At 43.0% G+C, this 52397-nt stretch carries 78 protein-coding genes and 1 tRNA gene; 28 read left to right on the top strand and 51 right to left on the bottom strand.

Annotation, left to right across the window (positions count from 1 at the left end):
• Positions 1–186: 186 nt before the first annotated feature.
• The 3 genes from JGK39_RS09520 to JGK39_RS09510 all read left to right on the top strand — a co-directional run bounded on the left by JGK39_RS09520 (position 187) and on the right by JGK39_RS09510 (position 1619).
• A complete protein-coding gene (locus JGK39_RS09520; protein ID WP_293296170.1) occupies positions 187–432 on the top strand; it encodes a hypothetical protein in 246 nt (81 codons plus the stop codon).
• A gap of 105 nt (positions 433–537) precedes the next feature.
• Positions 538–927, top strand: a complete 390-nt coding sequence (locus JGK39_RS09515; RefSeq protein WP_293296169.1) for a hypothetical protein — start codon at positions 538–540, stop codon at positions 925–927.
• The gene (locus tag JGK39_RS09510; RefSeq protein WP_293296167.1) at positions 927–1619 is read left to right on the top strand and encodes a KilA-N domain-containing protein; all 693 of its coding nucleotides are present in this window, start codon (positions 927–929) and stop codon (positions 1617–1619) included. The genes JGK39_RS09515 and JGK39_RS09510 overlap by 1 nt, the downstream gene beginning before the upstream one ends.
• 29 nt (positions 1620–1648) lie before the next feature.
• Here the strand turns inward: JGK39_RS09510 and JGK39_RS09505 are convergent, their stop codons facing one another.
• A complete protein-coding gene (locus JGK39_RS09505; RefSeq protein WP_293296166.1) occupies positions 1649–1918 on the bottom strand; it encodes a hypothetical protein in 270 nt (89 codons plus the stop codon).
• A 98-nt stretch (positions 1919–2016) separates the two neighbouring features.
• On the opposite strand from JGK39_RS09505, the gene JGK39_RS09500 reads away from it, so the two are divergent.
• The 11 genes from JGK39_RS09500 (at position 2017) to JGK39_RS09450 (ending at position 7679) form a co-directional block, all read left to right on the top strand.
• Positions 2017–2211, top strand: coding sequence for a hypothetical protein (locus JGK39_RS09500; protein ID WP_293296164.1), 195 nt, complete (start codon positions 2017–2019; stop codon positions 2209–2211).
• Between the two features lie 78 nt (positions 2212–2289).
• Positions 2290–2532 (top strand): hypothetical protein, encoded by a 243-nt coding sequence (locus JGK39_RS09495; RefSeq protein WP_293296162.1) that lies wholly within the window; start codon positions 2290–2292, stop codon positions 2530–2532.
• Positions 2529–2768, top strand: coding sequence for a hypothetical protein (locus JGK39_RS09490; protein WP_293296160.1), 240 nt, complete (start codon positions 2529–2531; stop codon positions 2766–2768). Before JGK39_RS09495 ends, JGK39_RS09490 begins: the two co-directional genes overlap by 4 nt.
• Positions 2746–3303, top strand: coding sequence for a hypothetical protein (locus tag JGK39_RS09485; protein WP_293296158.1), 558 nt, complete (start codon positions 2746–2748; stop codon positions 3301–3303). The genes JGK39_RS09490 and JGK39_RS09485 overlap by 23 nt, the downstream gene beginning before the upstream one ends.
• Positions 3291–3464 (top strand): hypothetical protein, encoded by a 174-nt coding sequence (locus JGK39_RS09480; protein ID WP_293296157.1) that lies wholly within the window; start codon positions 3291–3293, stop codon positions 3462–3464. The genes JGK39_RS09485 and JGK39_RS09480 overlap by 13 nt, the downstream gene beginning before the upstream one ends.
• Positions 3465–3475: 11 nt before the next feature.
• A complete protein-coding gene (locus JGK39_RS09475; RefSeq protein ID WP_293296156.1) occupies positions 3476–3841 on the top strand; it encodes a hypothetical protein in 366 nt (121 codons plus the stop codon).
• A 9-nt stretch (positions 3842–3850) separates the two neighbouring features.
• Entirely contained in the window at positions 3851–4726 is an 876-nt protein-coding gene (locus JGK39_RS09470; RefSeq protein ID WP_293296154.1) for a hypothetical protein, read from the top strand.
• Between the two features lie 5 nt (positions 4727–4731).
• Positions 4732–5100, top strand: a complete 369-nt coding sequence (locus JGK39_RS09465) for a hypothetical protein (protein ID WP_293296152.1) — start codon at positions 4732–4734, stop codon at positions 5098–5100.
• A complete protein-coding gene (locus JGK39_RS09460; protein ID WP_293296150.1) occupies positions 5093–6883 on the top strand; it encodes a hypothetical protein in 1791 nt (596 codons plus the stop codon). Before JGK39_RS09465 ends, JGK39_RS09460 begins: the two co-directional genes overlap by 8 nt.
• Entirely contained in the window at positions 6873–7274 is a 402-nt protein-coding gene (locus tag JGK39_RS09455) for a GIY-YIG nuclease family protein (RefSeq protein WP_293296148.1), read from the top strand. Before JGK39_RS09460 ends, JGK39_RS09455 begins: the two co-directional genes overlap by 11 nt.
• A gap of 99 nt (positions 7275–7373) precedes the next feature.
• A complete protein-coding gene (locus JGK39_RS09450; RefSeq protein ID WP_293296146.1) occupies positions 7374–7679 on the top strand; it encodes a hypothetical protein in 306 nt (101 codons plus the stop codon).
• 454 nt (positions 7680–8133) lie between these two features.
• On the opposite strand, the gene JGK39_RS09445 is transcribed toward JGK39_RS09450, so the two are convergent.
• Positions 8134–8739 carry a hypothetical protein gene (locus JGK39_RS09445; RefSeq protein ID WP_293296144.1) on the bottom strand — a complete coding sequence of 202 codons (606 nt, stop codon included), beginning with the start codon at positions 8737–8739 and terminating at the stop codon, positions 8134–8136.
• 59 nt (positions 8740–8798) lie between these two features.
• Between JGK39_RS09445 and JGK39_RS09440 the strand changes: the two genes are divergently transcribed.
• Positions 8799–9008, top strand: coding sequence for a patatin-like phospholipase family protein (locus JGK39_RS09440; protein ID WP_293296142.1), 210 nt, complete (start codon positions 8799–8801; stop codon positions 9006–9008).
• Positions 8974–9744, top strand: a complete 771-nt coding sequence (locus tag JGK39_RS09435; protein WP_293296140.1) for a patatin-like phospholipase family protein — start codon at positions 8974–8976, stop codon at positions 9742–9744. Before JGK39_RS09440 ends, JGK39_RS09435 begins: the two co-directional genes overlap by 35 nt.
• 4 nt (positions 9745–9748) lie before the next feature.
• On the opposite strand, the gene JGK39_RS09430 is transcribed toward JGK39_RS09435, so the two are convergent.
• The 19 genes from JGK39_RS09430 to JGK39_RS09340 form a co-directional block, all read right to left on the bottom strand.
• On the bottom strand, positions 9749–10255 hold the full coding sequence (locus tag JGK39_RS09430) for a thermonuclease family protein (RefSeq protein WP_293296138.1): 507 nt from the start codon (positions 10253–10255) through the stop codon (positions 9749–9751).
• Positions 10256–10513: 258 nt separating this feature from the next.
• Entirely contained in the window at positions 10514–10795 is a 282-nt protein-coding gene (locus JGK39_RS09425) for a hypothetical protein (RefSeq protein ID WP_293296136.1), read from the bottom strand.
• Between the two features lie 62 nt (positions 10796–10857).
• The gene (locus JGK39_RS09420; protein ID WP_293296134.1) at positions 10858–11862 is read right to left on the bottom strand and encodes a DUF5131 family protein; all 1005 of its coding nucleotides are present in this window, start codon (positions 11860–11862) and stop codon (positions 10858–10860) included.
• Positions 11863–11925: 63 nt separating this feature from the next.
• Positions 11926–12540 (bottom strand): hypothetical protein, encoded by a 615-nt coding sequence (locus JGK39_RS09415; protein WP_293296132.1) that lies wholly within the window; start codon positions 12538–12540, stop codon positions 11926–11928.
• A 204-nt stretch (positions 12541–12744) separates the two neighbouring features.
• Positions 12745–13194 carry a hypothetical protein gene (locus tag JGK39_RS09410; RefSeq protein ID WP_293296130.1) on the bottom strand — a complete coding sequence of 150 codons (450 nt, stop codon included), beginning with the start codon at positions 13192–13194 and terminating at the stop codon, positions 12745–12747.
• Between the two features lie 66 nt (positions 13195–13260).
• Positions 13261–13644 (bottom strand): hypothetical protein, encoded by a 384-nt coding sequence (locus JGK39_RS09405; RefSeq protein ID WP_293296128.1) that lies wholly within the window; start codon positions 13642–13644, stop codon positions 13261–13263.
• 71 nt (positions 13645–13715) lie between these two features.
• Positions 13716–13949: a hypothetical protein gene (locus JGK39_RS09400; protein ID WP_293296126.1), complete on the bottom strand. Its 234-nt coding sequence runs from the start codon at positions 13947–13949 to the stop codon at positions 13716–13718.
• A gap of 16 nt (positions 13950–13965) precedes the next feature.
• A complete protein-coding gene (locus tag JGK39_RS09395; RefSeq protein ID WP_293296125.1) occupies positions 13966–14496 on the bottom strand; it encodes a hypothetical protein in 531 nt (176 codons plus the stop codon).
• Between the two features lie 38 nt (positions 14497–14534).
• Entirely contained in the window at positions 14535–15089 is a 555-nt protein-coding gene (locus tag JGK39_RS09390; RefSeq protein WP_293296124.1) for an SLOG family protein, read from the bottom strand.
• A 267-nt stretch (positions 15090–15356) separates the two neighbouring features.
• Positions 15357–15812, bottom strand: coding sequence for a hypothetical protein (locus JGK39_RS09385; protein ID WP_293296122.1), 456 nt, complete (start codon positions 15810–15812; stop codon positions 15357–15359).
• A 163-nt stretch (positions 15813–15975) separates the two neighbouring features.
• A complete protein-coding gene (locus JGK39_RS09380; RefSeq protein ID WP_293296121.1) occupies positions 15976–16353 on the bottom strand; it encodes a hypothetical protein in 378 nt (125 codons plus the stop codon).
• Between the two features lie 104 nt (positions 16354–16457).
• Entirely contained in the window at positions 16458–17060 is a 603-nt protein-coding gene (locus JGK39_RS09375; protein WP_293296120.1) for an alpha-ketoglutarate-dependent dioxygenase AlkB, read from the bottom strand.
• A 99-nt stretch (positions 17061–17159) separates the two neighbouring features.
• Positions 17160–17663 carry a hypothetical protein gene (locus tag JGK39_RS09370; protein WP_293296119.1) on the bottom strand — a complete coding sequence of 168 codons (504 nt, stop codon included), beginning with the start codon at positions 17661–17663 and terminating at the stop codon, positions 17160–17162.
• Positions 17664–17854: 191 nt separating this feature from the next.
• Entirely contained in the window at positions 17855–18277 is a 423-nt protein-coding gene (locus JGK39_RS09365) for a hypothetical protein (protein ID WP_293296118.1), read from the bottom strand.
• Positions 18278–18437: 160 nt separating this feature from the next.
• On the bottom strand, positions 18438–18776 hold the full coding sequence (locus JGK39_RS09360) for a hypothetical protein (RefSeq protein ID WP_293296116.1): 339 nt from the start codon (positions 18774–18776) through the stop codon (positions 18438–18440).
• Positions 18777–18903: 127 nt separating this feature from the next.
• Positions 18904–19296 carry a hypothetical protein gene (locus JGK39_RS09355; protein WP_293322114.1) on the bottom strand — a complete coding sequence of 131 codons (393 nt, stop codon included), beginning with the start codon at positions 19294–19296 and terminating at the stop codon, positions 18904–18906.
• 74 nt (positions 19297–19370) lie between these two features.
• Positions 19371–19697 carry a hypothetical protein gene (locus JGK39_RS09350; RefSeq protein WP_293296114.1) on the bottom strand — a complete coding sequence of 109 codons (327 nt, stop codon included), beginning with the start codon at positions 19695–19697 and terminating at the stop codon, positions 19371–19373.
• Positions 19698–19724: 27 nt separating this feature from the next.
• Positions 19725–20087 (bottom strand): hypothetical protein, encoded by a 363-nt coding sequence (locus JGK39_RS09345; RefSeq protein ID WP_293296113.1) that lies wholly within the window; start codon positions 20085–20087, stop codon positions 19725–19727.
• Between the two features lie 77 nt (positions 20088–20164).
• Positions 20165–20989: an HNH endonuclease signature motif containing protein gene (locus JGK39_RS09340; RefSeq protein ID WP_293296112.1), complete on the bottom strand. Its 825-nt coding sequence runs from the start codon at positions 20987–20989 to the stop codon at positions 20165–20167.
• Positions 20990–21354: 365 nt separating this feature from the next.
• On the opposite strand from JGK39_RS09340, the gene JGK39_RS09335 reads away from it, so the two are divergent.
• Positions 21355–22071, top strand: coding sequence for an antA/AntB antirepressor family protein (locus JGK39_RS09335; RefSeq protein ID WP_293296111.1), 717 nt, complete (start codon positions 21355–21357; stop codon positions 22069–22071).
• A 54-nt stretch (positions 22072–22125) separates the two neighbouring features.
• Here JGK39_RS09335 and JGK39_RS09330 read toward each other — a convergent pair whose 3' ends face one another.
• Positions 22126–22359, bottom strand: a complete 234-nt coding sequence (locus tag JGK39_RS09330) for a hypothetical protein (protein WP_293296109.1) — start codon at positions 22357–22359, stop codon at positions 22126–22128.
• A 49-nt stretch (positions 22360–22408) separates the two neighbouring features.
• Here JGK39_RS09330 and JGK39_RS09325 point away from each other — a divergent pair, with 49 nt between their 5' ends.
• The 4 genes from JGK39_RS09325 to JGK39_RS09310 all read left to right on the top strand — a co-directional run bounded on the left by JGK39_RS09325 (position 22409) and on the right by JGK39_RS09310 (position 28055).
• Entirely contained in the window at positions 22409–23263 is an 855-nt protein-coding gene (locus JGK39_RS09325) for a DNA cytosine methyltransferase (RefSeq protein ID WP_293296108.1), read from the top strand.
• Positions 23264–23287: 24 nt separating this feature from the next.
• Positions 23288–24685, top strand: coding sequence for a hypothetical protein (locus tag JGK39_RS09320; protein ID WP_293296107.1), 1398 nt, complete (start codon positions 23288–23290; stop codon positions 24683–24685).
• 1 nt (position 24686) lies between these two features.
• A complete protein-coding gene (locus JGK39_RS09315) occupies positions 24687–27416 on the top strand; it encodes a hypothetical protein (RefSeq protein WP_293296106.1) in 2730 nt (909 codons plus the stop codon).
• Between the two features lie 114 nt (positions 27417–27530).
• Entirely contained in the window at positions 27531–28055 is a 525-nt protein-coding gene (locus tag JGK39_RS09310; protein ID WP_293296105.1) for an HU family DNA-binding protein, read from the top strand.
• A gap of 83 nt (positions 28056–28138) precedes the next feature.
• Here the strand turns inward: JGK39_RS09310 and JGK39_RS09305 are convergent, their stop codons facing one another.
• Positions 28139–28975 carry a hypothetical protein gene (locus JGK39_RS09305; protein ID WP_293296104.1) on the bottom strand — a complete coding sequence of 279 codons (837 nt, stop codon included), beginning with the start codon at positions 28973–28975 and terminating at the stop codon, positions 28139–28141.
• Positions 28976–29022: 47 nt separating this feature from the next.
• Here JGK39_RS09305 and JGK39_RS09300 point away from each other — a divergent pair, with 47 nt between their 5' ends.
• Positions 29023–29307, top strand: a complete 285-nt coding sequence (locus JGK39_RS09300; RefSeq protein ID WP_293296103.1) for a hypothetical protein — start codon at positions 29023–29025, stop codon at positions 29305–29307.
• Positions 29308–29399: 92 nt separating this feature from the next.
• Here JGK39_RS09300 and JGK39_RS09295 read toward each other — a convergent pair whose 3' ends face one another.
• From JGK39_RS09295 to JGK39_RS09185, 23 genes are all read right to left on the bottom strand, one after another.
• Positions 29400–30671, bottom strand: a complete 1272-nt coding sequence (locus tag JGK39_RS09295) for a hypothetical protein (protein ID WP_293296102.1) — start codon at positions 30669–30671, stop codon at positions 29400–29402.
• Between the two features lie 73 nt (positions 30672–30744).
• Entirely contained in the window at positions 30745–31254 is a 510-nt protein-coding gene (locus JGK39_RS09290) for a hypothetical protein (protein ID WP_293296101.1), read from the bottom strand.
• A 111-nt stretch (positions 31255–31365) separates the two neighbouring features.
• Positions 31366–31989 carry a hypothetical protein gene (locus JGK39_RS09285; RefSeq protein WP_293296100.1) on the bottom strand — a complete coding sequence of 208 codons (624 nt, stop codon included), beginning with the start codon at positions 31987–31989 and terminating at the stop codon, positions 31366–31368.
• A gap of 62 nt (positions 31990–32051) precedes the next feature.
• Positions 32052–32342 (bottom strand): hypothetical protein, encoded by a 291-nt coding sequence (locus tag JGK39_RS09280; protein WP_293296099.1) that lies wholly within the window; start codon positions 32340–32342, stop codon positions 32052–32054.
• Positions 32343–32724: 382 nt separating this feature from the next.
• Positions 32725–32898 carry a hypothetical protein gene (locus tag JGK39_RS09275; RefSeq protein ID WP_293296098.1) on the bottom strand — a complete coding sequence of 58 codons (174 nt, stop codon included), beginning with the start codon at positions 32896–32898 and terminating at the stop codon, positions 32725–32727.
• A gap of 31 nt (positions 32899–32929) precedes the next feature.
• A complete protein-coding gene (locus tag JGK39_RS09270) occupies positions 32930–33271 on the bottom strand; it encodes a DUF3846 domain-containing protein (protein WP_293296096.1) in 342 nt (113 codons plus the stop codon).
• 65 nt (positions 33272–33336) lie between these two features.
• Positions 33337–33750 carry a DUF1257 domain-containing protein gene (locus JGK39_RS09265; protein ID WP_293296095.1) on the bottom strand — a complete coding sequence of 138 codons (414 nt, stop codon included), beginning with the start codon at positions 33748–33750 and terminating at the stop codon, positions 33337–33339.
• 135 nt (positions 33751–33885) lie between these two features.
• Positions 33886–34089, bottom strand: a complete 204-nt coding sequence (locus JGK39_RS09260) for a DUF2997 domain-containing protein (RefSeq protein ID WP_293296094.1) — start codon at positions 34087–34089, stop codon at positions 33886–33888.
• A gap of 81 nt (positions 34090–34170) precedes the next feature.
• Entirely contained in the window at positions 34171–34401 is a 231-nt protein-coding gene (locus tag JGK39_RS09255) for an HNH endonuclease signature motif containing protein (protein ID WP_293296093.1), read from the bottom strand.
• Positions 34402–34574: 173 nt separating this feature from the next.
• Positions 34575–34748 (bottom strand): hypothetical protein, encoded by a 174-nt coding sequence (locus JGK39_RS09250; protein ID WP_293296092.1) that lies wholly within the window; start codon positions 34746–34748, stop codon positions 34575–34577.
• 78 nt (positions 34749–34826) lie between these two features.
• Positions 34827–34985: an ASCH domain-containing protein gene (locus JGK39_RS09245; protein WP_293296091.1), complete on the bottom strand. Its 159-nt coding sequence runs from the start codon at positions 34983–34985 to the stop codon at positions 34827–34829.
• Between the two features lie 103 nt (positions 34986–35088).
• On the bottom strand, positions 35089–35727 hold the full coding sequence (locus JGK39_RS09240) for an MT-A70 family methyltransferase (RefSeq protein WP_293296090.1): 639 nt from the start codon (positions 35725–35727) through the stop codon (positions 35089–35091).
• Between the two features lie 96 nt (positions 35728–35823).
• On the bottom strand, positions 35824–36030 hold the full coding sequence (locus JGK39_RS09235; RefSeq protein ID WP_293296088.1) for a hypothetical protein: 207 nt from the start codon (positions 36028–36030) through the stop codon (positions 35824–35826).
• A 277-nt stretch (positions 36031–36307) separates the two neighbouring features.
• Positions 36308–36700 (bottom strand): helix-turn-helix transcriptional regulator, encoded by a 393-nt coding sequence (locus tag JGK39_RS09230; protein ID WP_293296086.1) that lies wholly within the window; start codon positions 36698–36700, stop codon positions 36308–36310.
• Positions 36701–37207 (bottom strand): Rieske 2Fe-2S domain-containing protein, encoded by a 507-nt coding sequence (locus JGK39_RS09225; RefSeq protein ID WP_293296085.1) that lies wholly within the window; start codon positions 37205–37207, stop codon positions 36701–36703.
• Positions 37204–37431, bottom strand: coding sequence for a hypothetical protein (locus JGK39_RS09220; RefSeq protein ID WP_293296084.1), 228 nt, complete (start codon positions 37429–37431; stop codon positions 37204–37206). The genes JGK39_RS09225 and JGK39_RS09220 overlap by 4 nt, the downstream gene beginning before the upstream one ends.
• A 15-nt stretch (positions 37432–37446) precedes the next feature.
• Complete coding sequence (locus JGK39_RS09215) at positions 37447–38982, bottom strand: AAA family ATPase (protein ID WP_293296083.1); 1536 nt, start codon at positions 38980–38982, stop codon at positions 37447–37449.
• Between the two features lie 104 nt (positions 38983–39086).
• On the bottom strand, positions 39087–39425 hold the full coding sequence (locus JGK39_RS09210) for a hypothetical protein (protein WP_293296082.1): 339 nt from the start codon (positions 39423–39425) through the stop codon (positions 39087–39089).
• 27 nt (positions 39426–39452) lie between these two features.
• Positions 39453–40523, bottom strand: coding sequence for a hypothetical protein (locus JGK39_RS09205; RefSeq protein WP_293296081.1), 1071 nt, complete (start codon positions 40521–40523; stop codon positions 39453–39455).
• 2 nt (positions 40524–40525) lie between these two features.
• On the bottom strand, positions 40526–40783 hold the full coding sequence (locus JGK39_RS09200) for a hypothetical protein (RefSeq protein ID WP_293296080.1): 258 nt from the start codon (positions 40781–40783) through the stop codon (positions 40526–40528).
• A gap of 178 nt (positions 40784–40961) precedes the next feature.
• A complete protein-coding gene (locus JGK39_RS09195) occupies positions 40962–41501 on the bottom strand; it encodes a hypothetical protein (RefSeq protein WP_293296079.1) in 540 nt (179 codons plus the stop codon).
• Positions 41502–41711: 210 nt separating this feature from the next.
• On the bottom strand, positions 41712–41957 hold the full coding sequence (locus JGK39_RS09190; RefSeq protein WP_293322110.1) for a helix-turn-helix transcriptional regulator: 246 nt from the start codon (positions 41955–41957) through the stop codon (positions 41712–41714).
• Positions 41958–42011: 54 nt separating this feature from the next.
• Positions 42012–42161 (bottom strand): hypothetical protein, encoded by a 150-nt coding sequence (locus JGK39_RS09185; RefSeq protein WP_293296078.1) that lies wholly within the window; start codon positions 42159–42161, stop codon positions 42012–42014.
• A gap of 247 nt (positions 42162–42408) precedes the next feature.
• On the opposite strand from JGK39_RS09185, the gene JGK39_RS09180 reads away from it, so the two are divergent.
• Genes JGK39_RS09180 through JGK39_RS09165 form a run of 4 tightly spaced genes read left to right on the top strand, consistent with a single transcriptional unit; the run spans position 42409 to position 46981 of the window.
• Complete coding sequence (locus JGK39_RS09180) at positions 42409–43176, top strand: hypothetical protein (protein WP_293296077.1); 768 nt, start codon at positions 42409–42411, stop codon at positions 43174–43176.
• Positions 43157–43861 carry a hypothetical protein gene (locus tag JGK39_RS09175; RefSeq protein ID WP_293296076.1) on the top strand — a complete coding sequence of 235 codons (705 nt, stop codon included), beginning with the start codon at positions 43157–43159 and terminating at the stop codon, positions 43859–43861. The genes JGK39_RS09180 and JGK39_RS09175 overlap by 20 nt, the downstream gene beginning before the upstream one ends.
• Positions 43854–46817: a virulence-associated E family protein gene (locus JGK39_RS09170; RefSeq protein ID WP_293296075.1), complete on the top strand. Its 2964-nt coding sequence runs from the start codon at positions 43854–43856 to the stop codon at positions 46815–46817. The genes JGK39_RS09175 and JGK39_RS09170 overlap by 8 nt, the downstream gene beginning before the upstream one ends.
• The gene (locus JGK39_RS09165) at positions 46814–46981 is read left to right on the top strand and encodes an NblA/ycf18 family protein (RefSeq protein WP_293296074.1); all 168 of its coding nucleotides are present in this window, start codon (positions 46814–46816) and stop codon (positions 46979–46981) included. Before JGK39_RS09170 ends, JGK39_RS09165 begins: the two co-directional genes overlap by 4 nt.
• Positions 46982–47178: 197 nt before the next feature.
• On the opposite strand, the gene JGK39_RS09160 is transcribed toward JGK39_RS09165, so the two are convergent.
• The 5 genes from JGK39_RS09160 to JGK39_RS09140 form a co-directional block, all read right to left on the bottom strand.
• On the bottom strand, positions 47179–48420 hold the full coding sequence (locus JGK39_RS09160; RefSeq protein WP_293322107.1) for a tyrosine-type recombinase/integrase: 1242 nt from the start codon (positions 48418–48420) through the stop codon (positions 47179–47181).
• Positions 48421–48478: 58 nt separating this feature from the next.
• Positions 48479–48552, bottom strand: a tRNA-Pro gene (locus JGK39_RS09155).
• Positions 48553–48589: 37 nt separating this feature from the next.
• Positions 48590–48955, bottom strand: a complete 366-nt coding sequence (locus JGK39_RS09150) for a DUF1818 family protein (protein WP_293260826.1) — start codon at positions 48953–48955, stop codon at positions 48590–48592.
• 202 nt (positions 48956–49157) lie between these two features.
• A complete protein-coding gene (locus JGK39_RS09145) occupies positions 49158–49778 on the bottom strand; it encodes a hypothetical protein (protein ID WP_293260824.1) in 621 nt (206 codons plus the stop codon).
• A 399-nt stretch (positions 49779–50177) separates the two neighbouring features.
• The gene (locus JGK39_RS09140; protein ID WP_293260822.1) at positions 50178–50411 is read right to left on the bottom strand and encodes a DNA-directed RNA polymerase subunit omega; all 234 of its coding nucleotides are present in this window, start codon (positions 50409–50411) and stop codon (positions 50178–50180) included.
• A gap of 79 nt (positions 50412–50490) precedes the next feature.
• On the opposite strand from JGK39_RS09140, the gene JGK39_RS09135 reads away from it, so the two are divergent.
• Both JGK39_RS09135 and JGK39_RS09130 read left to right on the top strand, forming a co-directional pair.
• Positions 50491–51183, top strand: coding sequence for a GDSL-type esterase/lipase family protein (locus JGK39_RS09135; protein WP_293260819.1), 693 nt, complete (start codon positions 50491–50493; stop codon positions 51181–51183).
• A 688-nt stretch (positions 51184–51871) separates the two neighbouring features.
• A complete protein-coding gene (locus JGK39_RS09130) occupies positions 51872–52042 on the top strand; it encodes a hypothetical protein (protein WP_293260817.1) in 171 nt (56 codons plus the stop codon).
• Positions 52043–52397: the final 355 nt, after the last annotated feature.

Raw genomic sequence — 52397 nt, 5'->3', positions numbered from 1 at the left:
AGGGGGTTCAAGAGTGCCGGGGCGCTCTGGGGCAACAACAGTCACAGCTGACTCAAATAACCGTAGAAACGACAAAACCTCCTCAGAGAGAAGGTTTTGTGAATCGGAGCGACACGATTTGAACGTGCGACCCCCACTACCCCAAACCTTAAGTATCTATCCTGTAATTCTTAGTGGATAAGGGTTGTGGGTATTCTCAATAACGGCGATAGCCGTTTTATCGATCGATGGGAAGTTTTTGAGGTAATTCTTCCAAAAATAGATGCTAGTGGCGGCTACATCATGCCTACCGCCACTAGCGAACAACTCTCGGCATTGATTAAGAAAGCCAATGTGCGGTGGCGGAACTACAACCAGAGCAGCGATCGGGACTGGACGAGGGATGAACTTGAAGAATGGATTCGGGTCAACTTCCGTTACATACTAAATTAGGTACTTTTGCTTATTGCATTTAATAGATTAATTATATTAAACTTCTATAGTACAGAAATATCAGAGGTGCAAATTTGCACTCCTACTCTGATAGAAGAATAATCGATGAACAAATTACAGCTTTTTTTCGAGATTTTACGGGAAGAGGGTGTCCACATGATTGAGAAAGGTAGCACTCAGTCAGCTATGTCTGATGGAACTCCGTATCTTTTGCTAAAAGTCCAGGATTTAGGAAAGTATTTTGACTTACCTAATCCCTCAGATGCTTTCAGGTCTTTAGCTAAGCGTGAAAGAGAGCTTAAATTCTTAGAGAAGGTTAAACAACCAGTGGGTAGGCCTGCATTGTATGTAGCTGAACCACTTTTTTACTCTTTTTTGCTTGCTCCCAATAATCAACATCCCAAGGTTCAAGCTATTCAAGAATGGATTTTTGGGACTGTTTTGGATCATATTTTTCAGGATGGTATGTACACGCCAGAAATGGAGAAAAAATAATGTTGCACATTTGGAAAAATCAGGAAATTGAACAAAACAGTAAAGGTTATGTTTGTTTAACAGACATGGCAAAATCTGAAAATACTACGATCGCACAGTATTTCAGAACTAAAAATGTAATTGACTACATTGATGCTTTGTGTTTAGATTTAGGTATCACAAAAGACGAGTTAATCTTTTCAGAAAACCAAAGCAATTATCCTAAAACTTGGGTACATCCTGAAATAGCAATAGATTTTGCTAGTTGGGTATCTATTCCTTTCCGTATTTGGGCTAATCGAGTATTGCGTCAAGTTCTTACTAATGGCGGCTACATCATGCCTACCGCCACTAGCGAACAGCTTTCGGCATTGATCAAGGAAGCAAACGCAAAAATCTTAGCGATGTACAAAAATCGCAGTGTCACTTACAAACTGAACAAGAAGACGGGTATAACAACGATGACAGTGTTCAAGGGTGGGGTGAAGGAGTATCAGACCGATTTATGTAGCTACTCAACCCCGAGTCTAGTTAACCCGCAAGTGCTGATTATGAGAAGTTTCTACTCAGAGCTAGACCGTTGCACGATCGACATCGACTCTCCAATGAAGGAAGCCTATGTCCGCTGGCGGAACTACAACCAGAGCAGCGATCGGGATTGGACGCGGGATGAACTTGAAGAATGGATTCGGGTGAACTTCCCACTCCGCTAACTAGATATCATCGAAAACCCAGCCGATCGTCAATCGCGATCATCTGTTTTTTTTTCGCGTTGTTCCAAGCCCTCCAGTAAAATCATGCGAACGATCGATGCTAGCGACTGCCCCGGTTCCGCAGCCTGAGCCAGCAGCCGATCGCGCAGCCCCGAGATATCGAATGTCAGCCGATCGCGTTTGTCCCTGCTTCCCTTTTTCTTAGTCATCTTTCTACTATATTCTGCGACTGTACGGAAATCTTGCATAAAATATTTAGTATTTGTATTGACGTAACATCCATGGGATGTTACAGTCAAGAAATCCTGCAAACACAGAACTAGGTTGGTGTTACAGCACCAACCTAGCTTTACTCAGCTTCCGCTGAGCAGGTGATATTTCTGGAAAGAAACACAACATGATTTTACAACCAACACACGCAGTAACGATCGTTCGCGCGTACAACCCGGATATCAAAATGCAAGTACGGGGCAGAACTGTAGAAGAGGCGATCGCCAGAACTAAGGGCGGTGCTCGCGATATGGGGTACTGGGATTGCACGGCAGTTGTTCCAAATTCTGATGCAGCGCCACCGCGAGCTGGTGGACGTTAGGTTTATTTTTTTAGGTGTCTGTGAGCTACTTTTGTGTCCGAAATAAATGCACAAAAGTAGCTCGGCAAGTAGCTCACCATGAACGACAAAGCAAATGCAGTAAGGCTTTCTGAGATTTTTGATTCAGACGGTAACAGCTTTCACCTTACCGACGATCAGATTTTAGAATTTGGTGGCATTCCACCAGAATATCGATCGCCCGAATCGTTCAAAGCCCGTCGTGTTGTGCGATCAAAAGTTCTAAAGGCAATAAAAGAAGGCAAGCGGGAGTGGTGGACGCGAAGTGAGCTCAGGCAAATCCTGGAACTGCGTGCCCAATGACTGAGGCAACATTCAAACGTCGGCTGGAACTGCTGGAGTTATGCCCCGAAGTTGATCGAAGGTTGTACGGGCGCAGATTTTCAGATTTTTTGAGGTGGTGCTTGGTGGAAATCGAACGAATTTATCAGCAGTTCGATCGCAGCACCGAAAAGACCATCGAATATCTAGAAAATGTTGGACTAGAAACAGCAAACTATTTTGAGGAAACACAGAATGATTACGAGAACAGAAGCTAAATTTCAATTGGGATTAACCAAAGTTGCTGATATCACCAACGTGCGGAAAGCATTGGGTCACAAAGATTGGCAGAATTCTCAAATTGACGAACAGGATATGGCGGAATTAAAAAGATATTTCGATTTAGTGCGATCGATGTTAATGGCTCCGAGTGAAGCGATTTTGCAGATTGCTTGCGATCGAACAGGAAGTCAGCAGGCACACAATGAAATTAACCCAGAAGCTATTAACGAACAAGTCGGGGAGCCTGAAGAAAAAGGTGAGATGACTGTAGCAATTCAGTCAATCATGACTGAAGCAGCACTAGGTTTGACCGATGCTGGAGCAGCAGCAGCCGAACAACTGGTCGATGTTTTCACCTATTCGCTGGCAACTAATTTGGCAGCAGCACTTTCCAATCGAGTCGGCAATATCCGTAGCAATTTTTCAGCTATCGGGAAAATCGTGGCTTCAGTGCCGATCGACATGAAAGGTGCAAGTTTGCCAGGGGAAAAAAAACCTCAACCCAAGCAAATCGGGATGTGGTCGGAATAGATTTGTTGCTGTTGGGTGAGGATATTGTCAACGAAATTCTTATTCAGCAGCAGAATCGGCAAGCTCAGCAAACCAAATTATTTCTTTTGTTTTTGTTGAATTTGCCGACAATAAAACTGTCACATGAAATAGGTGACATGGAAGTTTTGATGTTGTGTTGAGTTGAAAATCAATGTTGCTAAGAAGCCCGATCGCGTCAATCGCCGATTACATTCACGTCAAGAGATCGAAATCTCAGCCTGCCAATCTCAACCAAATTCCGCTGCGATCGATAGCGACTGATAACTGGAAATTGATTGTATTTTCAGGAGTCATCGCAACAACTGCAACCTTTGCAACAATTGCAGTGTTTCTGCCAGTACCTTTTGCTGTCAAAACTTCAGAGGCAAAAGTTACGCCTAAAAGTTCAGTAAAATCGAATGTCACTGAAAAAATTGGTTTACTGGATTTGTGGACAAAAAAGCTGAAGCTCAATAAGTTTTACTGGATACTGGCGATCGCAGTAACAGTATGGCTGCTTAACAAATACGAAAACTAGGAGAAAAAAATGGCAATTGTAAAATACGATGCTGGTAAATTAGCTGTAAGTTCAAGCCAACAAAAGACATTGTTTGATGCAGTCAAAAGTTTTGGATTTACAGACACAATTTTGCAGTCTTTGAACGACCATTACGCCGTTGACATCAGCAATATCGCAAGCTGGACTAACGCAGATTTTGCCCGGTTTGCCGATGTAGCGGAACAATTTCGGGAACTCAGAAAGTTGATTCCCAAGATGAAATCTCAATGGCAAGATATTGTGGACGGCACTGTTGAGTGGTCTGAAGCCCAAGCAGAAATGGTCAAACAGGGGTTTGATAGTGCTAGAAAAGTTAAGAAGTCTACGGTTGATATGGCGATCGCTGAAGCCAAATTTTTAGCTCGCAACGGAGTTCAAGATCACAGACTTGAGTCTAAAAAGACAGTCATCGAACATCAAGCTACAGAAGATAAACGGTTAATCGATAGCAAAGAAATTGTTTTTCTTCAACAAGCAACAGATAAAGTTAACGCAGCTTTTACTAATTTCCAGGAAAGTATTGCTGCTGGCATAGCTTCTGCTCAAGAGATCGAACAGTGGAAATCAGAATTAGTTGATGAGTACGAAGCGGCTAAACTTTTTCTTACCTACGGCAGCGATGCAGAAACTCATCCCAAAGTTGTGGGCGGTGGTTTTGGTGTTGGAGGCAACGATCGATCCGATCGCCCTAAAACTTTCATAGCATCAGGTAGCCAGCAACAGCAATTACCGACAGGTCGTTCACCAGACTCGATCAGTTTTTCTTGGTCGGGCAACATTGCTAAAAATGTACTGGGTACAACCAAAAAAATCGGCGGTGGAATTGCCAAAGGAGCCAGCAAACTTAAGAAATTCTTCAGTTAAAAAACATGGAAACATCAAAAACTAAAGAATCAGTTGAACTTTTAGAATTGCTCGATCGATACGATTGGGCAACTCGGGGAATTTTTTTCTCGGCTGGAATATTAGCAGCCAACATCGGGCGGGCATATCCTGAATTATTGCGGTTATCGATCGCCGGCACTTTCATCGCAACCGGAGTAATTTTGTTTTATCCACCGCGCAGTTCTACCGAGAAATCGCTGTGGCGCAGCGGTGGGATTGCACTCTTCTTGGGGTTCGCTGCACCGTGGTGGGAATCGCTCAAATATGTCACAATCCAACACATTTTGATTGCTGTTGGGGCGATCGCACTTTTTCTAATGCTGCTCGGGATGCTAGGAGGCAACGATGACTAGCCCTACAGGAATGATGGGTAGTCTTATCGGCGGTTGTTTGGCGATCGCGCTGTCGATCGCCCCGGCATCAACGAAGAATTGGTCGATCGTTCGGCTAGTAGCTCCGGTTGCTGCGATTGGCTGCTTCCTCAACCGCAAGCAATCCCTCAAAAATGCGATCGCCCAACAGCGGGCGATCGACAGCGCAATTGCCGAGAAGAAACAGCAGCAGCGGGAACTGGCAGAGGCTACGCGCCCGATAATCATTCAAGAAGAAATCGATAAACAAACTGCTCGGGCAGCAGCAGCGGTGAAAGATTTTGCCCTTGATGCAGACAAAGCGCTGGCAACTTCGATCGCGCACAAGCACCCCGAATGGGCACGCCAGCAAGTTGCTGATGCCAAACTTCGCCATGAACAAGCGTTGTTGGAAACTGAACAAGTAAATAAGTCAGAGCCAGAGCCGGAAACAGAAGAACTGATAGTCGATCGATCTTCATTTCCGTTTGGGGTAGAACTGCCGATCGTCCCTGACTTCGGGGTTAAATTTTTTGACTGGGCAGACTTTCGCAACCAACCGGAAAATTACACCCACATTCGCGCCGTCGCTCCGACAAACGGTGGCAAAACAATGTTGGTTGATTGGTTGCTAGATGTCTTTCCGTCCGAGAAAAAGTTTGTGGTCAGCATCAAGCGCAAACCGCATCAGTGGCGTTTTTTGGATGTTGTAGGCGTACCAGAAGATTATGTTGCCATTCGATCGGAGATGCTGAAACTTCAGCAAGAACGCATCGATCGAACTGTACTGATGGCTGATGGAATTGATTACCCCTATTGGTCTGTTGCATTTGACGAGTGGAAGGCGATCGCCAAGAACATCAAAGCGATAGTAGAAAATAAACAGGTTATTTCGCCATCAGCTCGCGATTTGATGGGCGAATACCTCACGCTTTGTCGCGAGCTTAAAATCCGTATTTTTGCTTTAGCTCAAGGTAGGCAAGTTATCACTTGGGGATTGGAAGGTGAAAGCGATTTAGCCGAATGCTTCTGCTCCATTTATATGGGCAAATTTGCAGTTGAGGAGTGCGAGTCTTACTGCAATCGCTTTCCGAAAGATAGCGAAGAATATACTAAGTATCAAAAAGTTAGGGACTATTTGGAATCCTTTGGTAAACGCAGTGCTTGGATTAGTTCTGAGGTGGGAGAATTCCCGGCGATCGTCCCCGATCTGAGCAAGTGGCAGCGGGAGGATGGCGGTTTTGCCACAGTTAGCAAAGCCGATCTATCTCCTGAAATAGAACCCCAACCAAAGCCCGAACCCAAGTCACAAGTACAAACTGAACCAACCTCGGAAGAACTTTTAGAGGTAGCTAAAAAGCGATTGCTAGACGCTTGGAATGCAGAGTTTTTGCCTATTGATGACTTCCCCAGTTCTGAAAGCGATATGTTCGCTGTGGAAGTACAGCCGGAATTCCCAAAAGCCTTGCCAGAAGAGAATTCTAGTTTAATCGCTTCCCCTGCTTCCACACTTCCCGAGAAGGAACGAACCAAGGCTTTAGCGCGGGTTTTTGGGCTGATGAGGAAGTACAGCGTGCCAAATGCGGAAGTGGAAGATGCGATCGAATTAATCCCGATCGACCCTGATAAAGCTTTGTGGTTGAGCCTCAAAATTCTCCAACTTGGGGTGACTCAAACAAGCACAAAGATATTTATGAAAGGTAATAGCGGTAGACCGTTTCTAAAATCTAAAGAATGGTATAGTTTACTTGAATCAAAATTTGGCAAAATAACTGATGAAAAATAAACCTATTTTGAAGGGCGATGCGCGACAAAAACTACGATCGAATCAAACACAGCGCAATGATTATGTCCCTGGTTTTGTATATATTGTATATTCCAGAAAATATAAGTGCTACAAAATTGGGCTAACCAGATACATGACTGAAAGATACAACCAGCTTAGCGAAATCTACGAATCTTTAGATTTTATTATTTGTGTTGAAACCAACAACATGAGGCAGCTTGAACTTGCAATGCACAGACGCTACGCTAAACAGCGGAGATATCTCGATCCAAGTTTGAACGGATTTACTGAGTGGTTTAAATTCAATTTAATCAAAATTATTGAGGTTAAGTTGGTTCTCAAAATTATGTGCAAATGGTTTGATTTTTTGGATTTCTGGGATCGGTTGTGATTTTTGACTATATTAAAGTTTTATTTGCTACAGTTAAAATTCAGTATTTTCACTTACAAGATATTGGTTAAAATATGTTTATTGAGTGAGTGTAAAATTATGAAATACATTCCCGATTTACCCGATTCTTTTGTAGAAAGAGTTAGGGTATTAGAAATGAAAGTAGAAGCTTTAGAAGCTTCTCATGCCACCCATAAAAATGAGACTAAAAGAATGATAGAGATAACTAATTTATTTAATTGGTTGCCAGGAAGTCCAAGATTTTTTGTGTTCTTTATCCTAACTGTAATTTTCTTGAGTTCGTTGACTGCTGAAATTTTGCTCAAAACTACAGGAAGCGATTTAAGAATTCGCCGTCATCTAATCGATATTTTGGAAATTAGAGAGAAGCGAGTCAGTGATTAACCATAAATCATAAGTAAGGCAACACAAATTTGCTGTGTTGCCTTACTTATTTTCAATTGCTATTTGTCGTAAACAAGTTTGATTTTTGCTCCAGGACCCGCAGGGCTAGAAAAAACATAAAGTTTATTGTTGTGAGAAAAGTGCCGAGATTGGATTTTTGCGCCGTAACTTCCTACTTTGCAAGAAGGACTTTTCTCTTTGCCACTAGGAACAAAAGCAATCGGATTGATACTGCCTCGGGATATCCCGTTGACCGAAACAAGCTTTGACAGAGGGTAAGATGCAGTATTCGATAAAACCACGTAACCGCATTTATTGACTGTAAGCGTTCTTATTTTAGTTGTTGGAACAGGTTTTTTGGTTTTGGTGCCGGAACTGCTTCCGGTTCCAGAATTAAAACTGGAACCGGAATTAAAGTTGGAGCCGGAATTAAAAACAGATTTTGTGTTGAAACTCATAGTTTATTTCCTGGGATAATTGTAGTTGTGAATATGAAATTTGGATCGGCTTGATAGCGCCGATCGCTTTTAATCACATTCATAAATTGAGCGTGACCTGCGCGAGTGCGCCCGACCAAACATCCGGCGCTGGCTGTGTAAATATCATTTTGGGGATGATCGTACCCGTGATGTTGATTGATGCCAAAGTTGCCTTCATAAATATCATCCCTAGTCCGTAGCATATCTCGATTGTAATCCCGGTGTACCTTAACCCAATCTACTTGAACTAGAGCTTCATGAGGTTCGCTCATCCCGTGAATGCCAACCTGCCATGCCTTGTACTGACCGAAAGCAATGCGCGCTGCACCGCTTGGATTCATCGGATTGTCGGTGTAATAGAATCCCGGTTCGGTCGTTGCTTGCCACTTGCCGCTGACGATCGGCACTTTATCGTTAAATTCAATTACCATCCGCACATCGTTAAAGTGGTTTGGTTCGTCGCCATTTAGCGTGCCATCGGTGTTCATCCCCTCAACATAAACAATATTTAGCTCTCTGTTCCCCCGAAAAATTTGATATTTCCGGGCTTCCATGTACTGAATAATTTTAGTGGCTAACATTCTATACTCCAATAAGTATACAATAATTATACAATCAATAATAGTGCAAAGTAAAAAAAATGAAAATATTATCGATCGACGGTGGCGGGATTAGAGGAATTATCCCAGCAATGATTTTGGCTGAAATAGAAAAGCGGACAAACCGGGCTATTTGGCAGATGTTCGATCTGATTGTGGGGACTTCAACGGGGGGGATGCTGGCTAAGCGGGCTAGTTGCGCCAGCCGACAACGGGTTGGAAGCATATTGTTCGATCGACCAATTAATTGATTTGTACCGCAAGGGAGAAAAAATATTTAAAGAACCAGCGATCGAATCTTTCACAAAAATAGATGATTTAACTAAACCGAAATATTCATCGAAAGGCAGACAATTTGCGATCGATGAGGTGCTAGGGGAAACAACTCTCGATCGAGCGCTAACAAATATTTTAATTCCCGCTTACGATATTGAATCTCGGATGCCAATATTTTTCGTAAATAACAGTGCCAACACACAAACAAGAAATTTTCAGAAATTATCGGATGCGACTATGGCACAAGCGGCTATGGCAACGACCGCAGCACCAACTTTTTTTGAGCCATACCAATTGGGGGGTTATGCGTTAATTGATGGTGGAGTTTTCGCTAACAATCCTGCTAGCTTTGCAATTGCAGAATGTTTAAGAATTGCGAAAAATATATCAGAAATTACTTTAGTTTCTTTGGGGACAGGAAATTTAACTCGCAAATATTCGGGCAAAGAAGCCAAAAACTGGGGGATGTTGCAGTGGCTCGAACCGCTCATAAATATCATGATGGACGGGATGAGCGAATCTGTGGCAATTGAACTTGAATATATACTGAAGCCACAGCAGTATTATCGATTTCAATCTTCGCTGACGATCGCAAATGATGATATCGATGATGCCAGTCCCCAAAATATTTTTCAGCTTGAGGCACTGGCAAAATCAATTATTTTGGAAAAAGGTCGAGAATTAGATGAGTTGTGCAGTCGAATTTGCTGATTGGTTAGATTGTTAGTTTTTTAAATTCGTAAGGGAGAATAAAATTTGGTTCTGACCAAATGCCACGTTTTTTACGATTGGCATTAGCTGTCTCGGTGATAATTCCTCGAATTACAGCTAGTTCTCTGGTGCTGTATGAAAACCTGTTAAACGGAAGGTAAGTAGCTGCCATTCCGGCTTTGCAAAGCTGGATTTGTACGTTGTTTGCTGCTTTTACTGTTTCGAGGTAGCAGTCGCAAACCCACCGATTGAATGAGTCTTTTTCGATCGGAATTGTGACGATCGGTTTACCAGCTACTAAATTCGCCAAAGTTGTTTTAGCTTTTTCTGCCCACTCCCAATGTTTCAGGATTCTAGAATCTGTACTCGATTGTGAGTTTTTTCTAGATTCAGGCGAATCAATCCATTGCAGTCTTGCTTTGAATTGTTCGCCTTGAAAATCAAGATTCAAAGTATCGCCATCAAAGATAAACTTTGAATAGCAAAGATATCCAGTACCAGCTACTATCATTAATTAATCCTCAAGCTTAACTTATTTTAGGCTATTCTTGAGGATTAATCAAGCTAAAAATGATTGACGAAAATAGGTTATATCCAAATCCGTTTAACTTCTTATATCGCTTGCCCTCAACCGATTCTAGCACCCGCCAATGTCCCTGTCCCCAGTGAATACTGGCGAGACAAATGAGTGCTTTTGTCTATTGGTTTCATGGCTTCAGCTTTTTAGATTGCGTTTAAAAAAAGTTCCCAAGGGGGAACTTTGATTTACTTAAAATTCGTCTTGATTGTCATCGTCAAGATAAACACGATCGATACCGTGTCTTGCCTGCCATTCACAAGCTAAATCACTATCTGTAACGTTAAAATCTTCCTTTAACTTGGCGAAATCGATTTTAGCTTGTGAAAATGCTTGTTCGAGGGTTGAACTAATTCCCCAATATGTGCCATTTTCGATCGAATATGTCCAATCTCCTGGGTTGCCATTACTCCAATAGGATTGCTCAAGAAGTTGCTCAAATTCGATCGAAACGCCGTTAAATTCGATAAACATAAAAACTTCGCCTTCAATTGAAAGATCGCTTCCTTATCGCGAAGCGACCTTACAGCTAAGCTTTATGGAAACTCTCGAATTTTCAAATCATCGGGAAATTCATCAATATTGCCACCTTTGCGGTCTTTAAGCCTAATCACTCGATGAGTTTCTGCAATTCCAGCAATATAAGGATTGGATTCTATGGGTGTAGACCCAAGTTGCTTCACAAATACCGCTGTTTCCGACTGCTTGCATTGCCGGACGATCGATCGAATCGAATCAACATGACAAGGACGTGCACCGGGACCGGATTCACCCCCGGCAATTATCCAGCCCAGCATTGATTTACTGATTCGGTGTCCACCATGAAATTCGCAAGTTTGGCAACCAGAACAAAGCCCAAGATACTTCCGTAAATCGATCGACTCCAACAACGGTTCGCAGCTCAAAAACCGAACGGCTGCCGGGGTTTGCGAGAGTGATGGAATGCGATCGTCCGCAGCTTTTTGATTTTCCACACTTGTGCCCAACCAAATGTTTGGTATTGATCGATCGGGCAAACCAAGATTCTCAAATAATTCTAGGAATGCTTCCTGTGTTGGATATTTTCTCAATATGTGCCTGGGAAAATCAGCATCTTCCCAATAACAGGACAGCAATGCTTGGTACAAACGATATCCTGTAATTCCATCTAAATACTTTTTCATCCGCTCCGGGCGTTTGGTCAGGATTTGAAAAGTGTGTTGTGGTGCGATCGCCATATAAGCAAAAGCTTTGTCAATCCATTCATCGGGCACCCATTCACCAAATAAGTCAGTCATCGAGCCCAAAAATACTTTCTTGGGCGATCGTATTTTCAGCAATTCTTGCATCACCTTTTCGTCAAAAATCAAATTATCTGGCGCTTTACCTGTGTAAGGCAATTTGCTGGCGAATTTGAAATAATTGCTTTGGTTCTGTGTTTCGCTATAACAATTCGCACATCCTGGACTCACTTTATAGCACCAGTGTCCGCCGTGACTGCCATCTTCACGAATTAGGTGAATGGGATTACAAGTTAAGTTCGTCCATTCGATATTGCTCATGATTTTCTCCTTAGTTTGCTTGACATAAAAAAAAGCCGAGGATTTCTCCCCGACTTTTATGGATTACTTACCTTTGATTTGTCGGGTAACTGGGCTTGATGCTAATTCAATAGCCTCATCAGGAGTTGAGCCCATTGCCAAGCACAGTTGCTGATTCTCAACTAAGCGTTGGTCAACACAATGCCCAATTCCGCGTTGGTCATCTTCAAAGATTTGGCGTGCAGCTTTGACAGCAGCTTCTTCAAAGGGAGTTGCGATCGGGCGAGTGCTAGTCACAATTGAGTAGTAAGTGCCATAGTTGCCTTCACTTTGCATCATCTCAAACCGAAAGATGTTATTAAAGTAGGCTTCAGATGCTTTTGTTAGAGCATATTCAGCATAATTAGTCGGCATTCCTTCAGTTACCCAATTATTGAATGCTTCCCGTCCAAATGTTTCCACCAATCCCTTCAATTTGTCTTGTGATTGACGATGAATCAGAAAAGTTGACAACTCTGAGCACTTTTCATGAAAGTGAGTTTTCATCTCACCAGCAACGGGGATTCCCCAGATTTCTGTGAAAGACTCGTTTTCGTAATGAGGTTTGAAAGTGAGAGTTTTCTGCCCGATCGCACAAATCGCCATCTCCACAAAACTGCCACGAGTTAAACCAGCTTTCTCCGCTTTGGAACAGTTCATACCTTTGGTATCGCCTGTGACAAAGAGGCCAAAATCTTTACTACAATTTGCTCTGTAACGACTAGGGAGACCTGGAATACGAAATGCAAAGCCGTCAACGATGATTGGGTTCATGGTTATTTTCCTGTTAATTAGTTTTTGATTGCGGTTCTATTCAGCCTTACCGCATTTTGGCGAAGAAAATCAACGCCCGAAAGCGAAGCACTACTTTACATAAACCGCCAAACTCGGTACTTTATGCTCGGTCTTTTTGAGTGCGATCGCCCGCTGCTTCCGAAGCGTTTCTAGGTAGGGAGAAACCAGAAGTGTTTCTTGTTTTGCTTCTGCTGCTTCTATCATTTCTGTGAGTTCTTGGATGTAAGCTTTGTTGTTTTCGATGGCGGTTGCGTTCGATCGACACAGTTTATCGTACTCGCGATTGATATCTTCATCTAGTCGCACAACCGAGGTATTTTTGTCGTCGTAACGGTTGCGTAAAACTAACACAATTTTAGCATTCGTATCAGAAAAGACTAAGCTTTTACCGTTAACTGATGTTTCGGATTCAACAATATCGAAAGCTTCGAGAATTGCGTCAGCTTCGATCGATTCTGCTTCAGCTTTTAGTGATTCGATCGCGCAACGAATTTCGGCTAATCTTTGTAGGTGTTTCATGGTATGATAAGGTAGCTTTAACAGATTTGATACAGCGGTTGCTAGCTTGAACAACCGCTGTTTTTTCTAAACTTCTGCCTGTACTTCTGCCAATTGATTTGGAGGATTGAAATATGCTGCCATTTCTTCGTAGTAAGCCTCATCTCGCTGACTTTCACGCCAATCGGCAAAATGTTCTTCCATTTCTGCGGTAGGTTGTTCAAATTCTAGCCGATCGTAAGGCAAGGATTGATAGAACCGCTTTTCACCTTTAATGTGAAATTCTGCATCAGCCTCAATGCACTCTACGTGGTACATAAACCAGTTGTAGAAAGCGACTTTAACTTCGTCTGAGGTGAATCGATCGTCAATAAAGCCAGTGCCAAAAAGACGGTTTACAATTGCATCAATGTTGATATCGAGTTTATCCAACATTTGCTCAATGATTTCTTGGGTTGCTGTGAGTTTCATGATTTACCTGCTAAATACAAATCACCCTCTAAAAGCGAAGCATTGCTTTGTTTTTAGAGGGTGATTTTGTGTTAACTATTGGCAAAAGAATTCAGCAAGTAGAGCAAAGTACCAGCTCCAAGGGCGGTATAAGTAGTCGGCAAGTATCCCGATGACGTTCCGTCCCGCAAGCTACGCACAATCAAATAGCTTTCGGTGTCGGGGATTCGATCGCAGCTTGTGATGTCTCCGCGTTCGATCGCAGCAACTGCTAACTTAGCAATTCGATTGTGGATGTGAGCGGTGATTTTCTTGTTAGATTTCATGATTTTGGTGTTGTTGTTACTGGAAACAAAAGCAAAGTTGTTTCGGTGGATTTGTTACTGATAGCGCTCTGCCTACTGGGTTGATTTGAAAAACTTGGAGGTTGTTCGCGATCGCCAAATCAATCACATCACCAGGTCCGCCTCGATCGGTTTGTCTTTCAGAATCCCAATGGAATCCAGAATTAATGCTCAGACAAATATCCGATTTTCGTATCATGTGGCGCCAAGCAATCGCCTTAGAACCGTGAAAACCTTGAGGATACAGAATCACTATTTGCGGTGCCTTCTCTAGCTGTTTGCGAAATCGAGAGCGCTGTCGGGGTTTCCAGGGACGATCGATATTTGGATGAGCCAGTACAGCAGTCCAGGGCAATCGGCGATCGATGAGAATATCGGCAACTACTTGATCGAAACCGAGCTGCATACCGCACAGAAAATGACGGGTGTTTTGTTCGATCGCCAAATCAATTAGGCGATCGATTTCTTTGCGGTAGTCTTTAGTAATCCAGTAGTTGCCAGTGAAAAAAGCTGTGATGCGTTTTCTCATGGGAAATTAAGCCCCATTAAAAAGGGGCTTGGCGCGAGTTACAAATGGTCGTCAATCGTTCTGAAAGAATTGCTTTGAGGGTTGTAAGCAAAAATTAGTTTCTTGGCTCGCAAAGCCATTTTAAGAGTTTGGTAAGTTCCGCCGTTGCTTCGACCATCCCACACTGCCAAGCACAAATCGGAGTGCTTTACCATGTAAGCATTGCGTTCCATCATGCAGGTGGGCGTGTAATTTTCAGAAATGCGTATTTCAGCATCTGCCGATCGCAGCAACTGCCAGTAAGCATTCTGATACGGCTTTGACCATTTGATGCACTGGTACGGACACGGCGTGATTGCTTTCCACGGTAAATTGCGATCGGTCAATATTTCTGCTGCTAGCAAATCTGTACCTATCGCCATTCCTGAGAAAAACTCAGTTACGCCTTGAGCGATCGCCATATCAATCAGTTTGTTGATTGGCTTAACAACTGATCGCCCTACTCCTCGGTGTCCTGTGAAAAATGCTGTGTTGTATTCCTTGATTTCTGCTTGAGCGTGGATTTCGCGATCGACAGCAATCTGGTAATCAAATAATTCGAGTGGTGAGTACATGAAAAATCAATGAAACATCACCACATAAAAGCGAAGCATAATTTAAGCTTGAATTTCCCCGACGATTTTGCTGAAAGCTTTTCCTAGTTCAGTTAAATGACATTTCTTTTCTTGCCTTCGATCGACCAATGTAGATTTTATCTTTGCCGATAAAACCATCAATCTTGCCGTTGACAACTTGCATTACATTCTCCGTTAAGTTAAAAAATGGTTTTCTAATTGTAAAAAAAAAGCCTTAGATCCTAATTAGGATCTAAGGCTTTTTTTTTACAAACTAGCTAAATAAACGAAAAATCGTTTAAACAGCTCTGCCGATTGGATATCGTGGCTGGATAAAACCCATAAGGTTATATCATTTTGCTTGGAAGTTTCCGCTATAGAGCGATATTGTTCAAGCTGCCAATACCCCATATCTCTTTTCTGTTTGCGATCTAGAAGAGAGAAATCAGTGTTAAGCAATATCCAAAGATATTCTCTTAACTTGTGGACTGGCATATCAAGATTGATATTCGTCAGTCCACGTCGCATTTTGTCTGCCCACGAAGATAAACGGATATCTGTTCCGGCATAACCAACTACAAAGTTAGTTTGCCTGAACAATTTTTGTTCATCTTCAGCCATAATTGTTGTTTTTCCATTGTTTACATGGAAGAAATCTCCGGTGGAACTTCTGATATCAAAGATTTGGCGGGATTCTTTGATATTGCGAATTACGATGGTCATGATTGAAACCTCGGGATAAGTGGACGAGCGAGAAATCTCACTCATCACTCTTGCCGAAGGCTTGACTGTAGGTTCCAATGCAAAAACTAACTGTAGGTTAAAAGATTGAGATACCTACAAGTTTCGCTCGCACAAAACTTGTAGGTATTACTAAATCAAATGATTAGATTTTGATAACTCGCGTCAATTTAACTCGATCGATATTGGCTTTAGTGCCCCGACTGCAACCGTCCCAAATAGCCAAACCGTAATCGGCTATCAAACACATAAACTTATCCCTGGCTTCATAATTGCCGTTAACGCTTACAGCCGGATAACCGTTAGTGTTTCTCGGTTTCCCGAAAGAATTATACTTGGCATAATAGACAACAACTTTCTGATACTTGCGCTGTCTCAGGTATTGTTGGACTAAATTGTCTACACCGAAAGCATCACCGATTATGATGTCAAAGTTTTGTGCGATAATGCGATCGATAGATTCAACAGCTTCCTGAGGCAATACTTGAATTGAACGACTGCCAGAAATTAATACTTTGGTCATGCTTTTCAGTTGTAAAAGGTCATTATTTTATTGCGAAGCTTGATATTTAATGGCTAAAGTTTAATAAAAAAGATTCTCAACCTAGGAGGCTGAGAATCTTTTCACTAAAACACTTGGCGGATTGTGAGGTTTAAGCGGCCGTTATTCTTCAACAAGCCAGTGGGGGCTGTGTTGGGAATAATGCGTTTTACTCCATGGTGTGCTAGTCTGCTTTCGCCATGAAGAACCAAGATGTCGCCCGATCGCAAAGTAATCGATTGCAAAGGATCGGAGCGCAATGTGCCGCCGACAACAAACTCGCAATCGTCGCCGAGACTGATACTGATAATAGCTGGCTTGAGATTGCTCTCACTATTATCTTGGTGAACGCCAAGTTTGCCTGTTTCCGGTCGGTAGTAGTTTATCAAACAGGTTTCAGGCTGGTATTCTGGTTCGCCCGCCCGAAGAGCAATCTTAACAGCTAAATCAATCAAAGTGTCAGGCATTGGTGGAAATGGGTTTTTATTCGGCTGCAATCGATCGTACCGATAGCCATTTATATCGGTAATCCAGCCAACCTTACCGCACGATGTTTGCTGACAATTTAGCGGTTGACCGCTTCTTGGCATTACTTGCGTAATAAAGGGAGCGATTGTGGCAATTTCTCGGCACAACTCAACTAATCTGAATTGTTGCTCGATCGTCAATATTTGTTTGAGGTGTAGCATTTGAATCTCCGAAAGAGTTATTACTTGACAGCGAAGCTTTTTTGGGGATAAAAAAAGACAAATCAAGGATCTAGATCGCAATCTAGATCCTTAATTTGTCTACGGCAATGGGAAATAACCTTTCGATCGGTTAAACTTCCACAAAGTGATACTAAACCTTTCCGGGCTTAATATCTCACTTACACCATGGATCTGCTTACAATTAAACTCAGTGATATCGCCATCACCAAGGTTATACTGCAAACCGTTACAATCAAACACACAACTGCCAAGATTTACGCCTCTAGCAGTTGGTTGACCGTAACTGTGATCTCGATGGGGTTTAATCAACCCATTACTTGTCAAATTCCCATGATCAAAATGGAAACTTAACAATCCAATATCACAACCCGGATATACTTTCTGACAAAATCTTGCGATCCTGTCATCTTTATATCCGTTGGATACTTTGCCATTGCGAAAATCAACTTTATGGAAAAGCCATAAATTCAATCTTCCATCAACATAATTCGATCGATCTATCTCACTATCTGCAATCCTGGCTCGACACCAGGATCTCAAATCTTCGATATTTCTCGGATCTACTTTATTGATAATTTTCACTCTGAGTCTCCACAATAATTGACTGCTACTTTATTGCGAAGCCTGACTCTCGGTATAACAGAAAATATTGCGGTTGCTGGCTATCTAGCTCGCAGATTGCAGAGAAAAAAAATAGATTGAGAGAGTGTTCGATCGGCATTTTTGAATAAAAAAAAAGCCTTAGATCCTTGGTAGAATCTAAGGCTTTTCTTTTAGTGGAAATCGGAAAATGCAGAGGATATTAACTCTCGACAAGCTTCATCGAAGCTTTCGCAAGCAGCATACCCGTCAACACTGTAATAGCAAAACCAACCAAGTGGATAGCCGGTTTCAGAAGCCAACCTATCATTCAGTTCAAAAATGCCCGCTCCACGAAGTGTTATCTTTAAATAACCTTCGTCGTGGGAAATCATTAAGAACTGGTCTTTAGGCTGCGCTAACTTCTTAAAATTTCGCAATTCTTCGGAAGTTAGCGAATCTTTCAGTTGCCCAAACGCAGCTTCGAGGTTTAGTTGTTCCTCAGAAACTGGTTCGTAACAAGCCTCATTTTCTCGTTGCTCAAACTTCTTCATGGCGAAGTAAGTTCTTACAAACTGGCGAGAAAGCATCGGTCGGCGAGTGCGCTTGATAATCATAATGGTCACGGGGAAAAACAACGACATTTTTGCCGAAGGCTTGACTTTTGCCGAAGTGCAAAATATTTCAATGGGACGATCGAGAAAAATTAGTTTGTGATGCAAAATCGATAGTAAAAAAAAAGCCTTAGTTCCCAGGAGGAAACTAAGGCTTTTTCATTTAGAAGTCGTACCGATCGTCAGCAACATTAGTCGCCAAGTTTGGTTTCTTGGCAGTACCGTTCAATTCATTGCGACGAACGTAGTGTTCGGTTCGCACCGCCAACAAATCCTTGATTTCGTATCCCAAATCTTGAGCAAATTCGACTACACCTTCGTAGTCTAACTTGTGAATGGGATGGGCTTTCCATTCAATGTCAAAGGCTTCATAAGCTTTATAAGCTACATCTTTGCCTTTGACTTTATTTTCTTGCTTGTACGCATCCCAAGCGATAATTCTTACAGCATCGCGCAATTGAGATGCGCGTTTCTCGGTAAAACTGGGAATATTGATAGTCATTTAAAGTACCTCTACGAGTGAATTGAAAAAAAATTGGCTGACATTTGAAGCGAAGCATTGCTTTTTTTTGCAAATGCCATGAGAAAAAACGTCAAGTTTCTGAAAACAGAAACTTGACGTTTAGCAATTAGAATTCGCAAGGTCTATGGCTTGGTTCTTCTACCAATCCATAACTTGCAGGAAATACTGATATCCGATCGACAGGATCTTCTTCAGAATTGTAAATCGCCACATCTTCTTCGTAGCGCTTGACTAAGAAAATGTGATGCAAGATTGCTTCTGAAAGAGTAGCAAACCTTTTATACCGTTCCCCGTAACTATGAAATTCTGAATAAACTTCATAAGGTTTTACGAAAAACGATGGAGGTCTGGTATCGACAACAATTGTAGTTTCGCGATCGTATTCTACAATTGTCATTACTTCAACTTGATAGGCTTCCATGTCATCACCAAAATATAGAACAACATTTTTGCCGCAGGCTTGCCTCTCGGTCAGAGCAGATAGATTACCGATTACCAAAAGATTCCAATAAAATCGACAAACTTTATGCACCAAAAATGGGCGATCGAGATGATGTCGATCGCCTTACATTCTTACGAATCGATTGGAAAATCAATAACCGAAGAATTTGCCATCAATCCGCAGTAATAGTTTTCTCGAACAAACAGCGCTTGTTCGATCGACATCCCAGAAATCCATAAATATTCTCGAAACTGACACCAATCCATCCAGACAAACGGTTGCTTGTACCACCAGGAATAAAACTCGGCATGAGCTTGAGTTGGATTTTGTTGTCTGAGTTCTGGGTTGAAATTTTGCCAGAACATTATACGCACTGCATCGCGCAGTTTGAGGGTAAGCTGTTCGCTATTTCGATCGACGTGAATCATGGTTTCTCCTGTTTGGTTGTATCGCCCCAACAAACTTGGGGCGATAAATGTAAAAAGCTACTTCAGGAGTATTGCCATGTAGCTCACAAAATCAGCATTTAAACCGCGAACTTTCAGCTCCATTGGAGAACCAACAACCCGCTTTGATTTGCGCGGTTCTTCTTCGTTACCCTGAAAGTAACCGCCAGCTTTCTTGAGAATAGTTTTGATTTCCGTTGCTTCTGCGATCGAACTTACACCCACATAGGTAATGAACGACTCGAAACCTGAATCTCGATCGGGCGCTTCATTCCAGTCCCAAATATTGTTAACCGCACCGCAAATTGTAATTTGATTACTCAATTTTACAACCAAAAACGAGCCATGCTGACTAGATTGTAAAACTTGTCCTTCGATTCCTGCAAACAAAATCGTTTCCATTTGTGTAACTCCTGCAAAATAAACAGCTATCGATCAAGTCATTCGATCGATAGCTGTGGTTGTTAGTGAAATTGAGGCTAGATATGTTTCCAGGTGATACCGTTTTTTATGTCCCAAATGGTTGTGGAGGTAACTCCAAAGAGTTTACCTATTTTTCCATTATTCAAGCTTCCTTCAGCCAGTAAAAGTTTAATTTCCTTTACTTGTTCTGATGTGAGTTTAGTTTGAGGTAGCTTGTCTCCTCTTGCTTCTCTATTTTTGCGGAGCATATCTTGGGTATTATCTTTGTGAGTTCCTAAGAATAGATGCTCAGGATTAACACACGTAGGATTATCGCAAGAATGGCAAACAAGCATCCCTTCAGGAATTTGACCATGATGAGCTTCATACATTAAGCGAGAAGCCATTAAATTTTTGCCCTTTCCCCCTGGACTTGTCTTCCTTAAAACAGGATATCCATGAGATAAAGCTAAGTTTGTCAACCAACATCCGTCCTTGGTGATGATATGACTTTCCAACCGTTCGTTAATAGGTTTTATCTCGTACTCACGGGTTGCTGTATGAGAAGAATCTAAGAAAAGGTGTTCAGGGTTTATACAACCTGGGTTTTTGCAAGTGCGAAGAACATACATACCATCAGGTATTTCCCCTTTGTAAATTTCATAAGCTACCCGATGAGTTGCTTTCATCTTGCCTTCAACATTTATTTGTGTGTGACCGTTTTTGAGTGTTAGCAAATCTGTTAACCAGCATCCGTCCTTGGCAATGATATGACTTTCCAGCTTTTCTAAAAGTGAGGTTTTCTTGCGTAGTTTATGAAACATAATTAACGGTAAAATAACGTCAACACCTAAAAGCGAAGCATTAAATTTATTGAGTAATTTAAGTGCCTGTGACAGCAATCCTGTTAGTCACCTTTAGAACTAGGTAATTGCCGTGCAGTGAAGATTTCAACACTTCGCATTCTATTCCAGCAAACTTGATACTTTCCATTACATTTACCAAAAAACATCAACACTGCAAAGCGAAGCATTGATTTTGTTTCTGATGTTTCTGGAAACAAAAACACAATTTGTTTCTGAGATTTGTTTCTGAAGTTGAGGGCGATCGATAGTCAATTTGTGGCGTTCGATGGCGTTCCGCCCCGCAAGCTACGAGATAAATTGTAATAGAAAAAAGCTATAATGTGAAGCATAAAAACCCCCTCGCGAACTGGTGCTATAACACCAAGGTTCCAGGGGGAGTAACCTACATCAGAGGTCACGTCATGGATTTTAGCATTGAACTGGCAAAAAGTTTGATTGAATCTACCGAGCAGTTTCCAATCGATCTAGAACAAGCATGGGTTTGGCTAGGATATACCCGAAAAGATTCAGCACTCGACACGCTCAAGTCCTACTTTGAAGAAGGTGTAGACTTTTCCGCCTCAAACCGGAAAAGCCCTACAGGTGGTCGTCCCAGCCACTCTTACCGTTTAAGCGTGAATTGCTTTAAGGAACTCGGAATGCTGGCTAAGACCAGTCAAGGCAAGCAGATTCGCAAATACTTCCTTGAATGCGAAAAAATTGCCAAGTCCAAAGCCGCACCTCGCCCCGTAATAGGTGCATACATAGAACGAGTTAAGTCAATCTACGAAAACAGCAGCAACGTCCCCAAGGGTTACTGGACAGTTTTGTCTGAAGCATCAGGATTGTTGCTGTGGGTCGAAACTGTACTTAAACTACCCGTTGATAAATTTGATTTGATGGATGGGTCAATCGGCACTCAGTGGGCAAAATATCGCGCTGACAAAAAGTGGGCAGTCGATCGCAAACAGTACGATTACCAGTTTCCCGATGGTCGCAAGTGCAAAGCTTGGAGTTACCATCGCTCAGAAATGATTGAATTTCGTGCTTGGCTTGATGATGCGTACAAACCCAATTTACTGCCTGTTTATTTGGAAGGCAAATATGGGGCAATGGTATACGTTGACGCAGTTGCTTGAGTAACCAATTGAAAATAGAAAGTCCCGATCGTACCGCCGATCGGGACGAAAGTTTTAAGACATTGCAGCTCTAATTAAACATCTCATTGCTTCATCAAGATTATCTGCGTAGCCCTCGACGACACACGAGGTAAAACTTCCATCAGAAAAAGGGATAGGGTCTGGACGGTACCACAAGAATGAGTTTTCACCCCTTTGAATAATTCCACCTTCATGCAGATGGATTTCCAGCCGATCGCAATCTTCTACTATTGCGCCTTCTTGCGAAGAAAGCGTGATTCTCTTCATTTTCATTTTCACTCTTCCCGAAACAACCCCTTTATTGCGAAGCTTATTTATGCTACAATTGAAAGAATTATTTCACAGTAATATGCAATTAAAATGTATCGATTTCTTTGCTGGAATAGGTGCGTGGGAACTAGCTAGCAATTATGCAAATTTGATTTGTTCCCAAGTTCAATTTAGGACGATCGAATTTATTGAAATCAACCCGCAAGCTCAAAAAGTGTTGCGATCGCACTTTCCAGAAATTCCAATTTATCCAGATATTCGATCGTACAATGCAATCCCACATAAAGCTGATGTACACTTCATCTCGTTTCCTTGCACCGGCACGTCAGCAGCCGGCACAAAAACAGGACTCGCACACTTTGAATCAAATCTCTGGTTTGAAGCGCTGCGGTGCATCGTTATCGGAAGACCAACGTTTGTGGTTATCGAGAACCCTGCGGGAGTTATCGATCGAGGACTTCGAGCGGTTGTTGCCGGACTCAGTCTGGCTGGCTACGAGGTTGAAATTGAAATCGTCAGCGCGTCGGAGCTCGGTGCGCCTCACGAGAGGCAAAGAGTATTTGTCATTGCCTACGCCGACAACCTTGCCTTACAGCAGCGGAAAGGGTGGATCTGCTGGTCAGAATCGCTTGGAACTGATATTGAAACAGCAAGGAAGATTGGAGCGCGATCGGAAATTAAACCCAGCTTTATGTCTGTGGATGCTAGGATTCCCAGCTACTTGGCTGGAGTGCATTATGAAAACTGGTGGAGAATGAATCCGCCACCAGTCAACCCCGGATTAAAGCGTAGAACGCCTGGAAGACGAGAAGCAATAAACCTTGTTGGTAGGTCGATCGTCCCTTTACAGGCTTTCGTGGCATTAATGCGTGTCCAGTTTCTGGCTAATTTGATAGAATAATTTAATTGATAATGGAAAAAATTTATGGCTGAAATTTGGATAGGAAAACAAATTCTACCGATTGTCGATACAGTACACGAGGCTATTGCTGGGGGGCGCGATTGGTATACGAGTTTGCCTCACATCAAATTCATAATGGAATCTCCATATTTTGCCAACGTGAAAGAAATATTAACATTGGCTGCCAATTTAGGATTGACTGTAAGTGAAGTTGGTAAAGTATTTTGCGAGACAGTTTACGGCATAAATCTTGCTCGCAATTCTAAAGTTTATCAAGCAAATTTAGCGGGGCGCGGTTTGTCGATTTTATCGAGCATTAAACCGAGCAGCAGCGATAAAACTATCTATGAAGCTGCGGTAAAAGCTCACAATGAAACTCTGGATTTGCCGAAATTATCTGTAGAACTGGCAAAAATTGAAGCGGAAATTAGTTCGATCGAGAAAGAATTTGAGCAAGCTAAAGATACCATGCAAGCTTGGAAAAAGGAAGCACTTGGTAATTTAGAGTCAGCTAAAAACAAACTAATTGAGGCAATTAAAGACCTTAAAGGCAATCGTAGGCGTGGAGCTAAAGTCCAACTAGGTCGAGCTACCATGGCAGAAACAGCTATGAAAACAAATCAAGTGCCATCAGTGTTTGCGTCGGCAAATTTCTCGATTCGATCAGCACTAAGTTGGGATATTAGTTCATCAACCAAATATGACATTAGTTCATTAACCCAAAACAATTGTGTAGCGAATGCGATCGTACCCGTACTCCCAGGAGCAGGCGGGATAGTAGGTGCGGGTGCAGTCATTGGTTCGATCGCATCTTGGTTGTTAAGCAGCTTTTTTCTCAAAGGATTAGCTGGATTTCCCATGCAGATGCTGGATGCTCTCAAGCATACAGTTACTTCGATCGTCCTTAAAGTTCTCGGCAGCAGCGGTGCAAATGCCTACCGATTTTTAGCTGCATCTGTTATCAAAGCCGGCAAAAGTTTAATCCCAGTAATTTTTGCCTCAACCGGAATGTTCTCCGCTGCTTGGACTTTTTTGATGCCCTATGCTTTGCCGATTATCGGTGCAGCAGTAATCATCATTGCTGCCATGAAACACAAAACAGAACTCGGCAACAATTTATATGTATACGGGCAAAGTACAGACACTGTATACTCGCTTGCTACCGCTCATCTCTACGATACAAACAGACAAGAAATGCGAGAGCAATTGCAATTAATGGCAACCACATTAATTACTGAATCAAGTTATAGCTTTAAAAAATTGTACGGAGTTGCTGCTAATGATAAAGGTAAACCAGTAATGGTTTTAAATTTGTTAAAAGATATCCAAAATCCATTGTCTATCGTAGGAGAAGAAGCTCTAACAGAACTTGTAGGAGGAGATTTTGCTACAATAATGCAAACAGCTCTTACTCTTTTTTAAAATGGCTAGCGATTGGAATAACAACCTAATTGATGTTGATTCAGTTACTGGAACTGTAACTGTTATTTCAACTTGGAGTGTCTGGGATTGCAAAAAGAAGGAATGGAATAAAACCGTACCTCCAGTAGTTTTGCGAAATACTATGTTAGGAGCGCTTTATCCAAAACCAGAAGACAGATTCTGTATTGGTGAAATATCAAAAGAAGATACAAATCCTAATTTGCTCGCACCCTTTACTCCGCCAGATTCAAAGAAATTTTCGCTCGATTTAGCAAGTAACAGCCGAACTCACGGACGTTTCACTTTCAACATGGAAGAAGTGGGGCAAGGTTATTACGGCAGCGCGCAAAACGAGCAATGGAAACGAATTATCTACGGTTCGATCGTTCATACCGGATGCAAACAATTAGTTTATCGAAGAATCAAGTATATCGTCGTCGATGATACGCGCAGAAACGAGAAGGGGCAGTTGCAGGATGATAAATTGCACCAATGGCACTGGAATACTGGAGACAGCCACGCCAAAGGTAGCAGCAGGCTGATGAGCTTTTTGGGAACCGGGCAATTTGAACTCAACGAAGACACTGAATTGGATACGCCGATTCAATTCCGAATGGTTGTGCGAGACAGTTGGGTAGGTAAAGGGACGATCGCCTACAATTCTCACCTTGACACTATGTTGGGCGGAGAATACGATTTAGTGATTCCTGTAAGCTGTCTCAAAGGCAAAAAACCTGCATTTGGGGTACATGAAGATGTTGTGCTTATGGGATTAGTTTTTGAAGGGGAAGAACGAGTGGCTAAACCGGGATGGATGTTTTTCCAGTGGTTTCCGAAAACTGCTTTAACAAGAAGTAATGGAATTTACCCGCCGATTACAACTGCTTTGCGATCGAAGTGCGAAAAGCTAGCTAGTGCATACAATTCTATCAAAGATTTAGCAGAAATTCTTAAAGTTAGCCAGGAGAAAAAAGACGAAGACTTGGTAAATCCCAATGCAGATATCATCGGCAATGAAGAGCAATCGGAAGCCGAATATATCAGTCCGTTAATCAGAATTATTGAAGTTGACGTACACGGCGTACTGCTACTGCATCCGTATATTGTTCGCAAGATTCAAGAACGCTTGCAGTTGCAGTGGTTGGTATTGGCGACAGCAGCCGGAGTGCGTTTCTATTCAGTGATGTGCCAGCCCGATGAGACGCTAGATTTCTACTACAAAGACGGTGCGCCCGACGGCAGAAAAGTGATGTGCGCGCCCGATTTCAAACCGGGGTTTTACATAGTATTTTGCAATCCCATGCGACACTGGGGAGATTGTCAGATATGGGAAAACATTCACACGGGGCCCTACAAAAATGGCACCGGATTGATCGCAGCTACTCGCAAGCAATTGCTCGGACTTGGCAGAGATACTGATGGCGATTTTATGCAGTTGATTTCTGTTAAGAGATTTCCAGCACTGGCGTCCGCGATCGCAGAATTTGGCAAACCTCCAGATACCGAGAAATTCCCTAAAATGGCACTGCAAGGGAACATGAGACAAATTGCCATCAATTCGATGAACAACAACACGGGTATTGCTGCTAGCTTGCTCGGGCGCGCTGCTGCTGCAAATATCGAACAGCATTTCATCGATATCCCCCCGGGCGGACTGCAAACCCAAACTCAAAATATGAGGATTATTGATTTTCTTTCGCAGCAGATTCAAATTGCTGTTGATAGTTTAAAATCCGCATATCCCAACAATGTCAACGGGTTAAATGCTGTTACAAAATATATTGATGAAGCGGTTGGCAAAGATAATATCCCTTGGTTGAAAGGCTTTAAAGATAAAAAAGTTTATGCTGAATATCCGTGTCCGGTAAATCCAGATGCGACAGATACAGTAAGTGCGATCGTAAAATTGGTTAACAGTCATTGGAAAAAACCAGATTTAGCAATTACTTCATCGCCTGTAAGTTTCAAATTTTCTTTATTCAAGTTATACCCAGAAAATGAAATTCAGCAGCAGATGGCAAATGAAGTACGTTTTGATTATGCTAAACAAATCAATGCTGCAATAGAATGGAAAGAAGCTAACAATGGTGATACTTCAAAAATTAAAGAAGTTTCTGCACTTTTCAAATCAAAAAGAGATGGGATTTTAGCAATTCAAAGACCTGACGGCAAAACTTACAGCGCTGAAACTTGGGCTGCTGCTTATTGGCAGGTATGTCATACGAGTGAAGCTGGTTCAGCAGGCTTGGTATTTTTGCTGTGGATTGATGAGATTATTGCAGAATTGAGCACTACTACCAGAGAAATCCGAGGCGTAGTTGTAGTTTACGGTTTGGCAAACAAAACTAATTCTTATCCGTTGGGATGTAAAAGCGGATGGATGTTCGATCGCCAGCCAAGTGAAGGTTGGGGAGGAATTCTCGTTAAAACACGAGTAGTGTGGTGGCAAGAAAAGGATGCAAGCGGTAATCCTATTGGCTTAAAAAAGATGGGCATTGATATGCTTCACCCTACAGCAAAAAAAATCACTGGGTACAATTTTTTGGGATTCGTCGATCCCTATTACGCCAGCAAACTTCAAATAGGAGAAACGCGCGATATGCGGATTTACACTCACAAGGTGAAAAATGGCATTATTACTGAGGCATTTTTGTTCGATCCAAACATGATGACAGTTGCCGAAATGGAAGATTTTGTCAGAAATCCTCCCAACAAAAAGGAACAAAAATAATTTACTGTGATGCAAAAATAACTAGCTACTGGCAAAAAATCTGCGAGAGTTGCCAAGCTAATAACTTTCGTGCATAATAAATTTATGCGTCTCTGTCTCAATCAATAGTTTTACATGACACCTCTAACTGACTACGTAAAAAATTCGACTGGCTTCGGTGAAAGTACGATCGCTGCGGTGATGAGTTCTGCGATCAGTTTCATTACTACTTCGCTCCGCAGCGGGGAAGAAGTAAAAATCGAAAATCTGGGTATCTTTAAAATCACCGACAAACCGGAACGTCAAGGGCGAAACCCCCGCACTGGCGAGCCGACAACTTTCAAAGCTTCTCGGAAACCCAAGCTGAGTTTTAGCAAAAACTTTGTCGGTTCGATTCAACCCGACCCTGCTGTAGAAGTTGCTGTGGAAACTGCAACTGTTGCAGTCAGTTTTCCACCAATCCCCGCCGATTTGCTAGTTGATGTGAAAGCACAATTAGAATTCATGTGGCAAATCAAAGCGCCTGACAATTCCTTTGTTGAAGTTCCTTCCTCTGAGCTGACAAATTGGGGAGTAACGGCAAATACCCCCATTTACTCTCCGGCTACAGGCTGGAAACTAGCAGGCAAAGTTCCCGAACTTGTTGGGATTGTCGTTTAGTTGTAAACTTTAATTGGTAGATGCACCCTACAAAAAACCCGACTGTCTCTGATTCAGTCGGGTTTTTTTGTCCAAGCATTGTTTCAAATAAACCGAGAAAACACTGGATGCCGCAAACTCCCGGCTGCGGTAACACCCAAATAAATCACTTCAATATCTTTGTCCAGATAGTTCGACTGATTTGTCCAGACGTTTGATCGCTGCAAATCAGTTAAACCAGTTCCGACTTTTGCACTGACAACCCGATCTCCTATTAATCCCCGGATTAACAAAGCACCCAGAGATTGGGCGTATTTGCCCGTACCTTTAGTAAATCCGACAATTACGAAGGAATCTTTGACAAAGTTTTTGACTTTGAGCAAATCGTTCGATCGAACTCCTGTATCTGTATAAACCGAACTCGGATTCCGCAACATAATTCCTTCATCCGACAATCCGCTGTTCTTCACCAATTCAGCTACTGTCTGAATTGCTCTTGGTGTATTTGGGGTGATTGAGTGAGGCACATAAGTTACTCGTCCTGTTTCGGGGAGTGCGGATTTTATCAAATCAAGCATTGTGCTGGCTGATGCTGTGGGGTGCGCGATCGACCCGGCAGCAAATATGCGATACTCAACTCTCAGTTTTTGATTGACATCAAACTTTTTAGAATCGCGTACTATGCCAGAAATCACGTCAAACTTCTCTCCGGGAATGTAAAGTTCGCCGTCCAAGAATGCCAAATTGTTGTTCCGACAAGTTAGCAAACAGATTTCTTCGATCGCGTCAAACCCAACGTAGCGAGTTTTTTGACTTCGGCTGATTAATCCGCGATCGGGTGAGTACAAGCAGCGAACACCGTCAAGTTTTGGACTTGCCAGCCATTCAGAATTGGGGTAGTTTTTGCTGGGGCTGTAAGTGTTGGCAAGTTGAGGAAACATTATTTCTGCTATAATAAATTTAATCTCAATTATAGCTTTTTTATCTTATGACTAACGAACAAATTGCGTTACTGACTAAATTATCTGAGTCTGGAACTGAAGTTAAGGCAATCGTTGAATCGGCAGAACAAACCACGCGATCGATTCGAGCTGGCAAACGAGCAGTAAATACTGTTGTACCTATCAAAGCTGGTGAAGAAGCGACTGTTAGCTTTATGAAGATTGTTCCCGCTGCTGGTGAAAAGGCTGTTGCTCAAGACTTTGAAATTTGCATTCGGATTGGCGGAACCCGTGTTTGTGTTTCGATCGACTTTGATGCAATGACAGCTTAGTTAGTTGCTGATTTAAACGCTAAAACCAATACTCCCCCGTTTTTGATTGATAAAAACGGGGAGTATTTTTCATTAGCTAGAAAACATTCGTTTTAGATTGCGAACAAAATATTAATGTGGCACTGCACATCTGCATCAGTTGGTATATCGATCGCAGGCTGTAGAGCAATTTGTCCGTTAGACGCAGCAGTATAGGTGAGATAGCTAGTGTAAGTTTTACCGCCTGTAGGAGCAGGAACAGTGCTCGTGATAGGTATCATCACGTTATTCCCAGGTACAAAACTAGCAGGGACGCTTGCTACTTGCAAACCAAAACTATGATTTGGTTTCTTGAACATTACTGTTCCTGCTAGTTGTACTAAATCGCCAGCTTTACGGATTCGCAAATTTCCAGTCATCCCCGCAACTAAAGGAATGTTTACCCAATTTGCAGGCCAGTTTGCTGTTCCCGCTGCGCCAGTTGCGCCAGTTGCGCCAGTTGCGCCAGTTGCGCCAGTTGCGCCCCTTTCACCGGGTAAACCTCTGGGGCCGACATCTCCCTTATCGCCTTTGTCGCCTTTTAGACCTTGCAAACCTCGATCGCCCACAGCACCTTTTTCTCCGGCTGTGCCCGTAGCGCCCGTAGCGCCAGTAAGTCCTCTTAATCCTTGCTCACCTTGAAACCCATTTTCTCCGCGCAATCCCTGAATTCCAGTATCGCCCTTGTCTCCCTTGTCGCCTTTGTCTCCCTTGTCGCCTTTGTCTCCCTTGTCGCCTTTGTCTCCCTTGGGACCTGGGATGGGGGTCGGGGGGATGGGGGTCGGGGGGATGGGGGTCGGTGAAACGTTGACAGCTAAAGAACTCGTTTCAAGGACGACATCTCCAACAATTAGCTCTGCTTTAACCTCGCCAGATTCTGGAACTGAGACGTTAAAGGGAGAGGTGGTGTCCTCTTTGATGATTTTTCCATTCAAAGTAAATCGGACAAATGAACCGGGCGGTCTGTTTGTGATATTTGCCGTCACCATATTTAGCGGCTTAGCTTGAATCAAATTCACCACTGGTGCAGTCAATTTCAATTCAAAACTAACTTGAGCGGTCGATCGAACTGTGACTGGAACATTCCCCGGATGAATATCCTCAACTTCAATCAAGTGCATCCCTGCTGCGGGAACTGGGACATTGAAGGCATATCGATATTCATTAACTCCATTAACAAGCTTACTTGTCGCCGTTGCATCAGTACCTACGATTGCGCCGTTGAGTTTGAAACGAACATCGGTGTTGATATTGCTATCGGCAACTGCTGTCACTCGCACAATATGCGGAATTAAGCTTGCTGAGATTATCTGGTCTGGTGTCGGAGAAGTAATTTTAATTGGCATATTTTTAAGCGTTTAACTGTCAGGTTTTACAAACTATCCCGCCAGCGTTGCACATAGGCTGGCAAGATAATTATCAGGTTTGAACGAGCAATGTTTGAGCGACAATCATTTCGCCGTCACTGGTTTCTCCAGTGATGAAAAACCCTGTGTACGGATCGGATGCGTCTGCCACATAGCAAACTTTCGGATTCGTCAGTTGCTTAAAAGCACTGTAAAGCTGTACCAAAAACTCGGATTTCTCGATCGGTCTTTCCAAAGTTTCTAATTCAGCCATTGCGCTAGAAACGTCTTGAGCTGCTGTTTGTACTTCAAGCAATGCCTGAATAGCCAAAGGCTTAAATGTTTCGTCGAGCGTCTTGCATTGAATTGTGCGATCGGGCGCTTTGTAAGAACGAGCATCCGGGTCTGTTTCCCTTACCGCTGCCCGTCGCATATTGGCATCGCGTCCGAGGATAGCAGTATCGGTCAGAACAGTTTTCGATCGAGCAATCTTAAGAGGCGAATCGCTCTCGGATTCGGGCCAGTAGTTATAATCTACAAGAATTTGACGGAGGAGTTTCGATGCCAAAACTGCTGTTAACATGGAGATTTTAATTGATAGTTACTCCAAATAGTTTAGCACAGATAAAAAAAGATTAACCCTTTTTAGAGTTGGAATTAAACCGTATTGACTGGCAACTAATGCAATTATAAATCAAGCGGAAAATGTCAAAGTTCTCCCAGTATTTGGATCTTTCAATTTGTGTTTTATAAAAAGCAGGATTAATTCTTTCGTAATTCTGACATCGTTCGTGCAGCAATGAATTATTTCTTGGCATTTTCCTTGTTGCCAGAGCTTTGGCGCCAACTCACCCGAGCCAGTTTTAGCAAATCCGTTAGCGCGGGCGATCGCATCCAACTTATAACTGTGACCCTTGGGGCAATCTTGCCAATTAGTCGAACCGTAAGCTGCAAATCTTACCTGTTCTAACAAATCAAAATTTGTAGCGACTGCGATACTGTTTGCAGCGCACAGCACATCGTCAAAATTAGCCGAGTTAAAGCCACAGATTTTACTGCCTATCTTCTGAGTTGAGTAAACAAGTTCTTGAAAATGTGTCACATTTGGGTGAACAAAAGTATAAGTACGATCGCTTTCTAATTCGATCGCACAAATTACGGCAATTCCCATGTTCTCAAAATCTTTCCAACCACCGCAGTATTGATATCTATCGCCGAATCTGTTGAAATAATCTTCCCCAACATCTAAGCTCACAATTTCTATTCCTTTGGGAGGAATGCAGCGGAGAATTTCGCAATTGTAAACTATGCCTTTCATATTTGTCTCCTTGTGTAGTAAGTATTCTGCGTTGGTAGGATACGCAGCCCCCATCAACAAACTTATTTATTCAAAACTTCGTTCATTGTTTCATCAAACGCTTTATCTGTTGGTTCATCAAGCATTCCGATCAAATACAACCATTGCAATTGTATATTCCGTCCGCCACGACATATTTTTTGATTATTGGCAGAGTGGCAAAAATGCTGTCCATTACCTAACAAATTCTTGTAAAACATTACCAAATCTGATTCAGGCAGAATCAATGGTGTTTCCCCAGCAAAAGGGCAAGTTTTGCAAGGTTTGTTTTGAACCGGATAAGTCCGTAAATCGTTTCGATCGAGTTTCTTCATAAAATCGAAACCGGGAGCAACCCGGCGATACGCTAACTAACCACACCAGACCGAAGCTATCAAAAGTTCGCCATGCCTGTCTAGGTATTTGTTGACAAGAAGGGTAAAGCCCTCCTCTGGAATTACACAAAGTAAATCAGCACGATGCAAATCACAAGGCGTATTAAACCCACGACGCGCTTTGGGGCCAACAAAAAACCATTTTCGACCCCAAGATACACATTTTTTCTGTTTCATTTGATTTGATAAAGACCCGGGAGCGACCCGGCAAAACGCTTAATAATTAGTTCCGAGCAAGTCAAACAAATTCGCAGAAGCAAACATTCCTGTTCGTTAATTTCCTGGTAGATTTCGCTTAGGGATTGAATTGCATCGCCAAGGGTTATTTTAAATTCTGATAATCCTCTTCTTGCTGCCCGATCGGATAAGCTTCTTCCTGGTACTCGCCTAAATACTGGTCAACTTCTTGCTTGTCTTTTTGGCTTAGGATGTTGATGGCAACACAAACGGTTGTTAGTGCCAACCCTACAATCAGAGCTTTTTCTAATTTTTTCATGTTGAGAGCCGGGAGCGATCCGGCAAAACATTTATTTACCGCGAATCAACCGTATTTCTGTTTTCACAATTTCAGTTTGTCGCAAGGTTAGCAAACCAAAATCCTCTTTCGATTTGTTTGTACCCAAAACCAAAACTTGACCGTGAATTACGTTTCCCTCCGCAGTTAAGCAAGTTGGATTCTGATTCTTAAGTAAAAACTCATCATCGCAAATCAATGTGATTGATTTGTCTGAAAAGCTTTTGTAAGAAGCAACTTCTATGTAAGCTGATTCATTTTCAACTCCTACTAGATTTTGCATTTCCTTGAGAGTTAGCATTTCTTTAGCTTCTCGAACTTCAATGCCATTGGAATTAATTAAAACGTAAAACATGGTAGTTAATCAAAAAAATCAATTTTTCAAAGCGAAGCATTTATTTAGTTTCGCTTTAATTTGCCTCAAGCCCATTTACCAGCAATTATCTTGACTGTTCCATCTTCTTCAATTTGAGATTCAATTTCAAATCCCTGAGATATTAGGGCAGCGATCGCATTCTCTCGTGCATACCAAGGCAGCAGCGCCTTCATGAATTTCTGAGCATCGCGTTTGCTGCCGTCGCGGGTTAAAAACTCAAATTCATCGCCAATAAGTTTGAAGCCAAAGTCGTAACCGCCTTGGTAGTTTTGCTTGCGCCTTACCACAAACTCGGCTAACTTGCTGTTACCGAACGGGTCGTGAATTTGAGCGTTGCGATCGAGATGCGCTCCTGCAAGAATGCCATCAAGTTCGCTGGCAATCATTTCAGTCAGAATTTTTTCGAGTACGATCGGATTCTCGATCGTGGTTTTGATGTGGGTCAGGTGGGACATCATTTTCTCCTAAAGTCAGTAATTCGGACAGCGGACGAGAAAAATAACGAGCAGCAGCAAGAATTTGGCGAGTGCATCTAGGACATTCATAAGTTCTGCCGACTGGTAAATTATTATTGCAGCCAGGCATTTTACACTTCAATGATTTATCCACAAAGTTTCATCCTCAGTTTGTTGATTTGCTTGGTCGTTATATTCAGGCAAAAGTTCTTGCGATCGAACTTCACCCAAAGCTTTCTCCAATTCCTCAGTCACCGCAGTACAGCTAGTGCCTGAAGCCACAACTTTCTCATTAATAGTGCCATCTTTGTTGACAGTAATTTCGATTTTGTAGTATTGCATTGTTTGCAAGTAGCCGGGAATCAGTATCCGGCAGACCCACATATTCCGACTCTGAGGTGATATGTGAGTATTTGTATGGAATCAGAGCCACAAATCGCCAACTTGGGTTAGAGGTCGATCGGCTTCAAGTTTCTGGCGTAGAGATTTACGGTGATATTGGCGATGTACGGATGCAGTACAAACAACCAAGTTTTCGGGTGAATTGTTGGTTTTATCCTCGTCCATGTGATGCACTATTTCACCTGGTTTGAGCGATCGACCGAGAGTTTGTTCAGCAATAATACGGTGTAAGTAAACAATTTTGTAGTTCATGGCTTAAAGTAAATTGGAAACATTGCATGAAAGAAAGCAAGGCGACCTCCTAAAACGCGATTATTTATGGTGGCGTACCAATCGTGCTTCTGATTTGAAACCTTGAAAAAATGTCATTTCAGTCATAGTTTTCAGTTAGCTAAAAATCAAAGTCTGAAAGCGAAAGCATTAATTCACTTTAAATCTTTAATTTGGCTGGGGCATTTGCCAATCCCACAATCCTTGATAACCACGTTGAGAAATGGGTTCGATCGCCCGAACATTCTCAAGTTTCCACGCAAAACGCCCAATTGACCAATCACCACCCGCTCTGTGTCCGATTGAGAGCTAATAAAAGTTGCATTCATCCGAATACAATCTGTCAGATTGGCGATCGCCACAACAGCACAAACGAGGTACTTCAGATTCAGTAATTCCTAGCAGTCTCAAAATCGGTGGTCATTGTGAAACTTTTTCGCTGCGTGAATTGCGATCGTACCTTTGTAATTTGTCTGCCATAAACGAGTCTCGTAATGTTTGTGTTCACTGGCAATCAGACTTGCCCAAGGTTGGTGAAGACTGATAGCTTTGATTAGATTTTCCATTTGCTTTTTACTTGTTTTTGCTAACGATAGGTTCTGTATTTTCGGTTAATCTTTGAGTAACCATTTTGTTAACGCCAACAAAATGGTTACTTTTCACAGAAACTTAGCTATCAACCTCAGCTCCCCAACTATCCCAACCATCACGTTTCGATCGAGCAAATAACTCAATCCTTGAACCTCCCAGTTTTTCAGCTAATCTGTCGGCAACTGTCCAGAATTCTGAAGGTTTTTCAGAATGGCGCGATCGATTGGCAAAGATTGTGTTAGGAATGTTGGTCAATCCATAACTTGTAAAACTGCCAGGTTTCCCTGTAGTGGCTACAAGGAAATGCTCGGTACAGTTTCTTCCATAGTGACCAATCCCAAAGTTAACTTTAGGCTCTTCCTCGGTGCTAGCTTTGATGGTTTTGAACCAAGTAAAGATGGATTTGTAGGTAAAACCCCATCGTTCCAAGCACCGAAAACCAAGCGGTAAATGGTTGTTTGTGACCCACAGTAAAAGGTATGAGTTTTGATGTGCGATCGCCCCGATCGGCAAATTCAAAATCTGTTCATCGCTCATTGCCGGATAAGGACAGCGCCCCCTGTGAGTCGCATCGGTTTCTCGGAGGTTGTATTGCCACGGCGGGTCTACAACTATCAAACTATAAGTGTTAATTGATATTGGAGGAAGATTTGGTAATAATTCTTGGGCAATCGCTAGTTTTAATTGCCCGGTTTTGTCTTCAGCTTTGTATTTCATTTTACTTCCGTGTTAAATAAAAATAGGCGGGAGCGACCCGCCAAAACGCTAATTAATTGACTAAAGTTTGCTAGCGATGCGCTACGCGCCCGCAAGCTACGAATACGCCAGCAAATAAATTGGGTCGTTGCTCTTAGGCTCCAATCCTTCTTTTTGGTCTGAAACCGCCAAAGCTATTTTGAGTTGCTGTACTTGCGTATACGACGGCAACTGGTAAGCTGGATGGTACGCATTAGCTGCTCGATCAAACAAGTTATTTAAATCAGCTTCGTATTTCAGAAACTTAATTTTGTCAACTATCATATCTTGCTCCTAATTCCTAATGTGGTTAATTGCCCAATAAATCAAAAGGATTTCTCGGGGCTTCTGGCAATTCATCAAGTTCGCGATGCAGCTCAAATAAAGTTTGAGCTGCATCAGTCAAAACCAAATCGTTTAGTGTTGAGAAATTTCTTGACTCTTCAATCTCTCATAAAGGTAATATCCTTTACAATTAATTTCACAGATATGTTCAATCAGTTCTACAATTGTGAATCCATTTAAAATCCAGATATCATCGTCTGGTGTTCTAAATTTCCAGTCAAATCTCGTAAACATAGCACTTTCTCCTTACTACTGGCAAAACTTCAACAACTAAAAGCGAAGCATTACCGAAATATCTTTTCGACCTTTTAACGCCTTCAAGAATATTAATCAGTTTTTTTTCACCAACAATCGCCAAAACTTCTTGCACTAATTCTTGCAGTTCTTCTGAAAGAATTCCGCTAAGCTCCCAAAGTGTTCCATGCTCAAAAAGGAGAACTTTTTCAAGTCGATCGATTAATTCAAGGCTCGGTAAAGCATGATTATTTTCTAACTTTGAGATGTAGGTATTGTCTACTCCCAATTGCTTAGCAAGTTTTGTCTGAGTAAATCCGAGTAAACATCTTTTGTGGACGATCGCCTCACCCAGCGATTTGATTTCAATTTGCATTTAGTACCTCTGAATTACGTTGCCATTGCGATCGAAATGCAAACCGTGTCCGGGGCAATAAGTTTTATCATCCCCGATTGATACAACGTTAAAGCCTTTGTGAGGGCAAATCCCATTAACTAACTTGCAGTTTTTGTACTTTTCTTCGAGAATTGCTTGAAAACTATAAGCCTCAGACAAAATTGGGGTTTCTCGCAGGCAAATCATTGGTGATGTTCTTCGATGTTTGACATCACTTTCCAAACAAACATAACTGCCCCAATTTTGCGTTTTTCGGTCGTATTGTTCAAAAAATACGTCCACCAAGCGATTGCTCCAAAACCTGAAATCGTAGTGGAAATGTGCAGGCTCAAATCCCAAATCCTCATCTGTGTGAGCTTTGTATGGTAATACGGGAATCCAAATTAACTCATGCAAACCTCGCGTATCAACGCTCTTCGGTACGGTTCTAACGCATTCAACTAGGACAGTATCGCCAATCTGACAATCATCGTGCTGTGTTTTCATTGTTCGTACCAATTGATGGTTACTAAGTTCAGAATTTGTTCTTGATGTGTTGATTGCTTTACGTCATTCATGAAAGCTTCGGCAGAGACTCGATCGTCCCAAATCTTAGCTTTTTCAAGTTCAGTTACCCATCCGAGCGGTGTATCGGTCAGCCAAATGATTTGACTGTTTTTTGTTGCTTCACCAATCGAGTAGGAAATGTAGCAAATCGCGTACTTATACATTTTAATCCTTCCAAATTAATCAACAACTAAAAGCGAAGCACCATTTTTACTTTTGCTGATTTCTTGAAAACTTGCTGATTTAGCGCCCGATCGTACTGCCCAACTTTTCAGCGCTTCAATCTGCGGTTGAGCAATCTTAGCTAGCGGGACACAATAGTGAATAGCTGTCAGTATATCCGCCTGCGTAAATGCTTCGTTCCTGGAAAAGGCATTTTGCATTGCTTCATAAATAGCTTGCTCTATTTCTGCACCTGAAAAATCTTTGGCAGCAATAGCTAATTTTTCCATATCAAAATGACCAACAGCACTCCCGCGCAATCTCTCAAAATGGACACTAAAAATCTGCTCGCGTTCGATCGAACTTGGCAATCCTACAAAAAAAAGTTCATCAATTCGCCCCTTGCGAATTAATTCGGCTGGTAAAACTTCAGTTCGATTGCAAGTCAGCACTACAAACACCGGTACCGTTTTCTCTTGCATCCAAGTAAGCAGCGTTCCGAAAACTCGCTGGCTTGTACCAGAATCGCCATCGTTGCCTGAAGTGATATTTGCGAATGCTTTGTCTGCTTCATCAATGAACAGAACACAGGGTGCGATCGCCGAAGCTAATTTAATCACTTGCCTGACATTGCCCTCACTCTCTCCCACGACACCGCCAAACAACCGCCCAACATCCAATCTCAGTAACGGCAATTTCCACTCCGCAGCAATAGTTTTAGCCGATAAACTTTTACCCGTTCCCTGAATGCCTGCCAGCAATACGCCCTTGGGGCTGGGCAAACCGTATTCGCGGGCTTTGTCGCTAAAATTGTGCGATCGCATTTTTACCCACTGTTTGAGATTCTCCAAACCGCCGACAGATTCTAAGCCGACTTGGGCTGGGATAAATTCAAGAATCCCAGTCTCTCTTATCGTTTGTTTTTTCTCCTCGATGACAGCATCGATGCTCGTTTCATCCACTTTCCCAGAACGTGCTAAACACTTCGCTAGTACCCGCGAAATGCGACACCGACTCAATCCCTGACAAGCTTTCAGCAAATGTTCCCGTGATTCACCAACCAACTTGATTTTAGCTCCAACCAGCCGATCGACCAATTCCGAAATCTCCTCGATGGTAGGCAAAGAAAAATCCACAACCGTCGTTTCTTCCCGCAGTTCCACTGGCAGACGCAGTTGGTCTGAGAGAATTACTAACGTTCGCCGATCGCGACTAACCTCTCTTGCCAAATTCTTAATCTCGCGAACAATGGGCAACTGGTTAGCAGCAATTTGACCGTTACTCCCCGGTGCAATCAGAGTCACGATATCTTTCATTACAAAAATTGCTGCTGTTTCCGGCGCTGCTTTGATGACTCGTTCCAGGGCTTGCATCGGATTTCCCTTAGCAGTATTCGAGTCATTCCAGCCTCTGGCAAAATCCCAAAAATAGATTTGAGCTTTTTTGGCGATCGCTGCTGCACATAGCGTCTCTTCTGCGGTTTCTTCCTCCGGCGATACTACCCACAGCAGCGGGAATCTCGCCGATAACATCAGGTTAATTTCTTCTAGCATTGGATCTGGTTAGTAATTGATCTGGTTAGTAATTGATTTGTTTAGTAACTCAGTAACGCTGTTCGTTTTTGTTACTGAGTTACGTTTCTTGTTTTTGTTTCTTGTTACTGGAAAGTATCAGAGAAACTGTGTTTCTGCTTGCCGTCAATTTCAATCTCGTTGGCATTTTCGCAGCACATCATTCGCAGCCGAAGCGGAATGTTGTTGCCGTTGCCTAGCTGGTTGTGCAGCCAACCGATGCACTCGTACTCTTTGCCGACCGTTGAATGATGACAACCCATAACCACAAGTGGTCGGTTGATTCCACACAGATTGCCAGTATCATCGGCGATCGTGTTACTCAAGTTTATATGTTGTTCAAGGCTGTAATTGGGAATATCAGTCACTGTTGTTGATATTTTCCACGGACAAGTTTTGCATTGCTTAGTTTGATTGAGTTTCATAAAATTCTGGGTGGAATGGTCTCTACTTTAAAGCGAAGCAGTAGCTTTCTTTTTGCCTTTAGTTTGAAACTCTTCAAATTCCGCAAGTTTAGCTTTCAATTCCTCGATCTCTTTTGTGGCTTCGTTCAAGTCGCCTTGGAGCGTTTCGTTTTCCAGCATGATAGAACTCACGTCAACATCAACCTCTAAAGACCCCGTAGATTTTTGTTGGGTTTGCAAACGAGTAATGGTTTCATTGGCAGACTTTAGTTGCGATCGAACCTGTTCCAATTGAGCTTCGACAACTTGCTTCTCACCCACAGCAGCTTGCAGGTTCTGAGCCTGAGAGTGCAGCGATGATATCTCCCGCTCTCGCGCTTCAAGTTGTCCGTTGATTCTGGCAATTTCATTCAGTCGATCGCGCGACGCAGCTTCATTGACAGCAACTTCCGCCAAACGCTTTTCAGAAATTGCCAATTTAGCTTCTAATTCGTTGCGCTCTGCTTGCAGCAAATCTAGCTGCCCTCGAAACTGTTCAGAATCTGCTAGCTGCTGTTTGTTCAGATTCATGTAAGCTTCTTTAAGTTCCGATCGTTGCCGATCGTATTCTGACTTATAGAACCCTATTTCCATCTGCAATTGAGGAAAATCCTTGAGCTGCTGGCGCATGATTTCATTTTCAGTAGCCAGAGATTTCATGCGATCGCCCGACACGCTAGTATCAGCTTTTTGATAAGCCAGCCGATAGCCAGCGATCGCCATTTGCCGAGAAACTGCCAGATATTCTTCAGGAATATCGCCTTCTTCCAGCAAACCGTCATCAGCAGTTTCGATTAATGCTGATGCCAAATCCTTCTCCGATCGAGCCTTCACCGACGACAGATTGTCAGCCCGCCACTCTTTCAGCAGCTTGCAGATAATATCCGTACTGCCTCCGATGCCGTAGATTTCCTTGAGGGCTGCGTTAACACTGCGAACTGCAATCCCAATTCGGTTTTTCTGAAGTACAGCGCAAGCAAAATCTACCATGGAGCGGGTGATGCCTGCATATTGGTAGGCGCGATCGAACTCAAATCCTGTCAAATCCAAGGTCTGAAACGTTGTCGGTAGTTTAGCCATTTTTAGTTCCTGGTAAGAGCGTAATTTCCGGTTCTTGCTTCCTCAACTGCACCCAGCGAATCCAACGCCATTTCCTTCAAGAAAATCTCAATTGTTCCGTAACCGCTGTCGAGGGCGATATATTTCAGTTCTATCCAAAGAACGACGTCTAAATTGATCGATCGTGTAACCTTTCTGTGTCTCAATTTTTCTGCACTTGCAGCAATTTTTTGACAAGAAAGTTCTGCACTTTCTGATGAAGCAATGTTGTGTTTGACCATCTTTAAAAATGTTGACTGTTGACAGTAATTAAAAACCGGGTTTTTGCGACAATAACGTCAAACAAATCTGTTAACCCGTTTTTTTGGTAGAAGTTTGTACTGCGTATCTAGAGCCCGTTAGTTGTCTTCTTGTGGGCATTGGGTGAAAGTCCAGAACTGTGTTAGGAGTAGCCGATGTTCAGTCTTTCAAGCTAAGATTCTCTAGGAAGTTTTCGATAGAGTCAAAACCTAATTTGGTTGCTAAATTTTCCAATCTTTCCCAAGATTCTAAAGACAGGGTTAGAAATCTTTTCAAAGTCAGCTTTGAGGCGATTTCGGGATCGAACTCGCTGTCTAAAAGCAAAAAACTGCGTTTTAGCAAACGGGTATAACGCACTAAATTCAGAGGAGGCTTGTAAAAATCGATTAGGATAATCTCGTAGGCGCGAGCTAAAGTCTTGTTCGTCAACAAGAAATAAGCAACTCTGAAGCCTAGATAATTTAGCTTCAGCGACAGCAAACGATGATTTCGATCCGTTAACCGAGTTCTTATCGAATTAGAATAACCTATGTACTGAAGCACGTTATTTGAGTCAATAACAAAGTAGACACCGCATTCGTTAGGCAAAGAAGCTCGATTGTTAAACGGTACTGATGGAAGTCTCAGAAAGTCTACTATTTGCGAATTTTGACAAAAAAATTCTGCACTTCCTGATGAAGCAGTGTTGTGTTTGGTCATGAAAAAAGCTCGATTCTTGAACGACACTCGCCAACATCACAGCCCTAGCAGATCGTTGATTACTGAGGCTGCTAGTTCTCAGGGTTTTGGGCTGTGGTTTTTGGTTATGAAATTAAGATAGCGCCTTATTGCTAATTACGCAATACGCAAAGCGTAAGTTTTAATTAAATGTAACCGTAGGTTGGATTTACGTCAACCTACCAATAACGACTAGCGAGAAACTACCCTGTTACCCTCAAAAGCGTCTATGAGTATATCTATGTCACATTGATATACCTCCATCATCCGTTTGATTTTAGAAGGTGGAATATGGGGAACCTTACCAGTTTCCCAGTTACTAAGAGTTGCTTCACGAATGCCCAAAAGCTCCGCTACCTGCTTTTGGGTTAAACCCAATTTTTTACGAAGATCCACGGGACTTAAGGCTCCCTGTTGTTTTTTTTCGACTATTACCATAATATAATAGAATTACGGTTAGCGCAATACGCAATTCGTAAATTAGCTAAACAATCAGCGATCGAGGTCGAACTGAGCCTCGAACTCGATCGCCAACACCATTCTCGCAGCCTTCTCAGCAAAATCACCCAAAATCGGAATCCCGAACGCAAAACCGCCGTCGCAGCCCTTAGTTTTCTGTATAGGTGCAGTTTTCCTGCACATTCAAGCGCGGGAAAACCAAGCGGATTCCGATCGCCGAATTGCTGCAACTCGTTCAAAACCATGACAAAAAATCCAGTACGGAGTATCAAAAATGACCAGAAACGAAATGAGCAAACTGAGAAAGTCAATAATGCGAGAGAAATCGACACGCAATTACGTATTTTTGCTGCAAAACGAGAAAACCTGCATCTGAGGTAATCGAGGAAGCGTTAAAAAAAATGTTCGATTTAGTTGAGAATCCAAAAAAATGAAAAGAACAACAGGATATTGCAATTCCTGTATCAAAAGGACTGGCACTGCAAAATTCAGAGAATTGCAGAACGGGATGTGTGCTGATTGTGCAAGGATTTATCCAAAAATCACTGTACCTGAAGACACAGATATTTCTGATTTGGGTAAAAAGACTGCCAGTAAATCTGTCGAATGGAGCGAAGAAGAAACAAAGCTAGCATCCGTTTTTGCATTGCTGCAATCAGAAGGCATTGGGTGTCACTGGCGCTCCGCTGCTGCCGATCGCTGCGGTTGGACTTTGGATAAAGTGAAAGTCGTATTTGCCCAGCTACAGAAAAAAGGTGCTGGCTTAGTTGCAGTATCGATCGAAAATCAATTGCTAGCATCTCTTACAAGTGAATTCGCTACTGCATTAGAGATTTGGGAAAAGTTTCCCAATTTCAAGTACGACTGGATTTACACAAACCTTGAAAAGTTGGCAAAAACCAGAGTAATTGAAAAGCAAAAATCTTGCGGTGGTAAACCAAATTTGTACCGGCTCAAGGAATTTGCAAGAGAAGGTTGGTGTAAAACTAACTTTCATAAAGACGGCAAGCGCAGGTTTGGCTTGCTAACTGGTGGCTTGTGCGTCGAATGCTGCGGGAAAACGTACAGCGATGAAATAATTCGATTGGAAGCAAAACTCCGGGAATTAGAAGAGTCTCGCGATCAAATAAATTGCGAAATCAAATCACTCAAAAAGAAAATTGGGAGATTACAGGCAAATGAAACTACTGATAGTTGACACTGAAACAACTGGATTGAGCGAAGATTCTGAAGTCTGCGAAATGGCTGCGACTTTGTATTCCGTAAATCCCAAAGGTGCGATTGCCTCACTTTCAACATTGTTGCCAATCGCTAAAAATGCAGCACAATTAATTAATGGAATTTCGCCAGAACTTTCGGCATTAGGTAATCGAAATCCCGACGGTTTTAACAGACTAGCAATTCGATCGAATTATGCTGTTGCATTTAATGCTGAATTCGATGGAAATTATTGGGAAGTAAATCTGCCGTGGATTTGCGCGATGAAGGATTTCGACTGGGGCTACCACAAAGAGCGTTTTACCCTAGTTGAACTAGCTTTATGGTTGGGAATTGGAATTGGTACAGCACACCGAGCTGGTGATGATGTGAGGTTATTAGTCGAATGTTTCAATCGTTGCCCAGATTTTGAAACCAGATTAGAAGAAGCGATTGTACGATCGCAATCGCCAACTTTAGAACTAAAAGCAATTGTCAGCTACGACAATCGCAATCTAGCAAAAGAGGCTGGTTTTAATTGGGATGCAAATCAAAAATTGTGGCTTAAAAAAGTCAGGGAATGTGATTACGAAAGATTTGTGCTTTCAATTAATTTTGATACTCATATTTTTCATAATGGCGATCGTAACTTTGTAGTTTTTCAGGAATCAAGTAAAAATGATTAAAACCGATCGCGAACAAGCAACAACCCATCTGCGATACCTCGGCTACAATCGCAGCGAGGGCGTATTTCTCAGATTTTTCTACCACAGTTCAGATCCGCGCAAAGATGGCGACAAAGGGCGCAAACTTTCTAATCTCAACTGGAACGAAATAGAACGCCACCAAAACGACGGTCGCGGAGTTTACGTGGTGGTAAACGGTAATAGCGGAGGGCATAGCGACGGCGAAATCAACCAGTGCTGCGCTATTTTTTGCGAGTGGGATGACATCCCGATCGAAGAACAATCTTTAAAGTGGGAAATGCTGGGATTTGTCGAACCCACTTTTACTGTTTACAGCGGGGACAAATCCATGCAGCCGTACTGGGTTTTCGACGAGCCGATCGCCCCCGAACAGTGGCGCGAACTCCAAGAATTGCTAATTGCGGTAATGGGGGCGGACAAAAGCAACAAAAACCCTAGCCGGGTATTTCGGCTCGCTGGGGGCTGGCACGTCAAGCCGGGGCGCGACCCCGTGAAATCTGAGATTTTGCAGGACTCGGGAATTCTTTATAACTGCGGAGATTTGAGCGATCGACTTCTAGCTTTGGTTCAACCACACTCAGACTCGCTCGAAGAACCAGAACCATTCGACAAAAAACAAACTTGGGCTCATATTAAAATTCCGGTGCCGATGGCAGTGCCGCTTGAAGTTGGCTTATCTCGAAAATCCAGAGAAGCGCTGAACGGTGTTTCTGCCCTGCGAAACACAACAATGGCAGCGCTGGCTCGCGATCTAATTGGAACGGCTGCCGAGTTCGATCGACTCGGACAAATAACCAGCGATGGAGCTTACACATTATTCACTGATGCCTGCCGTCGCTGTGCCACTGGTGGTGGTTGGAGCGAGAAAGAATGGGAGACAATTTGGCTATCGGCATCATCAAAACCTCAAGTTTCCAGCATTTCTCACAATCTTTCCCCGGTCGCAGTGGAAACTTGCATCAAAATCTGGTACTGGAAACAGACCAATCCTACTACTGCAAAAACTCACGCATCAACCGACTCTCCCGCAACAGAAAAATCGGTTCGCTCAAACAAACAACTCCTTGAATCAGACGACAAGCTTATTCAAGATTATAACAAAGTTGTCAAAACTTTTGGCAATCGAATCAGGCTCAACAAATTATCAAAGAAAATTGAGGTTGACGGCAAACCTGTATCGCTCGATCGGGCAAAACTTCAGCTCGCAATCAGGCACAACGTGCTGCTTAAATCCGGCAGAGAAGATATCCAAGATATCATCGCAGAAGTTGCCGAGCAAAACGAATATTCACCAGTTGTTGAGTATTTGCGATCGCTACCAGTTGTAACAGATACTTCAATCCTCGATCGCATCTGCGAAACTTACTTCGGGGTAAGCGGAGAAATTTACACTACATTCGTCCGAAAAACTTTAATTGCAGCAGTCACCCGAGCTTTGAATCCCGGCTGCAAAGTAGATACAGCCTTAATTTTACAGGGCAGGCAAGGGTACAGAAAATCTACCTTTTTTCGGATTCTGGCAGGGGATTATTTTGACGATTCAATGGGTTCGGCATCCGAAAAAGACGAGCGATTGAAGCTTCACCGATCGTGGTTCATCGAATGGTCGGAGCTTGAGCGCATCTTTGGCAGAAAAGATGCCAGTGCTGCGAAAGCTTTTGTAACTACTAAAACAGATCTGGTTCGTCCGCCCTATTGCCGGGATATTCAAGATTTACCGCGCCCCAGCATCATCGTGGCGACCACAAATCAAGATGAGTTTTTAGTAGATCCAACGGGTGCACGGCGGTTCTGGATCATTCCCGTTAGGAAGAAGATCGATACTGTCCGGCTTGAGAAGGAACGCGATGCAATTTGGGCAGCAGCACTGGCTGCTCATAAATCAGGGGAACTCTGCTTTTTGAACGACGATGAAGAACTCGTTGCCGAGGCGATCGCTGCTGAATTCCGCACGTCCGATCCGTGGGAAGAGTCCATATCAACCTTCATTGAGAATCGCCAGTGGATTCGGGTGTCTGACATCCTCGACCATTTGCAAATTGACCTCGATCGCCAAGATCGAGCGCACCAAATGCGGGTGGCTTCAATCCTAAAAGTCATGGGATGGAGCAAGGGTGTTCGGGTAATGGGCGATAAAAGGGTGCGAGTTTGGTCTCCAGAGCCTCCGGATCTACCTTTATCACAACCTGATCTACCTATAGATCGTGAGGTAGATCCGAAGGTAGATCCTATGAAATCCCTTGCACTGTCTGGCGTTCAGAACCAAGGTCAGCAGGTGTCACCACCTGATCTACCTAAAAGTCAAGAAAAAACTTTTTTAGTTAAAGACAATGAACTTGTTCGGTTGAAGAAGACATCAACCGAACAAGCAAAAATATCTGATGCCGTGAAGAATAGTTTGGGGGTAAAGGTAGATCAGGTAGATCAGGTAGATCCAAGTCAATCGCAGCAAGGGTTTGAAAATACACCACCTCAAAAAAATGAGGTAGATCAGGTAGATCCGGAGGTAGATCCGGAGGTAGAGCGCATTGAAACAGAGCTAGTAGAGTTCATCCGATCGGCAATCGGCTCTGACGACCGAGAAACCGCGAAACACATACAGGATGTACTTCGCGAGGTTTGCGACTTAGGAAAAGCCGATAGAGAGCGGGTGTGGGGCGCGCTGTCGCCGACCGAGCAAGAAGCATTTAAGAAATTGGTGAAGTCGCCGATCGATCCTGACGACGCTCAGAAACTCCGAGACATTGCCCTGATTTTCTGGGAAGAGCAGTATCCCGATCAGTTGCAGAGCTTGATAGTTCAAATATTCGGTTGGGATGCACCAGGTCAAAAATACAACCTTGAAATTATCAAAAATTGGCTTGCTGGGGAATCAGAGCTAGTGCGCGATCGAATTAAGAAGCTAATTGAAATTCACCAATCACCAAAATCATGAAACCAATAGAACTAACGATCGAACAGCAATTTAAGCTTCAGGTTTATTGCCAGCAACTCAAACAGATTAATTCGCTCGAAGAAGCACGGTTTATGCTGTTGGAGCTTTTACGAATGCAAATGGTTAAGGACAATATCATCAAGGATTTGCTTAAAAATGACTAATTTTTGCGATTCCAAAACCGCCGAGGAAATTCTGAATTGCTCTAAGAGAACGTTGATAAGGTACAGGCAGCAGCAGCGGCTTTTGGAAGGCATTCACTGGGGGCGAAATCCCAGCGGTAAGGTAGTTTACAATGCCGACCTTATCAAAAATCTAGTGATGTGCGGGGGGTCGATCGAACATCCCGACCACGAAAAATTCATCCAGCAGTATCTGGATTCTCTGCCGGAGAATCAGCCGCGACAGAAAAAAGGTCGGGCAACTGCGGCGGTCTGACAGCTCCGACGTAGTTCTCGTACATCGTCCGGAGATTGTGTCCTGTGATTTGCGCCAGTTCTGCTGGGTTCATGCCTCGATCGAGCGCGTGGCTGATTAGCGTATGCCTGGTGGTGTAAGGTCGGCGATACTCTATGCCTAGTTTGGCTAGAGTTGGCTTCCAGTATCGGTTGTTGAAGTTTTTGGCATCTATCAAACTGCCTTCTACACTGGTAAAAATTGGCGATTGTGGCGCAGTTTCGGGCGATCGCCGAGCAACCAGCATTTGTTGCAATCGAGGTGTTAAAGCCACCGATCGGGCTTTGTTCCGCTTGTCTCCCTTGCGAGATTTTTCATCGCTGGCGCTCTCGCCGATCCAAATCTTCGAGCAGTCAGCCGAACAGTGCCGCCAAAGCAATGCTGCTGCCTCACCAGTCCGCAAGCCGACGCCAAACTTGAATTCTACATAATCAGCATAGTGCTGTATCTCAGGCTGCGAGCGGAATTCACGCATTATTTTGCCAATTTCTTCGGCAGTAAACGGCTGCGGTTGTTGGCGGGGTGGCAGACATACTTTGATGTCTAGCCACGGATTTTCGGAGCCGATCGGCAGCAATTTTTTCTTGATTCCCCAAGCCCAGCAAGCCTGCATCATCGCGATTCTTTCCCGCACAGTCACGGGTTCGAGCCGATCGCCCAGCCAATTCTTGAACTTTTCTGCTGTTGTTTCAGAAACACCAGAAACAAATTTGTTTCCGAAAAAATCAAAGATATGTTTTTGTAACCCAGTGTATTTAGTGAGTGTTTTGGGACTGAGATTGCGCTGTTTGTAGGCTTTGAAGCGATCGAACAGTTCAGTGACAGCGATCGAGCTTTGTTTTTGAGGTTTGTACTTTGTCAGGGTTTCATCAAAATTGTTGCTAGCGATGTCAAGTTCGATCTGACGGGCTTTGATTTCGGCAGTTTTGCGGTTGATGTTCGATTCTGGCAGTCCGATATAGAGCCAGAAACGCTTGCCATGCCACGACCAGGCGAGTCGGAGGCGATCGCGAAAAACCTCAATTCTTACAGTCCCAGACACCGATTCTTCCTTTAAAGCAAAATTTAATTTAGTCAGCCACAAAGCTGAAACCCTGACTCTGACTGATATCGCTGTTTTATCGCAATCCTTGTCAGGGCTTGTCACATCTGACTCAAATAACCGTAGAAACGACAAAACCTCCTCAGAGAGAAGGTTTTGTGAATCGGAGCGACACGATTTGAACGTGCGACCCCCACTACCCCAAAGTGGTGCGCTACCAAGCTGCGCTACGCCCCGACAGCTTTAACAGCTTAGCATAGAATTCCTGAAAAAGTCAAAAAACTTTTAAAACTTTTGCCGCCTGCACCAAACCGGGCGTCGCAGCCGCCGGCCAAAAACCCTCGCAGCGACGGCCAGCATTCAAGATCAACTGCACGCTGTAAGCTTCGGGATAGCCTTCTAACTGCACCCACAGCAAGTCGCTTTCGGCTTCAACGGCGATTTTTTCCTCGTCCATTAACTCAGAGGCCATTTGACTCATGGTGGCGGCTAATTTTCCCAACAATCGGCAAAAATCGTTTAACTCAGCCTCCGTAAGTTCGATCGCCCAACCCTCCCCAGCCACCAAACCCTGAAACTCCTTCGCCTCTGGGTTCCATCCCAAACGCCAGCCAACACCCGTCTTAATTACACGTTCCATCGATCGATTTTAGATTTTGGATTTTGGATTTTAGATTGATTGATTGATTGGGTGATTTTAGGACTTATATCATGTCCGGTTGATTATCATAAGAACAACGGTTCGTAGTGCGGACTTCAGTCCGCTCTTCGGTTGCGGACTGAAGTCAACGGTTCGTAGTGCGGACTTCAGTCCGCTCTTCGGTTGCGGACTGAAGTCCGCACTAAAGACCAGTCTGCGGTATTTCCGGGGAAGTCTCGCGCCCTTGTGGTTTTGTCCCCGCCGCCGGTGTGCGCCCGCGCCCGGAATTCTCGGTAAAAACATCAACCAAAGCTTGAACCAAAGCATCCCGCTGTTTTCTATTTAAACTTTGAATAGCAGCGCGATCGCGTTCCATCGGATTTTCTCGCAAAACGTCTTTTCCCGGATACACGCCTTCCACCAAATAATCGGGAGTCGCCCCCAGATAGTCGGCTAAACTCAGCTTCCAATCAAAACGGTAATTCGGCGGCCTTCCTTTGACAAACACGTGATATCGAATCAAGCGCCCGACTAAAGTATTGTTGGGATCGACTTTGCCCGTTTCCTTAGAAATGTAGTTATTCTCGATCGGCAAATCCGGCAATTTTTCATACACAAATTTCCACGCATCTTGCGCCCTCAATTGCTGTGGCGCCGATTGTTGAGCAACCAGTCCTCTAGACCCAGAACCACGCAGCAGCGAAGGTTCCAAAGCCGACACACTTAATTTGCCCGATTCCAATACCCCACTCAAAAGCGTGAAAATCGCCACACTCAAAGTAACTAACAGAAAACTGAAGCCTAGCTTGAATTTCTTTTTCACAGTTTTGACTATTTCAAAAATAGAATAATTTCATAAACTTACTTGCCAGCAGATCTCCTATTTAATGATTTACGAAAATCAACTTGGTTTGGAGCATCCCGCTTTGGTAAAAATAGTTTCTTAGGAGTGCTGTCCCGATCGCTTGCGTATATAGCGGTTCTCAAATAAGTGAGGTATGCCCTGCGCGGGCCTATGCCCAATGCCCGGTTTGGCCTATGCCCATGCCCTACGAGCACCGCACTGTTACGCTCGAAAGGCTATATATTTCTAGCTGCCTTGCCTATATAAAATAAACCGACTTTATCGCTCAAGCGCACAGTCAAATTTGAGAAAGTTTTGAGTTTTAAGTTAACAAAAATTGCTCGCAATTCACCGCTCAAAACTCAAAACTCCCCAAGTCTAAATATCTCCGATAATTTCCGGCTGAGTGAGTTCGTCCGACATCTCAAATATCGCCCGCATTACAGGTTTCATCATTTGATGGTCGTCCATATTCTCAAAATCTTCATAGCGGCGGCGTTTGGCGCGGTTCGCTACCTGCACCGTAATTCGATAGCGGTTGGATGCAGCAGCGATTAACTCTTCCGCCCGACGGGTTAGCTGAGTTGAATCGAAGGTGGGACGCTTTACCATGAGATTACCTACTTTATCTAATGTTACATTCTAGTCTAGTATGCGAAGATTCAAAATTACTAACTGAGTATCATTGCTTATGCAGGCAACAACAGCCTATTCCTTTGGTCACTTGCATCGGGTAAATTCTCATCCTCTCAAATTGGTTGCTTTCGGTGACAGCTTAATCTACGGTTTCGGCGACGGTGTAGGCGGGGGTTGGGTGGAAAGATTGCGGCGCCAGTGGATGTTAACGGAGAGTGCAGGACACGTTTTATACAATTTGGGCGTTCGGGGCGATCGCACCTATCAAGTCGCCCAGCGCCTCGAAAACGAGTTTCGGCACCGGGGCGAGCTCAGAAACCGCGTCCCCGATGCGATTATTCTTTCCGTAGGCCTCAACGATTCAGCGAGAGTGCAATCGCCTACCGGGCGCAGTTATACCGATTTTGAACATTTTAAAACTGTTTTGGATAATTTGTTAAACCTATCGCAACAACTTTGTCCGGTGATATTTGTTGGGATGGTGCCGGTGGATGAAACCAAAATGCCTTTTCAAGATTGTTTGTACTACAATCACGCCGACCAATATCGGTACAAAGAAGCAACAAAATTAGCTTGTTTGCAACGGGAAATTCCCTATTTAGATATTTTTGATAAATGGATCGATCGCGGTAATATTTGGTGGCGTTCTTGTCTGACTTCGGACGGTATCCATCCCAATGCAGCGGGTTATCAATGTTTATTTGAAGATGTGACAAGTTGGGAACCGCTACTCGCTATTAGTCATTAGTCATCAGTCATTAGTCATTAGTCATTAGTCATTAGTCATTAGTTATTGGTCAAACAGGTCATTGGTTATTGGTCAGTGGTTATCAGTCCAGTCTAGGATACACAGCTAATCAAGAAACCGGGTTTTTTTACAAAAATACTTCGTCGTAGCGCACAGTTGCGGTAAAAAACCAGGTTTCTGGATACCCGTGCGTCCTCTTCACTTACCTGAAAAGCGATATTCTGCGACCATACATATAGAGATTCTGGGCAATTCCCCTATAAGTTCCTGGTAGATAAGGAAGATAAGCAACATAAGGATTTTAAGGAATTTAAGCATTTTAAAAGCGACCAACTCGCATCAAAATATTTATTTTAAAAGACCGTATCTTCCCCTCGCTACAAATAAAAGCATTTAATAATGATGACATCACTGAGCGCAAGAGCAAGCTAGGCAAGAATCAATCAACGATAAATAGCCGGACAAAGGCTTGCTTTTTTCTCAATAAAAAACTTGTGTAAATTGGAGTATCAAAAATGTCTGTATTTCAACGCATTAAATTCGGCACATCTGTTATATTAGACCTCTTGCAAAAGTCCTTTCAATCAAATTTTGGAACGGGCTCTCCGGCCCGTTCCACAAGAAAAAAAATTTTGTAGAATGGGCCGGAGAGCCCGTTCTACCTATTTTTGCAAGAGGTCTATTAACATTGGCAACCGTTGCCGGAACCGCAGCGCCGATGCTGACTCCCGCGCCTGCTGTTGCTCAAACAGCTTTTTCGGATGTTAGTAATAACTATTGGGCAAAAGACTTTATTCAAGATTTGTCAAAAACAGGAATATTTAGACAGCAGCAATACTTCCAGCTCTTCCTAACCTGATTTCTATCACGACTCTAGCAAAGCAGCCATTTTAGGTGCTTTTTAGCCCTTACTGTGACTCGTTTACCTACCTCCAGTGTCTCTCGTTTGTCACTTCACCACAAGCAATCTCATCTAGCAATATTCTAGAGCTTGGTAACTGCCTACAAGTTGTCTACATACTGTCTATAATAAAAAACCCGCCGGGCTAGGGCGGGCTAGATTCTTATCCTAAAGTAGGCTCCTAAAGTAGGGACTTACTTGCTATAGCGATCGCAATCATTCGTAAATTAATTAAGGGTTGGAGCGAGCAGCAGTTCCATTGAGTGTTGGTTCAAAAATACCAAATTTGTGTAACTTGGGAAAGTCAAAGCTT

It is taken from the genome of Microcoleus sp. PH2017_12_PCY_D_A (assembly GCF_020738565.1).
In the GTDB taxonomy this organism is placed as follows: domain Bacteria; phylum Cyanobacteriota; class Cyanobacteriia; order Cyanobacteriales; family Microcoleaceae; genus Microcoleus.
The sequence above is the reverse complement of the archived record's forward strand: the minus strand, read 5'-3'. Positions and strand labels throughout refer to the sequence as shown.

What these genes read in the sequence shown, in the direction of transcription:
- JGK39_RS09365 (WP_293296118.1), bottom strand. Translation starts at nt 18,277, where the DNA reads ATGATTATCAAGCGCACTCGCCGACCGATGCTTTCTCGCCAGTTTGTA.
- JGK39_RS09305 (WP_293296104.1), bottom strand. Translation starts at nt 28,975, where the DNA reads ATGTTTCCTCAACTTGCCAACACTTACAGCCCCAGCAAAAACTACCCC.
- JGK39_RS09265 (WP_293296095.1), bottom strand. Translation starts at nt 33,750, where the DNA reads ATGATGTCCCACCTGACCCACATCAAAACCACGATCGAGAATCCGATC.
- JGK39_RS09195 (WP_293296079.1), bottom strand. Translation starts at nt 41,501, where the DNA reads ATGACCAAACACAACACTGCTTCATCAGGAAGTGCAGAATTTTTTTGT.
- JGK39_RS09275 (WP_293296098.1), bottom strand. Translation starts at nt 32,898, where the DNA reads ATGAAAAAATTAGAAAAAGCTCTGATTGTAGGGTTGGCACTAACAACC.
- JGK39_RS09410 (WP_293296130.1), bottom strand. Translation starts at nt 13,194, where the DNA reads ATGAAACACCTACAAAGATTAGCCGAAATTCGTTGCGCGATCGAATCA.
- JGK39_RS09175 (WP_293296076.1), top strand. Translation starts at nt 43,157, where the DNA reads ATGAAACTACTGATAGTTGACACTGAAACAACTGGATTGAGCGAAGAT.
- JGK39_RS09190 (WP_293322110.1), bottom strand. Translation starts at nt 41,957, where the DNA reads ATGGTAATAGTCGAAAAAAAACAACAGGGAGCCTTAAGTCCCGTGGAT.
- JGK39_RS09420 (WP_293296134.1), bottom strand. Translation starts at nt 11,862, where the DNA reads ATGAGCAATATCGAATGGACGAACTTAACTTGTAATCCCATTCACCTA.
- JGK39_RS09500 (WP_293296164.1), top strand. Translation starts at nt 2,017, where the DNA reads ATGATTTTACAACCAACACACGCAGTAACGATCGTTCGCGCGTACAAC.
- JGK39_RS09490 (WP_293296160.1), top strand. Translation starts at nt 2,529, where the DNA reads ATGACTGAGGCAACATTCAAACGTCGGCTGGAACTGCTGGAGTTATGC.
- JGK39_RS09320 (WP_293296107.1), top strand. Translation starts at nt 23,288, where the DNA reads ATGGCTGAAATTTGGATAGGAAAACAAATTCTACCGATTGTCGATACA.
- JGK39_RS09465 (WP_293296152.1), top strand. Translation starts at nt 4,732, where the DNA reads ATGGAAACATCAAAAACTAAAGAATCAGTTGAACTTTTAGAATTGCTC.
- JGK39_RS09210 (WP_293296082.1), bottom strand. Translation starts at nt 39,425, where the DNA reads ATGAAACTCAATCAAACTAAGCAATGCAAAACTTGTCCGTGGAAAATA.
- JGK39_RS09430 (WP_293296138.1), bottom strand. Translation starts at nt 10,255, where the DNA reads ATGATAGTAGCTGGTACTGGATATCTTTGCTATTCAAAGTTTATCTTT.
- JGK39_RS09220 (WP_293296084.1), bottom strand. Translation starts at nt 37,431, where the DNA reads ATGTATAAGTACGCGATTTGCTACATTTCCTACTCGATTGGTGAAGCA.
- JGK39_RS09395 (WP_293296125.1), bottom strand. Translation starts at nt 14,496, where the DNA reads ATGAGAAAACGCATCACAGCTTTTTTCACTGGCAACTACTGGATTACT.
- JGK39_RS09235 (WP_293296088.1), bottom strand. Translation starts at nt 36,030, where the DNA reads ATGATAGTTGACAAAATTAAGTTTCTGAAATACGAAGCTGATTTAAAT.
- JGK39_RS09205 (WP_293296081.1), bottom strand. Translation starts at nt 40,523, where the DNA reads ATGGCTAAACTACCGACAACGTTTCAGACCTTGGATTTGACAGGATTT.
- JGK39_RS09360 (WP_293296116.1), bottom strand. Translation starts at nt 18,776, where the DNA reads ATGACTATCAATATTCCCAGTTTTACCGAGAAACGCGCATCTCAATTG.
- JGK39_RS09515 (WP_293296169.1), top strand. Translation starts at nt 538, where the DNA reads ATGAACAAATTACAGCTTTTTTTCGAGATTTTACGGGAAGAGGGTGTC.
- JGK39_RS09215 (WP_293296083.1), bottom strand. Translation starts at nt 38,982, where the DNA reads ATGCTAGAAGAAATTAACCTGATGTTATCGGCGAGATTCCCGCTGCTG.
- JGK39_RS09280 (WP_293296099.1), bottom strand. Translation starts at nt 32,342, where the DNA reads ATGAAGAAACTCGATCGAAACGATTTACGGACTTATCCGGTTCAAAAC.
- JGK39_RS09250 (WP_293296092.1), bottom strand. Translation starts at nt 34,748, where the DNA reads ATGAATGCAACTTTTATTAGCTCTCAATCGGACACAGAGCGGGTGGTG.
- JGK39_RS09140 (WP_293260822.1), bottom strand. Translation starts at nt 50,411, where the DNA reads ATGGTAAAGCGTCCCACCTTCGATTCAACTCAGCTAACCCGTCGGGCG.
- JGK39_RS09255 (WP_293296093.1), bottom strand. Translation starts at nt 34,401, where the DNA reads ATGAACTACAAAATTGTTTACTTACACCGTATTATTGCTGAACAAACT.
- JGK39_RS09475 (WP_293296156.1), top strand. Translation starts at nt 3,476, where the DNA reads ATGTTGCTAAGAAGCCCGATCGCGTCAATCGCCGATTACATTCACGTC.
- JGK39_RS09325 (WP_293296108.1), top strand. Translation starts at nt 22,409, where the DNA reads ATGCTACAATTGAAAGAATTATTTCACAGTAATATGCAATTAAAATGT.
- JGK39_RS09285 (WP_293296100.1), bottom strand. Translation starts at nt 31,989, where the DNA reads ATGAAAGGCATAGTTTACAATTGCGAAATTCTCCGCTGCATTCCTCCC.
- JGK39_RS09455 (WP_293296148.1), top strand. Translation starts at nt 6,873, where the DNA reads ATGAAAAATAAACCTATTTTGAAGGGCGATGCGCGACAAAAACTACGA.
- JGK39_RS09230 (WP_293296086.1), bottom strand. Translation starts at nt 36,700, where the DNA reads ATGCAAATTGAAATCAAATCGCTGGGTGAGGCGATCGTCCACAAAAGA.
- JGK39_RS09165 (WP_293296074.1), top strand. Translation starts at nt 46,814, where the DNA reads ATGAAACCAATAGAACTAACGATCGAACAGCAATTTAAGCTTCAGGTT.
- JGK39_RS09225 (WP_293296085.1), bottom strand. Translation starts at nt 37,207, where the DNA reads ATGAAAACACAGCACGATGATTGTCAGATTGGCGATACTGTCCTAGTT.
- JGK39_RS09260 (WP_293296094.1), bottom strand. Translation starts at nt 34,089, where the DNA reads ATGCAATACTACAAAATCGAAATTACTGTCAACAAAGATGGCACTATT.
- JGK39_RS09470 (WP_293296154.1), top strand. Translation starts at nt 3,851, where the DNA reads ATGGCAATTGTAAAATACGATGCTGGTAAATTAGCTGTAAGTTCAAGC.
- JGK39_RS09335 (WP_293296111.1), top strand. Translation starts at nt 21,355, where the DNA reads ATGGATTTTAGCATTGAACTGGCAAAAAGTTTGATTGAATCTACCGAG.
- JGK39_RS09415 (WP_293296132.1), bottom strand. Translation starts at nt 12,540, where the DNA reads ATGAACTGTTCCAAAGCGGAGAAAGCTGGTTTAACTCGTGGCAGTTTT.
- JGK39_RS09245 (WP_293296091.1), bottom strand. Translation starts at nt 34,985, where the DNA reads ATGGAAAATCTAATCAAAGCTATCAGTCTTCACCAACCTTGGGCAAGT.
- JGK39_RS09385 (WP_293296122.1), bottom strand. Translation starts at nt 15,812, where the DNA reads ATGACCATCGTAATTCGCAATATCAAAGAATCCCGCCAAATCTTTGAT.
- JGK39_RS09390 (WP_293296124.1), bottom strand. Translation starts at nt 15,089, where the DNA reads ATGTACTCACCACTCGAATTATTTGATTACCAGATTGCTGTCGATCGC.
- JGK39_RS09375 (WP_293296120.1), bottom strand. Translation starts at nt 17,060, where the DNA reads ATGCTACACCTCAAACAAATATTGACGATCGAGCAACAATTCAGATTA.
- JGK39_RS09270 (WP_293296096.1), bottom strand. Translation starts at nt 33,271, where the DNA reads ATGTTTTACGTTTTAATTAATTCCAATGGCATTGAAGTTCGAGAAGCT.
- JGK39_RS09405 (WP_293296128.1), bottom strand. Translation starts at nt 13,644, where the DNA reads ATGAAACTCACAGCAACCCAAGAAATCATTGAGCAAATGTTGGATAAA.
- JGK39_RS09495 (WP_293296162.1), top strand. Translation starts at nt 2,290, where the DNA reads ATGAACGACAAAGCAAATGCAGTAAGGCTTTCTGAGATTTTTGATTCA.
- JGK39_RS09450 (WP_293296146.1), top strand. Translation starts at nt 7,374, where the DNA reads ATGAAATACATTCCCGATTTACCCGATTCTTTTGTAGAAAGAGTTAGG.
- JGK39_RS09200 (WP_293296080.1), bottom strand. Translation starts at nt 40,783, where the DNA reads ATGGTCAAACACAACATTGCTTCATCAGAAAGTGCAGAACTTTCTTGT.
- JGK39_RS09185 (WP_293296078.1), bottom strand. Translation starts at nt 42,161, where the DNA reads ATGTGCAGGAAAACTGCACCTATACAGAAAACTAAGGGCTGCGACGGC.
- JGK39_RS09445 (WP_293296144.1), bottom strand. Translation starts at nt 8,739, where the DNA reads ATGTTAGCCACTAAAATTATTCAGTACATGGAAGCCCGGAAATATCAA.
- JGK39_RS09290 (WP_293296101.1), bottom strand. Translation starts at nt 31,254, where the DNA reads ATGTTAACAGCAGTTTTGGCATCGAAACTCCTCCGTCAAATTCTTGTA.
- JGK39_RS09310 (WP_293296105.1), top strand. Translation starts at nt 27,531, where the DNA reads ATGACACCTCTAACTGACTACGTAAAAAATTCGACTGGCTTCGGTGAA.
- JGK39_RS09380 (WP_293296121.1), bottom strand. Translation starts at nt 16,353, where the DNA reads ATGACCAAAGTATTAATTTCTGGCAGTCGTTCAATTCAAGTATTGCCT.
- JGK39_RS09510 (WP_293296167.1), top strand. Translation starts at nt 927, where the DNA reads ATGTTGCACATTTGGAAAAATCAGGAAATTGAACAAAACAGTAAAGGT.
- JGK39_RS09300 (WP_293296103.1), top strand. Translation starts at nt 29,023, where the DNA reads ATGACTAACGAACAAATTGCGTTACTGACTAAATTATCTGAGTCTGGA.
- JGK39_RS09150 (WP_293260826.1), bottom strand. Translation starts at nt 48,955, where the DNA reads ATGGAACGTGTAATTAAGACGGGTGTTGGCTGGCGTTTGGGATGGAAC.
- JGK39_RS09135 (WP_293260819.1), top strand. Translation starts at nt 50,491, where the DNA reads ATGCAGGCAACAACAGCCTATTCCTTTGGTCACTTGCATCGGGTAAAT.
- JGK39_RS09345 (WP_293296113.1), bottom strand. Translation starts at nt 20,087, where the DNA reads ATGGAAACGATTTTGTTTGCAGGAATCGAAGGACAAGTTTTACAATCT.
- JGK39_RS09295 (WP_293296102.1), bottom strand. Translation starts at nt 30,671, where the DNA reads ATGCCAATTAAAATTACTTCTCCGACACCAGACCAGATAATCTCAGCA.
- JGK39_RS09460 (WP_293296150.1), top strand. Translation starts at nt 5,093, where the DNA reads ATGACTAGCCCTACAGGAATGATGGGTAGTCTTATCGGCGGTTGTTTG.
- JGK39_RS09170 (WP_293296075.1), top strand. Translation starts at nt 43,854, where the DNA reads ATGATTAAAACCGATCGCGAACAAGCAACAACCCATCTGCGATACCTC.
- JGK39_RS09400 (WP_293296126.1), bottom strand. Translation starts at nt 13,949, where the DNA reads ATGAAATCTAACAAGAAAATCACCGCTCACATCCACAATCGAATTGCT.
- JGK39_RS09240 (WP_293296090.1), bottom strand. Translation starts at nt 35,727, where the DNA reads ATGAAATACAAAGCTGAAGACAAAACCGGGCAATTAAAACTAGCGATT.
- JGK39_RS09180 (WP_293296077.1), top strand. Translation starts at nt 42,409, where the DNA reads ATGAAAAGAACAACAGGATATTGCAATTCCTGTATCAAAAGGACTGGC.
- JGK39_RS09330 (WP_293296109.1), bottom strand. Translation starts at nt 22,359, where the DNA reads ATGAAGAGAATCACGCTTTCTTCGCAAGAAGGCGCAATAGTAGAAGAT.
- JGK39_RS09485 (WP_293296158.1), top strand. Translation starts at nt 2,746, where the DNA reads ATGATTACGAGAACAGAAGCTAAATTTCAATTGGGATTAACCAAAGTT.
- JGK39_RS09315 (WP_293296106.1), top strand. Translation starts at nt 24,687, where the DNA reads ATGGCTAGCGATTGGAATAACAACCTAATTGATGTTGATTCAGTTACT.
- JGK39_RS09440 (WP_293296142.1), top strand. Translation starts at nt 8,799, where the DNA reads ATGAAAATATTATCGATCGACGGTGGCGGGATTAGAGGAATTATCCCA.
- JGK39_RS09425 (WP_293296136.1), bottom strand. Translation starts at nt 10,795, where the DNA reads ATGTTTATCGAATTTAACGGCGTTTCGATCGAATTTGAGCAACTTCTT.